Annotated in this window: 53 protein-coding genes, 2 tRNA genes, 1 pseudogene and 1 riboswitch (1 of these 57 cut by a window edge); of the genes and pseudogenes, 29 read left to right on the top strand and 27 right to left on the bottom strand. The window is 62.0% G+C overall.

Annotated features, from left to right (window positions below; translation table 11 throughout):
* Positions 1-105 precede the first annotated feature (105 nt).
* Positions 106-708 carry a DUF3011 domain-containing protein gene (locus NKG95_RS26920; protein WP_353043005.1) on the bottom strand — a complete coding sequence of 201 codons (603 nt, stop codon included), beginning with the start codon at positions 706-708 and terminating at the stop codon, positions 106-108.
* A gap of 98 nt (positions 709-806) precedes the next feature.
* On the opposite strand from NKG95_RS26920, the gene NKG95_RS26925 reads away from it, so the two are divergent.
* Positions 807-1,625, top strand: a complete 819-nt coding sequence (locus NKG95_RS26925; RefSeq protein WP_353043006.1) for a transporter substrate-binding domain-containing protein — start codon at positions 807-809, stop codon at positions 1,623-1,625.
* A 12-nt stretch (positions 1,626-1,637) separates the two neighbouring features.
* Here the strand turns inward: NKG95_RS26925 and NKG95_RS26930 are convergent, their stop codons facing one another.
* Entirely contained in the window at positions 1,638-2,636 is a 999-nt protein-coding gene (locus NKG95_RS26930; RefSeq protein WP_352547341.1) for a hypothetical protein, read from the bottom strand.
* Between the two features lie 203 nt (positions 2,637-2,839).
* A riboswitch (glycine riboswitch) is annotated at positions 2,840-2,926 on the top strand.
* Positions 2,927-3,074: 148 nt separating this feature from the next.
* On the opposite strand from NKG95_RS26930, the gene gcvT reads away from it, so the two are divergent.
* From gcvT to gcvP, 3 genes are read left to right on the top strand one after another with little or no spacing between them, the layout of a single operon-like run.
* A complete protein-coding gene (gcvT, locus tag NKG95_RS26935; RefSeq protein WP_352495367.1) occupies positions 3,075-4,175 on the top strand; it encodes a glycine cleavage system aminomethyltransferase GcvT in 1,101 nt (366 codons plus the stop codon).
* 5 nt (positions 4,176-4,180) lie between these two features.
* Positions 4,181-4,549 carry a glycine cleavage system protein GcvH gene (gene gcvH / locus NKG95_RS26940; RefSeq protein WP_352482176.1) on the top strand — a complete coding sequence of 123 codons (369 nt, stop codon included), beginning with the start codon at positions 4,181-4,183 and terminating at the stop codon, positions 4,547-4,549.
* Between the two features lie 16 nt (positions 4,550-4,565).
* Positions 4,566-7,376 carry an aminomethyl-transferring glycine dehydrogenase gene (gcvP, locus tag NKG95_RS26945; RefSeq protein WP_353043007.1) on the top strand — a complete coding sequence of 937 codons (2,811 nt, stop codon included), beginning with the start codon at positions 4,566-4,568 and terminating at the stop codon, positions 7,374-7,376.
* A gap of 71 nt (positions 7,377-7,447) precedes the next feature.
* Here the strand turns inward: gcvP and NKG95_RS26950 are convergent, their stop codons facing one another.
* A complete protein-coding gene (locus NKG95_RS26950) occupies positions 7,448-8,617 on the bottom strand; it encodes a GGDEF domain-containing protein (protein WP_353043008.1) in 1,170 nt (389 codons plus the stop codon).
* Between the two features lie 273 nt (positions 8,618-8,890).
* Between NKG95_RS26950 and parE the strand changes: the two genes are divergently transcribed.
* A complete protein-coding gene (parE, locus tag NKG95_RS26955; RefSeq protein WP_352495369.1) occupies positions 8,891-10,939 on the top strand; it encodes a DNA topoisomerase IV subunit B in 2,049 nt (682 codons plus the stop codon).
* A 176-nt stretch (positions 10,940-11,115) separates the two neighbouring features.
* Here the strand turns inward: parE and NKG95_RS26960 are convergent, their stop codons facing one another.
* Positions 11,116-12,237 carry a DUF2336 domain-containing protein gene (locus tag NKG95_RS26960; RefSeq protein ID WP_352855408.1) on the bottom strand — a complete coding sequence of 374 codons (1,122 nt, stop codon included), beginning with the start codon at positions 12,235-12,237 and terminating at the stop codon, positions 11,116-11,118.
* Positions 12,238-12,389: 152 nt separating this feature from the next.
* Here NKG95_RS26960 and NKG95_RS26965 point away from each other — a divergent pair, with 152 nt between their 5' ends.
* Together NKG95_RS26965 and NKG95_RS26970 are read left to right on the top strand one after the other, a co-directional pair.
* Positions 12,390-12,839: a MaoC family dehydratase gene (locus NKG95_RS26965; RefSeq protein ID WP_352482171.1), complete on the top strand. Its 450-nt coding sequence runs from the start codon at positions 12,390-12,392 to the stop codon at positions 12,837-12,839.
* 3 nt (positions 12,840-12,842) lie between these two features.
* The gene (locus NKG95_RS26970; RefSeq protein WP_352855410.1) at positions 12,843-13,724 is read left to right on the top strand and encodes an HpcH/HpaI aldolase/citrate lyase family protein; all 882 of its coding nucleotides are present in this window, start codon (positions 12,843-12,845) and stop codon (positions 13,722-13,724) included.
* Between the two features lie 21 nt (positions 13,725-13,745).
* Here NKG95_RS26970 and NKG95_RS26975 read toward each other — a convergent pair whose 3' ends face one another.
* Complete coding sequence (locus tag NKG95_RS26975; RefSeq protein WP_353043009.1) at positions 13,746-14,330, bottom strand: nitroreductase family protein; 585 nt, start codon at positions 14,328-14,330, stop codon at positions 13,746-13,748.
* A gap of 157 nt (positions 14,331-14,487) precedes the next feature.
* Between NKG95_RS26975 and NKG95_RS26980 the strand changes: the two genes are divergently transcribed.
* Positions 14,488-15,453: an RgsD C-terminal domain-containing protein gene (locus NKG95_RS26980; RefSeq protein WP_023720140.1), complete on the top strand. Its 966-nt coding sequence runs from the start codon at positions 14,488-14,490 to the stop codon at positions 15,451-15,453.
* Positions 15,454-15,465: 12 nt separating this feature from the next.
* Here NKG95_RS26980 and NKG95_RS26985 read toward each other — a convergent pair.
* The 5 genes and pseudogenes from NKG95_RS26985 to NKG95_RS27005 form a co-directional block, all read right to left on the bottom strand.
* Positions 15,466-16,404 (bottom strand): annotated as a pseudogene (locus NKG95_RS26985) (lysophospholipid acyltransferase family protein).
* An 84-nt stretch (positions 16,405-16,488) separates the two neighbouring features.
* Positions 16,489-18,462 carry a threonine--tRNA ligase gene (gene thrS, locus NKG95_RS26990; RefSeq protein ID WP_352844219.1) on the bottom strand — a complete coding sequence of 658 codons (1,974 nt, stop codon included), beginning with the start codon at positions 18,460-18,462 and terminating at the stop codon, positions 16,489-16,491.
* 168 nt (positions 18,463-18,630) lie between these two features.
* The gene (gene blaOXA, locus NKG95_RS26995) at positions 18,631-19,446 is read right to left on the bottom strand and encodes a class D beta-lactamase (protein WP_353043010.1); all 816 of its coding nucleotides are present in this window, start codon (positions 19,444-19,446) and stop codon (positions 18,631-18,633) included.
* Between the two features lie 146 nt (positions 19,447-19,592).
* Complete coding sequence (gene yidD / locus NKG95_RS27000; protein WP_031194332.1) at positions 19,593-19,967, bottom strand: membrane protein insertion efficiency factor YidD; 375 nt, start codon at positions 19,965-19,967, stop codon at positions 19,593-19,595.
* Between the two features lie 79 nt (positions 19,968-20,046).
* Positions 20,047-20,214, bottom strand: coding sequence for a hypothetical protein (locus NKG95_RS27005; RefSeq protein WP_353043011.1), 168 nt, complete (start codon positions 20,212-20,214; stop codon positions 20,047-20,049).
* Positions 20,215-20,306: 92 nt separating this feature from the next.
* On the opposite strand from NKG95_RS27005, the gene NKG95_RS27010 reads away from it, so the two are divergent.
* Complete coding sequence (locus NKG95_RS27010; RefSeq protein WP_353043012.1) at positions 20,307-21,221, top strand: LysR substrate-binding domain-containing protein; 915 nt, start codon at positions 20,307-20,309, stop codon at positions 21,219-21,221.
* On the opposite strand, the gene NKG95_RS27015 is transcribed toward NKG95_RS27010, so the two are convergent.
* Positions 21,218-21,664 (bottom strand): iron-sulfur cluster assembly scaffold protein, encoded by a 447-nt coding sequence (locus NKG95_RS27015; protein WP_023720146.1) that lies wholly within the window; start codon positions 21,662-21,664, stop codon positions 21,218-21,220. The genes NKG95_RS27010 and NKG95_RS27015 overlap by 4 nt on opposite strands.
* A 240-nt stretch (positions 21,665-21,904) precedes the next feature.
* Between NKG95_RS27015 and folE the strand changes: the two genes are divergently transcribed.
* From folE to NKG95_RS27030, 3 genes are all read left to right on the top strand, one after another.
* Entirely contained in the window at positions 21,905-22,567 is a 663-nt protein-coding gene (gene folE, locus NKG95_RS27020) for a GTP cyclohydrolase I FolE (RefSeq protein ID WP_352482163.1), read from the top strand.
* A gap of 10 nt (positions 22,568-22,577) precedes the next feature.
* Positions 22,578-23,048: a phosphoribosyl-AMP cyclohydrolase gene (gene hisI / locus NKG95_RS27025; RefSeq protein WP_352482161.1), complete on the top strand. Its 471-nt coding sequence runs from the start codon at positions 22,578-22,580 to the stop codon at positions 23,046-23,048.
* A gap of 84 nt (positions 23,049-23,132) precedes the next feature.
* Positions 23,133-24,104 carry a patatin family protein gene (locus NKG95_RS27030; RefSeq protein WP_352482159.1) on the top strand — a complete coding sequence of 324 codons (972 nt, stop codon included), beginning with the start codon at positions 23,133-23,135 and terminating at the stop codon, positions 24,102-24,104.
* Between the two features lie 20 nt (positions 24,105-24,124).
* Here the strand turns inward: NKG95_RS27030 and recJ are convergent, their stop codons facing one another.
* From recJ to NKG95_RS27055, 5 genes are all read right to left on the bottom strand, one after another.
* Positions 24,125-25,909, bottom strand: coding sequence for a single-stranded-DNA-specific exonuclease RecJ (gene recJ, locus NKG95_RS27035; RefSeq protein WP_353043013.1), 1,785 nt, complete (start codon positions 25,907-25,909; stop codon positions 24,125-24,127).
* Positions 25,910-25,969: 60 nt separating this feature from the next.
* On the bottom strand, positions 25,970-26,953 hold the full coding sequence (glpX, locus tag NKG95_RS27040; RefSeq protein WP_023720150.1) for a class II fructose-bisphosphatase: 984 nt from the start codon (positions 26,951-26,953) through the stop codon (positions 25,970-25,972).
* 199 nt (positions 26,954-27,152) lie between these two features.
* A complete protein-coding gene (locus tag NKG95_RS27045; protein WP_352586954.1) occupies positions 27,153-28,466 on the bottom strand; it encodes a homoserine dehydrogenase in 1,314 nt (437 codons plus the stop codon).
* Positions 28,467-28,507: 41 nt separating this feature from the next.
* The gene (locus tag NKG95_RS27050; protein WP_352998931.1) at positions 28,508-29,725 is read right to left on the bottom strand and encodes an LL-diaminopimelate aminotransferase; all 1,218 of its coding nucleotides are present in this window, start codon (positions 29,723-29,725) and stop codon (positions 28,508-28,510) included.
* Positions 29,726-29,765: 40 nt separating this feature from the next.
* Entirely contained in the window at positions 29,766-30,098 is a 333-nt protein-coding gene (locus NKG95_RS27055; protein ID WP_352482154.1) for a hypothetical protein, read from the bottom strand.
* A gap of 151 nt (positions 30,099-30,249) precedes the next feature.
* Between NKG95_RS27055 and NKG95_RS27060 the strand changes: the two genes are divergently transcribed.
* From NKG95_RS27060 to NKG95_RS27070, 3 genes are all read left to right on the top strand, one after another.
* Positions 30,250-32,085: a PHA/PHB synthase family protein gene (locus NKG95_RS27060; protein WP_352547334.1), complete on the top strand. Its 1,836-nt coding sequence runs from the start codon at positions 30,250-30,252 to the stop codon at positions 32,083-32,085.
* 270 nt (positions 32,086-32,355) lie between these two features.
* Positions 32,356-33,543 (top strand): YcbK family protein, encoded by a 1,188-nt coding sequence (locus NKG95_RS27065; protein WP_353043014.1) that lies wholly within the window; start codon positions 32,356-32,358, stop codon positions 33,541-33,543.
* A 172-nt stretch (positions 33,544-33,715) separates the two neighbouring features.
* Positions 33,716-33,790 (top strand) — tRNA-Glu (locus NKG95_RS27070).
* 121 nt (positions 33,791-33,911) lie between these two features.
* Here NKG95_RS27070 and NKG95_RS27075 read toward each other — a convergent pair.
* Positions 33,912-34,208, bottom strand: coding sequence for a DUF982 domain-containing protein (locus NKG95_RS27075; RefSeq protein WP_353043015.1), 297 nt, complete (start codon positions 34,206-34,208; stop codon positions 33,912-33,914).
* 301 nt (positions 34,209-34,509) lie between these two features.
* Here NKG95_RS27075 and map point away from each other — a divergent pair, with 301 nt between their 5' ends.
* Positions 34,510-35,337: a type I methionyl aminopeptidase gene (gene map, locus NKG95_RS27080; protein ID WP_353043016.1), complete on the top strand. Its 828-nt coding sequence runs from the start codon at positions 34,510-34,512 to the stop codon at positions 35,335-35,337.
* 53 nt (positions 35,338-35,390) lie between these two features.
* Positions 35,391-36,137, top strand: coding sequence for a RadC family protein (gene radC, locus NKG95_RS27085; RefSeq protein WP_353043017.1), 747 nt, complete (start codon positions 35,391-35,393; stop codon positions 36,135-36,137).
* Between the two features lie 86 nt (positions 36,138-36,223).
* Here radC and NKG95_RS27090 read toward each other — a convergent pair whose 3' ends face one another.
* Entirely contained in the window at positions 36,224-38,803 is a 2,580-nt protein-coding gene (locus NKG95_RS27090) for a bifunctional diguanylate cyclase/phosphodiesterase (protein ID WP_353043031.1), read from the bottom strand.
* A 361-nt stretch (positions 38,804-39,164) separates the two neighbouring features.
* The gene (locus tag NKG95_RS27095) at positions 39,165-40,031 is read right to left on the bottom strand and encodes a class I SAM-dependent methyltransferase (protein ID WP_353043018.1); all 867 of its coding nucleotides are present in this window, start codon (positions 40,029-40,031) and stop codon (positions 39,165-39,167) included.
* A gap of 471 nt (positions 40,032-40,502) precedes the next feature.
* On the opposite strand from NKG95_RS27095, the gene NKG95_RS27100 reads away from it, so the two are divergent.
* The 9 genes from NKG95_RS27100 (at position 40,503) to NKG95_RS27140 (ending at position 48,249) form a co-directional block, all read left to right on the top strand.
* A complete protein-coding gene (locus NKG95_RS27100; protein WP_051409696.1) occupies positions 40,503-40,859 on the top strand; it encodes an SPW repeat protein in 357 nt (118 codons plus the stop codon).
* 127 nt (positions 40,860-40,986) lie between these two features.
* Positions 40,987-41,436, top strand: coding sequence for a DUF2231 domain-containing protein (locus NKG95_RS27105; RefSeq protein WP_023720160.1), 450 nt, complete (start codon positions 40,987-40,989; stop codon positions 41,434-41,436).
* Positions 41,436-42,782: a PQQ-dependent sugar dehydrogenase gene (locus tag NKG95_RS27110; RefSeq protein ID WP_353043019.1), complete on the top strand. Its 1,347-nt coding sequence runs from the start codon at positions 41,436-41,438 to the stop codon at positions 42,780-42,782. Before NKG95_RS27105 ends, NKG95_RS27110 begins: the two co-directional genes overlap by 1 nt.
* A gap of 320 nt (positions 42,783-43,102) precedes the next feature.
* Positions 43,103-43,918, top strand: coding sequence for a cytochrome c oxidase subunit II (coxB, locus tag NKG95_RS27115; RefSeq protein WP_023720162.1), 816 nt, complete (start codon positions 43,103-43,105; stop codon positions 43,916-43,918).
* Between the two features lie 91 nt (positions 43,919-44,009).
* Positions 44,010-45,779 (top strand): cytochrome c oxidase subunit I, encoded by a 1,770-nt coding sequence (gene ctaD / locus NKG95_RS27120; RefSeq protein ID WP_353043020.1) that lies wholly within the window; start codon positions 44,010-44,012, stop codon positions 45,777-45,779.
* Positions 45,776-46,480, top strand: a complete 705-nt coding sequence (locus NKG95_RS27125) for a cytochrome c oxidase subunit 3 (RefSeq protein WP_352482148.1) — start codon at positions 45,776-45,778, stop codon at positions 46,478-46,480. The genes ctaD and NKG95_RS27125 overlap by 4 nt, the downstream gene beginning before the upstream one ends.
* A 13-nt stretch (positions 46,481-46,493) precedes the next feature.
* On the top strand, positions 46,494-47,216 hold the full coding sequence (locus NKG95_RS27130; protein ID WP_352482147.1) for a heme-copper oxidase subunit III family protein: 723 nt from the start codon (positions 46,494-46,496) through the stop codon (positions 47,214-47,216).
* Between the two features lie 10 nt (positions 47,217-47,226).
* Complete coding sequence (locus NKG95_RS27135) at positions 47,227-47,631, top strand: cytochrome C oxidase subunit IV family protein (protein WP_023720165.1); 405 nt, start codon at positions 47,227-47,229, stop codon at positions 47,629-47,631.
* 144 nt (positions 47,632-47,775) lie between these two features.
* Positions 47,776-48,249 (top strand): aminoacyl-tRNA deacylase, encoded by a 474-nt coding sequence (locus tag NKG95_RS27140; protein ID WP_023720166.1) that lies wholly within the window; start codon positions 47,776-47,778, stop codon positions 48,247-48,249.
* Between the two features lie 57 nt (positions 48,250-48,306).
* Here the strand turns inward: NKG95_RS27140 and NKG95_RS27145 are convergent, their stop codons facing one another.
* From NKG95_RS27145 to tig, 5 genes are all read right to left on the bottom strand, one after another.
* The gene (locus NKG95_RS27145; protein WP_352482145.1) at positions 48,307-49,119 is read right to left on the bottom strand and encodes a DUF2189 domain-containing protein; all 813 of its coding nucleotides are present in this window, start codon (positions 49,117-49,119) and stop codon (positions 48,307-48,309) included.
* Positions 49,120-49,436: 317 nt separating this feature from the next.
* On the bottom strand, positions 49,437-50,369 hold the full coding sequence (locus NKG95_RS27150) for a heme o synthase (protein ID WP_352844232.1): 933 nt from the start codon (positions 50,367-50,369) through the stop codon (positions 49,437-49,439).
* Positions 50,370-50,516: 147 nt separating this feature from the next.
* Entirely contained in the window at positions 50,517-50,870 is a 354-nt protein-coding gene (locus NKG95_RS27155) for a c-type cytochrome (RefSeq protein WP_502895904.1), read from the bottom strand.
* Positions 50,871-51,082: 212 nt separating this feature from the next.
* Positions 51,083-51,607: a hypothetical protein gene (locus NKG95_RS27160; RefSeq protein WP_353005385.1), complete on the bottom strand. Its 525-nt coding sequence runs from the start codon at positions 51,605-51,607 to the stop codon at positions 51,083-51,085.
* 160 nt (positions 51,608-51,767) lie between these two features.
* Complete coding sequence (gene tig, locus NKG95_RS27165) at positions 51,768-53,243, bottom strand: trigger factor (protein WP_023720171.1); 1,476 nt, start codon at positions 53,241-53,243, stop codon at positions 51,768-51,770.
* Positions 53,244-53,586: 343 nt separating this feature from the next.
* Between tig and NKG95_RS27170 the strand changes: the two genes are divergently transcribed.
* Positions 53,587-53,671: transfer RNA gene (locus NKG95_RS27170), tRNA-Leu, on the top strand.
* A gap of 144 nt (positions 53,672-53,815) precedes the next feature.
* Here the strand turns inward: NKG95_RS27170 and NKG95_RS27175 are convergent.
* Positions 53,816-54,397 (bottom strand): GDYXXLXY domain-containing protein, encoded by a 582-nt coding sequence (locus NKG95_RS27175; protein WP_352482141.1) that lies wholly within the window; start codon positions 54,395-54,397, stop codon positions 53,816-53,818.
* Entirely contained in the window at positions 54,394-55,506 is a 1,113-nt protein-coding gene (locus NKG95_RS27180) for a DUF2157 domain-containing protein (RefSeq protein ID WP_352790524.1), read from the bottom strand. Before NKG95_RS27180 ends, NKG95_RS27175 begins: the two co-directional genes overlap by 4 nt.
* A 222-nt stretch (positions 55,507-55,728) precedes the next feature.
* Here NKG95_RS27180 and NKG95_RS27185 point away from each other — a divergent pair, with 222 nt between their 5' ends.
* Entirely contained in the window at positions 55,729-55,869 is a 141-nt protein-coding gene (locus NKG95_RS27185) for a DUF1127 domain-containing protein (RefSeq protein ID WP_023720174.1), read from the top strand.
* Positions 55,870-55,917: 48 nt separating this feature from the next.
* Positions 55,918-56,058 carry a DUF1127 domain-containing protein gene (locus NKG95_RS27190; protein WP_023678914.1) on the top strand — a complete coding sequence of 47 codons (141 nt, stop codon included), beginning with the start codon at positions 55,918-55,920 and terminating at the stop codon, positions 56,056-56,058.
* A gap of 336 nt (positions 56,059-56,394) precedes the next feature.
* Here the strand turns inward: NKG95_RS27190 and NKG95_RS27195 are convergent, their stop codons facing one another.
* On the bottom strand, positions 56,395-56,407 hold the end of the coding sequence (locus tag NKG95_RS27195) for a hypothetical protein (protein WP_245278626.1). The gene runs 539 nt beyond the window's last position; the window shows 13 of its 552 coding nt (coding positions 540-552); its start codon lies off the right edge, out of view; its stop codon occupies positions 56,395-56,397.

Here is a 56,407-nt window from a genome sequence, read left to right on the forward strand (position 1 = left end):
AGGAGGTCGCGTCGACCTTAATCAAGACGCTTCGGTGCGAGTGGATCCACGGCTTCATCGCCGACTTCTTCAACACTATCGGCCGAAACCTGACCTAAGCCTCAGCTAACTGTCGTCGTCGCTGTCGTCGCCGTCGCTGCGCAGTGCCGGATTCAGGTCAGGATTGTCGTCAGGGGTAACAAGCTTCCCCAGCCCGTGCGGTCCTTGGTAGTTGCCGTGGGTATCGAAGTTGGGGTTGCCCTGACTGTCGAATTGCGGCGTCGGATCGATCGATTGGTCGTAACGGCGCGGGCGCGGCTTCGGATAGTAATTGTCGGAATGATGCCGATGCGAATTGCCGTTGTCGAGAATTGCGCCCACCACGCCGCCGACGATAATGGCTGCGGCGACGTCGCCAGCAGAGGGATTGCGGTTGGGGCCGGCGACTGCGAATTCGGCCGAGCAACCATTGTCGACCCAGATGCCGCCGCCGTCATAGCCCCAGCTTCTACCATATACGCAACGCGCCTTCGAAAGCCTCGAGGTCAACTGCACGCCACGTCGCGTATCGATCCCGCAATAGGAATAGCGGTAATCGGCGCTGGAGCAGACCACGCGTTTTGCCCCCGCAGCCTGCGCTGCCGTCGGCAGCAACGAAAGCTTCGCCGGGTTGCCCAGGATGCAAACCAGGAACATCATCGAACTGCTAACCGCCATCCGCGCCGACATCGCAACTCTCCATCAGGGTCCGCTATCGACAGAATGGCACCTCTGTGTAAGTCTGACAACCGGACGGGCTCAGCGAGGTTATATTAATGCGCGCTAAGATGATCGCCCCAACTATACTTGCCCTTTCTGCCTGGTTGGCTTTGTCGCTGCTGCCAGCCCGGGCGGACGACAGCCTCAAACGCATCATCGACCAGAAGACACTGACGGTCGGCGTGGCGCTCAACCCGCCATGGATCCTCAAGAAGGCCGACGGGAAGTTCGCCGGCTATGATGTCGACCTTACCAGTGCGCTGGCGTCTGATCTCGGCGTCGACCTGAAGCTGGTCGAGGTGCCCTGGAACGACCTCAAGACACGACTGCTCAAGGGTGATTTCGACATGATCGCGGCGGGCTACGCCAGCACGCCGGAACGCGCACGCGAGGTGGTGTTCTCCAACCAGACCGGTACCGCCGATATCCGCATGGTTGCGACGATCGCCAGCCTTGGGAAAAGGCCGGGAAAGGCAGTAGCGGCGCCGGGATACAAGATCGCCGTGTTGTCCAATTCCACCGATGAAGCCGCCGCGAAGGAAGCTTTTCCCAAGGCGACCATCCTGTCTTTCGACAATACCTCAGATGTTTTCGCCGCGATCATCGGCGGCGACGCACAGGCGATGGTCGCCACATCGCCAACGCCGCAAATGGCCGCCAGGCTCTATGACGCGAAATTGAAAATGGTGGGCGGTCCGCTGTTGCGGACGCCGGAGGCGTTTGCCATGCGGCCGGACGATGTCCGCCTCATCCAATACGTCAACAACTGGATCGGCGCGCGTACCGCTGACGGCACCATAGGCGGCGTGCGCCGCTACTGGTTCGGCAGCTTCAAATGGATGTCGCGGTTCGACACCGGCGCCAAGCCGGAACCTGCCAAGCAATAGGTTGGCGACCTGTTATGCGACCTTGTCGATCAGCGGCTTGAGCGCCGGGTGGATTTCCGGCGAGGCGTGCTTGATCAGCGTCAGCAACGCACGCTCGTTCTCCTGCAGCGGCCGGTCGCCGATGTGTTCAGCTAGCCATTTCGCCTCGCCGGCATCGACCGTCTCGGCGCGGCGGGCCAGAGCCTCGGCTGCGTTGTTCCTCGATTCCCATTCGGCCTCGACGTCGCCCGGTGAACGATAGGCCTCCATAATGCCGGACAGGCCACCCGACACCATGCGGCTGAAGAAACCGCCGATCTCCGGATCGGCCTGCTCGAAAAAAGCATCCCGGCGCAGCGCCACATCGCGCACCGGCGCTTCGTAGCCGGCCGAACACATGACGAAATTGGCGATCGCCTTGACGAACAGATCGTTCCACGACGGATCATTGTCGCCCGCCACTGTCCGCTCGTTGATCTTGAACAGCACCTCGGCCTCGGCGCGGCTGATGGCGATGTTGCCATCGCCGCCATAGGCGTAAAGGATGCGGCGCAACAGCTCGACCTCAGCCTTGGCTATCGACCCAGGGATAAGCCTGCCGCCGGTCGTCAGCGGCCCCTTGCCATCCACGACCGCATGAGCGACCTGCTCCAGCGCATAGCCGGAAAGCGTGCTCGGCGATGATTTGGCAACTTCCAGCACGTGCACTAGCAGCTCGAGTTCGGTTCGGCTGTCAACCATGCCGTCGCGCGAAATCGCCCGGATCAGCCAGTCGGCATTGTCCTGGGAAACATAGCCGGCCGGCTGTTCCTGGTGGACGATGAAGTCGGTGACGGCCTCGACGAAAAACTCGAGCCATTCCGCGCATTTGTCCCTCGCCGTCGCGTCGAGCGCAAACAGCGCCTCGGCCTCGCCGCGCGTTACCACGCCGTCGCCGAACACTTCGCCGCGCAGCATGACCACGTCTTCCGCCGTGATCCGATTTTTCGAGGTCAGCCCGGCCACTGGCGCGCTCATGATCAATTCGCCCATTTTGTTCCCCGCCCGCCGCCGGCAATTGCCGGCCCTTATCCGGCATATCAGCAAGGTCTTGAGAAACCGGCAAGCGGCGTGGTTAGCGAAGGCTTGCCTGTAAAGAAGGCCCGCAGAAGACTGCCAGTAAAAATGTCGCTGGCAGGTGACAAGGTGTCGTCCACGGGCTATGGATGACGAGTCGAGGGCTCTTAACCGAGTCCTACCTGTTTGCGGGAGAGAGCAGCGAGAGCTGCCGCCGAAGGGGAAATCGCCCGAAATCTCTCAGGCAAAAGAACCGTAGACGGGAAAGACACTCTGGAAAGTCGGGGCTTGCCCCCGCGCCGAAGGTGTAAGCGCTGCCGACAGAGTTACGGGGCGCGAGTCTCTCAGGCTTCAGACAGAGGGGCACGGACTGGTCGCCATTCGCGACCGCTTGCGTGCGACTCTGGAGATGACATGACGGGCGACGACACCAAACACCTTCCCCTCGAAGATCTGCACATGGCAGCCGGTGCGCGCTTCGGCGCCTTCGCCGGCTGGTCGATGCCGCTGACCTATCCGGCCGGCGTGATGAAGGAGCATCTTCACAGCCGCGAGCATGCCGGCCTGTTCGACATCTCGCACATGAAGCTGTTCGAAATCAGCGGCCCGGGCGCAGCAGCGCTTCTGAACCGCGCCTGCCCGTTCGATGCCGGCGCGCTTCAGGTTTCCCAGTCCAAATACACGTTCTTCCTCAATGAGGCCGCCGGAATACTCGACGATCTGATCGTCACCAGGCTCGGCGTCGAGCGCTTCATGATGGTCGCCAATGCCGGCAACGCCGCCGCCGACGAAAAGCATCTGCGTGAACTTGCCGAGGATTTCGACGTGAAGGTGGACGCGCTCGACCGCGTCTTCCTGGCCATCCAGGGCCCCGAGGCATGGGCTGCCCTTTCCCGCGCCGGCATCGAGACCGGTTCGCTGGTGTTCATGCACGGCATCGAGCCGCGCGAAAACTGGTTCATGAGCCGGTCGGGCTATACCGGCGAAGACGGTTTCGAGATCGGCCTGCCGGAAGCGGACGCGCGAACCCTCGTCACCAGGTTGCTCGAGGACGAGCGAGTGATGTGGATCGGCCTTGCCGCCCGCGACAGCCTGCGGCTCGAAGCAGGACTGTGCCTGCACGGGCTGGACATCACGCCGGAGATCGATCCGGCCAGCGCCGGGCTGATGTGGGCCATCCCCAAGGAGGTTCGCGCCTCTGGCGCGTTCATCGGCGCCGATGCATTGCGCGCCATCCTGGAGCGCGGCCCGGCGCAAAAACGCGTCGGCCTGAAGCCGGACGGCCGCCAGCCGGTGCGCGCCGGTGCTGCCCTTTTCGACGCCGACGGCAACCCTGCCGGCCATGTCACGTCAGGCGGCTTCGGCCCCTCGGCCGGTCATCCGGTGGCAATGGGCTACGTCCGGACGCCGCTTGCCAAGCCCGGCACAAGACTGTTCGCCGATGTCCGCGGGACGAAAATCCCGGTCGACATCCACCCCTTGCCCTTCACGCCCCATCGCTACCGCAAAGGATGATTTCAATGGCAAAGACCTATTTCACCGAAGATCACGAATGGCTTCGCGTCGAGGGCGGCATCGCCACCGTCGGCATCACCGATTACGCGCAGCAGCAGCTCGGTGACCTCGTCTTCGTCGAACTGCCTGAGCCAGGGAAAAAGCTGGCCAAGGGCGATACGGCCGTGGTGGTCGAATCGGTCAAGGCGGCATCGGACGTCTACGCGCCGGTCGACGGCGAGATCACCGAAGCCAACACCGCGCTGTCGGCCGATCCTTCGCTCGTCAATTCGGCGGCAACCGGCGACGGCTGGCTGTGGAAGATGAAGCTGGCCAATGAGAGCCAGCTCGACGGCCTCCTCGATGAAGCCGCTTACAAAGCCCATATTGGTTGATAGCAGGACCAGCAAGATGACCGCAGCACCCTACCCCTTCTCGGCTCGCCATATCGGCCCGGGCCTCCAAGACGTCAGAGCCATGCTGGCCACGATCGGCGTTCCCTCGGTCGAGACGCTGATCAGCCAGGCAGTGCCGAAGTCGATCCGGCTCGACCGTCCATTGGCCTTGCCCGCCGCTGCAAGCGAAGCGGAAGCGCTGACCGAGCTCGCGGCGACGATGGCAAAGAACACGGTGCTGAAGAGCTTCATCGGTACCGGCTATCATGGCGTCCACGTGCCGCCGGTGATCCAGCGCAACCTGTTCGAGAACCCGGCCTGGTATACGGCTTACACGCCTTACCAAGCCGAGATCAGCCAGGGCCGGCTGGAAATGCTGTTCAACTTCCAGACGCTGGTCACCGAGCTGACCGGCTTGCCGGTGGCGTCGGCCTCGCTGCTCGACGAGGCGACGGCGGTGGCCGAAGCGGTCGGCATTGCGCTGCGCCATCATCGCGACAAGCGCACCAAGGTGGCACTGGCCGGCACGCCGCACCCGCAGACGCTGGACGTCGTTCGCACCCGCGCCGAACCGCTCGGCATCGAGGTCGACGGCGAGGTGATCGACGACAACACCGCCGCCCTGCTGGTCTCCTGGCCCGATACATTCGGCGTCTATGGCAATCACAAGGCAGCGATCGACAAGGCCCGCGCTGCCGGCGCGCTGGTCGTCTTCATTGCCGATCCGTTGGGCCTGACGCTGACCGACGCGCCAGCCAGGCTTGGCGCCGACATCGCCGTCGGCCCGATGCAGCGTTTTGGCGTGCCGATGGGCTTTGGCGGGCCGCACGCCGCCTATTGCGCCGTGTCCGACAGGCTGACGCGGCTGATGCCCGGCCGGCTCGTTGGCCAGTCGACGGACAGCAAGGGCCGTCCCGGATATCGCCTGGCCTTGCAGACACGCGAGCAGCATATCCGCCGCGACAAGGCGACCTCCAACATCTGCACCGCACAGGCGCTGCTCGCCAACATGGCGACGGCCTATGCGATCTGGCATGGCCCTGCCGGGCTGCAGGCGATTGCCGGCCGCGTCCACACGCTGGCCAACCGCCTGGCTGCCGGCCTCAAGGCAGCAGGCGTTTCGGTGCTCGGCGGAAGCCGCTTCGACACGGTGACCGTGGAAGTGAAGGGCAGAGCCGCCGCACTTGCCGCCGCCGCCGAGAAGACCGGCCGGCTACTGCGTGTCATCGACGCCGACCATGTCGGCATCAGCTTTGACGAGACCTCCACCGAGGCCGATCTGGAGGCGATCGCAGCACTTTTCGGCGCCAAGGCCGGCGTTGCCGCCGGCAGTTCCATGCCAGGAAAACCGCGCGGCAAGGAGTTCCTCACCCAGCCCGTCTTCCGCGAAAACCACTCGGAAACCGACATGATGCGCTTCTTGCGCCGGCTGTCCGACAAGGACCTGGCGCTCGACCGCGCCATGATCCCGCTCGGCTCCTGCACCATGAAGCTCAACGCCGCCGCCGAAATGATGCCGGTAAGCTGGCCCGATGTCGCCAACCTGCATCCCTTTGCCCCGGCGAGCCATTCGGTAGGCTATCGCGCCATGATCGACGAGCTGGAAGGCTGGCTGGCGGAGATCACCGGCTTCGACGCGGTGACCCTGCAGCCCAATGCCGGCAGCCAGGGCGAATATGCAGGGCTGCTCGCCATTCGCGGCTATCATTTGTCGCGTGGCGAAGGCCATCGCACCGTCTGCCTGATCCCGTCCTCGGCGCATGGCACCAATCCGGCAAGTGCGGCCATGGCCGGCATGAGTGTCGTCGTCGTGCGCTGCACCGAGGACGGCAATATCGACATGGAAGACTTGCAGGCCAAGGCGGCCGAGCATGCAAAAGACCTCGCGGCGCTGATGTTCACCTATCCTTCGACGCATGGTGTTTTCGAGGAAGGCGCGCGCGACCTCTGTGCGCTCGTCCACAGCCATGGCGGCCAGGTCTATTTCGACGGCGCCAATCTCAACGCTCTGGTCGGCCTCGCCCGTCCCGGCGATATCGGTGCCGATGTCTGCCACATGAACCTGCACAAGACCTTCTGCATTCCACATGGCGGCGGCGGCCCCGGCGTCGGCCCGATCGGCGTCAAGGCGCATCTGAAACCATATCTGCCCGGCCACGTCACCGAAGGCTCGGCCCATGCCGTGGCGGCGGCACCGTTCGGCAGCGCCTCGATCCTGCCGATCACCTGGATGTATATCCGCATGATGGGCGCTTCCGGCCTGAAGCAGGCGACCGAGACGGCGATCATCTCCGCCAACTACGTGGCGACGCGGCTTGGCGAGCATTTCCCCCTGCTTTACAAGGGGCGCAACGGACGCGTTGCGCATGAATGCATCCTCGACACCCGCGTGCTCAAGGACAGCGCCGGCATCAGCGTCGACGATATCGCCAAGCGGCTGATCGACTATGGCTTCCACGCGCCGACCATGTCGTTCCCGGTGGCCGGCACGCTGATGGTCGAGCCGACCGAATCCGAGCCCAAGCGCGAGCTGGATCGTTTCTGCGAAGCCATGATCGCCATAGCCGGCGAGGCAGCCAAGGTGGCGAAGGGCGAATGGCCCTTGGCCGACAATCCTCTGGTCAATGCGCCACATACCGCCGCCGAGGCGTTGGCCGGCCAGTGGACCCATCCCTATTCGCGCCTGGAAGCGGCCTACCCCGCCGGCGATGCCGATACGGCGGCAAAATACTGGCCACCGGTGTCACGCATCGACAACGTCGCTGGCGACCGCAACCTGGTCTGCTCCTGCCCGCCGCTGTCGGAATATCTGGGTGCGGCGGAGTAGACCATGATCCCGAAGAGTGGAATCCGGTTTTCGGACAAGATCATGGTCTAACAAGAAGATAGAAGCCTCAATCAGGCAGAACGCAAGGCCGGCCCGTCGGCCTTGCTCGCCCTGTCCCGGGCGATGACGCGATTTCGCCCGGCGCGCTTTGCCGCATAGAGCGCGGCGTCGGCTTCGGCCAGCACATCATCGAGACCGGTGCCGCTCGTCCCACCAAAGCCGATGCCGCCGCTGACTGTGCTTCGCAACGGACCAAGCTGGGTGGCCACGACTTCCGTACCGAAGGCGACGCTGATCTTGCTCGCAATGTCATAGGCTTTTTCTTCCGTCATCCGCGACATGACGAGCACGAATTCCTCGCCGCCCAGCCGGAAGGCGTCGACGCCGGTTCTGGAGTATTTCCTGATGACGGCGGCAAAGCGGCGCAGGACCTGGTCGCCGACCGGATGACCGAATACGTCGTTCGTCCTTTTGAAATGGTCGAGGTCGAACATGGCGACGGACATAAACGGACCGAAGACCCGCTCGCCGTAGAGTGCCGTTAACGCCCGCCGGTTCATCAGCCCGGTCAATGGGTCGGTCATCGTCTCGGCCTTCAATTCGATCTGCGCCTGCAAATGGTGCAGGGAGAGCGTTAATGCGCCAAGCCCGGTCATGCAGGCGACGGCTACGACGGAATTCACCCGCTCGGCCCAATTGTCTGGTGCTACGCCGAGCACCCACTGGCCCTTGACCAGCAGGACCGCGCCGCAAAGTCCGAACGACAGCGCACAGACGCCGCTCAGGAACGATACGACCAGCAATATCCGGCGATCATGACCACCCTCAATCCAGAACATCGCCCCGATAAGCGAGAGTAGCGCCGTTACCGTCGCATAGGTGACAATGAAGCCGACACCATCAAACCCGAGATACGTCGCGCCCGCGCAAACAGCCATCGCAGCCAAGGTCGGCAAGATGGCGCGCCTATAGTCGCGCATGCTGAGATATTGCATGGCCGACAGGCAGATAATCAGGAAGCCGAGGCTGAGAAGAGCAAGCACGATCTGGCAAAGCCAGGGGCTTGGATCTCTTGTGTAATGCCAAAACAAGACCACATGTGCGACGAGCACGAGAATGCCGCACGCCACCGTCAGCACAAAGCGTGCCTGTGGCGCGGTGAACCAGATCGCAAACATGGTGATGCTGAGGCACGTGCCCGACAGCGCCGCTGCGAGCAGGAGCGAACTGTAATCCAACATGCTTAAGCGACAGCCTCTTGAGGGTTTCGCTGCATTCTAGGTCAGCGACAGTCCGCGGATATCGTTTTTCAGCCAACCTTGCGGCGTAACCTTCGGACAAGGTTTACAAAGCGTCGATGTTCCAAGCTTCGACCCCATTTCCGCCGCTTGGTTGTCGAATGGTTTTGCAGTAAGAGGCTCTATCCTCGAACGTAACAGGAACCTCCGTCGCCTGCCCGCAAAAAGCGTGGCAGTATCGGGTGGTGATTCGCAGCATCGGAATCCAGGACCGGCATGGACGACAATAACGATCTTTTCGGCAATTTGGGCAAGCAGCCGCAACCGGCTCGCGCCGCGCGCCCGGCCGACCCGCTGGTGCAGGCGGCGAAGCGGCCGGCGCCCCGCGATGCCAGCGAGAGCTATAGTGCCGCCGATATCGAGGTGCTGGAGGGGCTGGAGCCGGTGCGCCGCCGCCCGGGCATGTACATTGGCGGCACCGACGACAAGGCGATGCACCATCTGTTCGCCGAGGTCATCGACAATTCGATGGACGAGGCGGTCGCCGGCCATGCTACCTTCATCGATGTCGAGCTTTCCGCCGACGGATACCTGTCTGTAACCGACAACGGCCGCGGCATTCCGGTCGATCCGCACCCGAAATTCAAGAAGCCGGCGCTCGAACTCATCATGACCACGCTGCATTCAGGCGGCAAGTTCGACAGCAAGGTCTACGAGACCTCGGGAGGCCTGCACGGTGTCGGCGTTTCCGTGGTCAACGCGCTGTCCGACCATCTCGAGGTCGAGGTTGCGATTGGGCGCAAGCTCTATCGCCAGCGCTTCTCGCGAGGCGTTCCGGTGACCGGCCTGGAGCAGCTCGGCGAGGTGCACAACCGGCGCGGCACGAAGATCCGCTTCCATCCAGACGAGCAGATTTTCGGCAAGGGTGCTGCGTTCGAGCCGGCGCGGCTCTACCGCATGGCGCGGTCAAAAGCCTATCTGTTCGGCGGTGTCGAAATCCGCTGGACCTGCGATCCCTCGCTGATCAAGGAAAAGGACACGACGCCGGCCAAGGCAGAATTCCATTTTCCGGGCGGCCTCAAGGACTATCTGAAAGCCTCGCTCGGCGACGAATTCCAGGTGACCCGTGAAATGTTCGCCGGCAAGAGCGAGAAGCAGGGCGGTCACGGCTCGCTCGAATGGGCGGTGACCTGGTTCGGCGGCGACGGTTTTATAAATTCCTATTGCAACACCATTCCGACAGCCGAAGGCGGCACGCACGAGGCCGGCTTCCGCAACGTTCTGACGCGCGGCTTGCGCGCCTATGCCGACCTGGTCGGCAACAAGCGCGCTTCGATAGTCACATCCGAAGATGTGATGATCTCGGCGGCGGGCATGCTGTCGGTGTTCATCCGCGAGCCGGAATTCGTCGGCCAGACCAAGGACAGGCTGGCGACGATCGAGGCGATCCGCATCGTCGAAAGCGCCATCCGCGACCCGTTCGACCATTGGCTGGCCGACAATCCGCAGGAAGCTTCGAAACTGCTCGAATGGGTGATCGCGCGTGCCGACGAGCGGGTGCGCCGCCGCCAGGAAAAGGAAGTGTCGCGCAAGAGCGCGGTGCGCAAGCTGCGCCTGCCCGGCAAGCTCGCCGACTGCACGCAGAATGCAGCGGCCGGCGCCGAGCTGTTCATCGTCGAGGGCGATTCGGCTGGCGGTTCGGCAAAGCAGGCGCGCGACCGCGCCAGCCAGGCGGTGCTGCCGCTCCGCGGCAAGATCCTCAACGTCGCCAGCGCCGGTAACGACAAGCTGGCCGGCAACCAGCAGATATCCGACCTGATCCAGGCCTTGGGCTGCGGCACGCGCTCGAGATACCGCGACGAGGACCTGCGTTACGACCGGGTCATCATCATGACCGACGCCGACGTCGATGGCGCCCATATCGCTTCGCTGCTGATCACCTTCTTCTACCAGGAGATGCCGAGCCTGGTCCGCGGCGGCCATCTCTATCTGGCGGTGCCGCCGCTCTACTCGATCCGGCAAGGCGGCAAGGTCGCCTATGCCCGCGACGATGCGCACAAGGACGAACTTCTGCGCACCGAATTCACCGGGCGCGGCAAAGTCGAAATCGGCCGCTTCAAGGGGCTGGGCGAAATGATGGCTGCCCAGCTCAAAGAAACCACCATGGACCCGAGAAAGCGCACGCTGCTCAGGGTGGACGTCATCGACGCCGAGGCGGCGACCAAGGATGCGGTCGACGCATTGATGGGCACCAAGCCCGAGGCCCGCTTCCGCTTCATCCAGGAACGCGCGGAATTCGCCGCGACGGAAGTGCTGGATATCTGAGCGTCTTCTGCTAGGCGAGCCGCGGACGGCGGCTGTCACTGTGCGCAAGACTTTTCCGGATTTTTCGCGAAGGATGAGGCCTGGAACGGTTCAGCGTTTCACGGAAACGCCGAACCGCTCAGTTTTTTATTTTGACGCAAGTCGGAAAACCGTTTCACGCTTTTCCTGGAATTGCTTTAAGCAGCCGCGATCGCCAGCGCGTGCCCGCGTGCGTTCGCGCGCAGCGCATCGAGATGGATCGATTTGACCAGCCTGGCGAGATCGCCTTCGGCGGACTGTCCGCCCAATTCCTTCAGCATCAGCCAGCTGACTTCCTGGACGCCGGCGAGGCGTTTGCCATTGGCGACCTCACGCCAGACCTTCAGCGCGCGCAGGATGATGGCGTGGGTGGCGGCGGCAAGCCCGGCGCTGCGGAACAGTGCCTGCAACGCTATGTCATGCCCGCTGGCCAGCAGCGCCCTCACCCGTTGCTCGGGCTGCTGGCTGAGCGCGACCAGCGCCGAACCAAAGAAGTCGACCTTGCCGTGCGCGATGGTGCGGATGACGAAGCTTGCGGTCAGGTCGCCGCGCAGGCGCAGATGTTCGACAAGTGCGGTATGTTCCTCCGCCCGCGTGCCTTCGATCAGTGTCACCGAAGCCTTGACGCAAGCATCGCGCGTGATGCGCTCGGCCCTGGCGGCGCCCATCAGCGCCAGCACCAATGGCGACCCCTTGAGCATCTCCCCTAGCTTGACCAGCAGCATATGCCGGCAGTCGGCGGGCAGCCGGATGTCGGCGATCAGCGCCTCGCGCACCAGAGGCAGATGGCCGTGACGCTCGGCCATGCGGCGAAAGCTGACGGATGCGATGTCGGCGCCGCTATTGGCGAGCAGCGTGGTGCAGGCTTCCGGCTCACCGACCTCGGCGATCGCTGCCGCAACCGACATCGAGACGCGCGGCCGGTCGGCGATCACCTTCTGCGTCGCTTTCTGGCCGCCGGCAACCCGATCAATCAGGTCGGAATCGGTAAGCAGCGGCGAGCGCGCCAGTACCAAAGCGGCCACCTCGGGCTGGTCCGAAGCCAGCGCGCTGACGATCTGCGGCGGCGCATGATGGCTCATGGAAAGCGCGTCGGCGATCGCCAGCCGCACCTTCGACGATGCGTCATCGAGCAGCAACGTCAGCGCCGCCTCGGCAGCGCAGCGGTCCTCGAAAGGCAGGTCCGAGTCGACATAGGCGCGAGCCAGCGCGCTTGCCGCCGCAGCACGCTCCGACACCTTTGCCGTGTGGATCCATTTCAGGAAATGCGAAACGACCATGTCGCCTGCTTACGCCCTTTGCCAGAACGCTTCTGGCGCCTGTCGAGACCGTAGGCACAAATGGTTTACGAACGGTTCACCATGTTCGTTAACTGGCTTGCGAGCCCGGTATGCAACGCCTATCAACCCTTAAGCAGTGGAGGAGACAGACCATGGCCGGCCTTTACCTTGAGGAGTTCGTTGTCGGCCATGTGTTCAAGCACACGCTGCGCAAGACCGTGACCGAAAGCGACAACATGCTGTTTTCGGTGATGACGCTGAACCCGCAACCGCTGCACATCGATTTCGACTTCGCCGCCAAGAGCGAATGGGGCAAGCCCCTGGTCAATTCGCTGTTCACGCTTGGCCTGATGATCGGCATCTCGGTCAACGACATCACCGTCGGCACCACCATCGCTAATCTCGGCATGAAGGAGACGGTGTTTCCGCACCCCGTCTTCCATGGCGACACGATTCGCGTCGAGACCACGGTGGTTTCGGTGCGCGATTCCAGGTCGAAACAGGACCGCGGTATCGTCGAGTTCGAGCACCGCGCTTATAACCAGAACGACGTGCTGGTTGCCAGATGCACGAGGCAAGCCATGATGATGAAAAAGGCATAGCCGATGCGTTCCCTGCTCTTCGTTCCCGGCGATTCGGAAAAGAAGCTGGAGAAGGGCTTTGGCGCGGGCGCCGACATGGTCATCGTCGATCTCGAGGACTCGATTGCCTCGCAAAACAAGGGGCTGGCGCGCGACACAGCGGCGCGTTTCCTCGCCGGGCACAGGCACCGAACCAACTCCGCGATCTATGTGCGCGTCAATGACCTTTCGACCGGACTGACCGACGACGATCTGGCGGCGCTCGTGCCAGTGAAGCCCGACGGCATCATGCTGCCTAAGTCGAACAGCGGACTGGATGTCCAGCATCTCTCGGCCAAGCTCAGGGTGCACGAAGCTGAAAGCGGCCTGCCGGATGGCGCGATAAAGATCCTGCCGATCATCACAGAAACGGCCGCCGGCGTTCTGGCCGCCGTGACCTACGCCAAGGCAAGCGCGCGGCTTGTCGGCGTCACCTGGGGCGCGGAAGATCTGTCGGCGGCAATCGGCGCGCGCTCGACGCGCGACGCGAATGGCCGCTACACGGATGTATTCCGCTTCGCCCGCACCATGACCCTGCTTGCGGCGAATGCCGCGGAAGTCGCGGCGATCGACACCGTCTTTCCGGATTTTCGCGACATGGCCGGCTTCGAGGCCGAATGCGCCGAGGCCGAGAGCGACGGCTTCACCGGCAAGATGGCGATCCATCCGGCGCAGGTGCCGGTCATCAACGCCGCCTTCACGCCTTCGGCGCAAGCGGTGAAAAATTCGCTGGCGATCGTCGAGGCATTCAAGGCGGCGGGAAACCCCGGCGTCGTCGGCATCGACGGCAAGATGTACGACCGGCCGCATCTCAAGCTCGCCGAGCGGCTCCTGGCGCGAGCCAGGGCAGCTGGGCTTGACGCTTAGGGGTCTGCCCCGCGTCGAAAATTACCGCACCCACGGCCCCGAATAGTCGGCGTAGAGCTTTGCCGGATCGGGCCGTGGCCGCTCCGGCGCCGGCCCCTGATAGGAGCCGATATGGACAAAACCGACGACCCGCTCATGCGGCGCCAGACCGAGGATCGCCCTGCCCTCCGGCACGTCGGAATACCAGTTGCTGATCATGTTGGTGCCGTAGCCCAGCGCATTGGCTGATATCATCAGATTCATCGCCGCCATGCCGCCGGACAGGAACATCTCCCATTGCGGGATCTTTGGATTTTCCCTGGGGATCGAGATCACGCCGATGACCAGCGGCGCCCGCGAAAAGCGTGCCAATTCCTGGTTGCGGCGGCCTTCCGGCAACGGCCCTTCGCGCTGTTCGGCAAGTGCTGCCAACTCCTTGCCGATCTCGACGCGAGCCTCGCCGCGATAGAGGATGAAACGCCAGGGCTCCAGCCGGCCATGATCCGGCACCCGCGAGGCGGCGGCGATCATGGTCGCGATCTCCGCATCGCCCGGTGCCGGCTCTTTCAAATCCGGGATCGGCGCGGAATTTCGGGTCAGCAGAAAATCGATGATCGGCGACGCCATGGGCGCAAGTCTCCTGGAATTTGAGCTGAAGCGCGCCATCGGGATATCGGGCGGCTCGGGGCATTGGCGCGACGCGCCGGACAAAGAGCCCTCTAGCAGAAGCCGACCGGACTCTTAAGCCTTGAAATTGCCACCGCATTGGGCTTCAACGCAAGGCATGTTTGAGGGGACATTGCGTCTTTTCCTGATATGGCTCGCTGCCGCACTGTTGATGGTGCCGGTTTCGCTTGCCGCCGCCCAGAATGTAGACGGCCTCAGTGATCTGAAACTTCCCGGAATTTCGGGCTATGCGCCTCCGAAAAGCGAGACATCGCTGGCATTGGGCAGCAGCGGGGCGATCACGCTGTCGGCGCAATTGACCGACAAGGGTGCCGACATCACGCGCGGCATCGTCTGGCGCGTCTTCAAGCCCGAATCGGCCAGCGACGGCAAGCTGCCGATGGTCGCCTCCGCTCATGGCGGCACCGCCGTATTCCAGCTCGAGCCGGGTTCCTATCTGGTCCATGCCTCCTACGGGCGGGCCGGCGCCACCAAGCGCATCACCGTCGGCAAGGAAGCCAAGCGTGAGAGCCTCGTGCTCGATGCCGGCGGCCTCAAGCTTGATGCCGTGCTGTCGGGAGGGGTGCGCATACCGCCGAAGAAGCTGCGCTTCTCGATTTATGAGAGCCACGCCGCGGCCGATGGCGATCGCGCGCTGATCATACCCGATGTCGAGCCGAACAGCGTCGTGCGGCTCAATGCCGGCACCTACCACGTTGTTTCGACCTATGGCGCTGTGAACGCGGTCATCCGCTCCGACATCCGCGTCGAGGCCGGCAAGCTGACCGAAGCGACGGTCGAGCATCGTGCCGCCGAGATGACCATGAAGCTGGTGCGCGAGCCGGGCGGCGAGGCGATCGCCGACACCTCCTGGTCGCTGCTGAACGAGTCCGGCGACCCGATCAAGGAGACCGTCGGCGCCTTTGCCTCGATGGTGCTGGCCGAGGGCGACTACACCATCATCGCCAAAAACCGCGACCGCATCTACCAGAAGGATTTTACGGTGGTGGCCGGACACAATCAGGACATCGAAGTCCTGGCAACCGAAGCTTCGGCCATCGATTCCGAGGAAGGCGCCGACTAAGCCGCGCCCCCTCTAGGCTGCTTTGCGCATGCGTCGCGCCAGCAACGGCACGCGGCCAGTCGTCTCGGCCGGCGCCAGATCGAAGACGCCGCGCTGAAGGCGGTCGAGCAAGGCCTTGCGGTCTCGCAGCGGCTCCAGTTCGTCCCACCCCAGCACGTCGCCGACGCGCACGTCGATCGATTTGCCGGAGAGCCGCGCAAATTCACGGATGAGCAGCGATGTGCGCAGTGTCAGCGAGGCCTTGCCGACGAATTTCGCCACACGCCCGTCGCGTTCGGCCATGTTCATCGGTCCGCTGACCAGATGGAACAGCCGGCCGTTCTGGCCCGAAAAATGCAATGGGATGACCGACGCCTTTGCGTCCTGAACGAGACGGGCCGGAAACACCTTCCACGGCAGATCGCGTGCCCGGCCAAACCCCTTCGGCGCGGTGGCGACACCTCCCGCCGGAAAGACGACGATGGTGACGCCCTCCTTGAGCAGCCGCACCGCTTCATGGCGGACCGCCATGTTGTTCTTCAGCGCGTCCTTGGTCTCGGAAAAGTCGATCGGCAGCGAATAGGGCTCCATCTCGCGGATCTTGAGCAGATCCTTGTGGATCATGACGCGGAACGGTCGGCCGAGCTACTCCGCCAGCGACAGCACGGCAATACCGTCGCCGATGCCGAACGGATGGTTGGCAACAATCACCAGCGGCGTGTCGGGCAGGTTTGCCGGCGGCCATTGACCGGCGGTCCGCACCCGGACGTCGATCAGCTCCAGCATGCGGCTGAACACGCGCTCGCCGTTCGGCACCACTTGCCGGCGCCAGAAATCATAGAGTGCGGCGAAGCGATCACGTCCCGACAGGCCTTCGACCGAGTGGATGAACCAGCGCGTCAGCGCCGGCTGATGCGGACCGGCATAGGAGAGCTCGGGAAACGGTCTTTCGCGCATCTTCAGCTTGAGCATGGGGCTCGCTACACAATTGGCGTGACAAGCATATGAAAATGGCGGTGGAGCGATCCACCGCCATTTCGTTGCTGATTGGCCGGCTCAGGCCGCGCGGCGCTTGCGGTCGGGTGTCACCGCCTCGTCGGAAAGCAGTTTCACGGCGGCCGCGAGGCCAAGCGATTCCTGGTCGCGCGACCCGAGACGGCGGACATTGACCGTTTCTTCCTCAGCCTCGCGCTTGCCGCAAACGAGGATGACCGGCACCTTGGCAAGGCTGTGCTCTCGGACCTTGTAGTTGATCTTCTCGTTGCGCAGGTCGGTTTCGGCGATCAGCCCCGCCGCCTTCAGCTGCGCAACGACTTTTCGCGCGTAATCGTCGGCATCGGAAGTGATCGTGGCCACCACCACCTGCAGCGGCGCGAACCAGAGCGGGAAATGGCCGGAATAATTCTCGATCAGGATGCCGAGAAAACGCTCCATCGAACCGCAGATGGCGCGATGCACCATCACCGGCTGCTTCTTTTCCGAATCGGAGCCGATGTAGAAGGCGCCGAACCGTTCCGGCAGGTTGAAGTCGACCTGCGTGGTGCCGCATTGCCAGTCGCGGCCGATGGCGTCCTTCAGCACATATTCGAACTTCGGCCCGTAGAACGTGCCCTCGCCCGGATTTACGCCCGTCTTGATCCGGTTGCCCGACCGCGCCGCGATCTTGTCGAGCACGTCCTGCAGCACGCCCTCGGCGTGATCCCACATCGCGTCGGTGCCGACCCGTTTTTCGGGGCGGGTCGCCAGCTTGACCGTGATTTCGTCGAAGCCGAAATCGGCATAGGTCGACAGGATCAGGTCGTTGATCTTGATGCACTCGTCGGCGAGCTGTTCCTCGGTGCAGAAGATGTGGGCATCGTCCTGGGTAAAGCCGCGCACCCGCATCAGCCCGTGCAGTGCGCCGGACGGCTCATAGCGATGCACATTGCCGAATTCCGCAAGTTTTACCGGCAGATCGCGGTAGGACTTCAGCCCGTGTTTGAAGATTTGGACGTGGCCGGGGCAGTTCATCGGCTTCAGCGCAAACACCCGGTCGTCGTCGGTGTCGTCGCCGGCGACCGTCACCTTGAACATGTTGTCCCGGTACCAGCCCCAGTGGCCTGAGGTCTCCCACAGGCTCTTGTCGAGCACCTGCGGCGCGTTGACCTCCTGGTAGCCCTGCTCGTCCAGGCGGCGGCGCATGTAATTGACCAGGTTCTGGAACATCCTCCAGCCCTTGGCGTGCCAGAACACGACCCCGGGGCCCTCCTCCTGGAAATGGAACAGGTCCATCTCACGGCCGAGCTTCCTGTGGTCGCGCTTCTCGGCTTCCTCCAGCATCGTCTGATAGGCTTCGAGCTGCGCCTGGTCGGCCCAGGCCGTGCCGTAGATGCGCGTCAGCATCGGGTTGTTGCTATCGCCGCGCCAATAGGCGCCGGCGACCTTCATCAGCTTGAAGGCGTTGCCGATCTGGCCGGTCGAGGCCATGTGCGGACCGCGGCAAAGGTCGAACCAGTCGCCCTGCGCATAGATCTTGAGATCCTGATCCTCGGCGATGGCGTCGATCAGCTCGAGCTTGTAGCGCTCGCCCTTGTCGGCAAAGATCCTTTTCGCCTTTTCACGCGACCACACCTCTTTGGTGAACGGCTTGTTGCGCGCAATGATCTCGCGCATCTTCTTCTCGATCACCGGGAAATCGTCGGGCGTGAACGGCTCGTTGCGGGCGAAGTCGTAGTAGAATCCGTTCTCGATCACCGGCCCGATGGTCACCTGCGTTCCCGGCCAAAGTTCCTGCACGGCTTCGGCCAGCACGTGCGCGGCATCATGGCGGATGAGCTCCAGCGCACGCGGATCCTCGCGGGTGATGATTTCGAGCTTGCCTGATTTGCCGATCGGGTCGGAAAGGTCGCGCAACGTGCCGTCGATGCTGTAGGCAACGGCCTTCTTGGCCAGCGACTTCGAGATCGATTCCGCCAGGCCGGCGCCGGTCATCGCCGCGTCGTAGTCGCGGACGGAGCCATCGGGAAATGTCAGGGAAACGGAATTCAGCATTAAATTCTCCTATCCAGTCCCGCAAACGAGCGCGGGTGGTAAAATGCACGTCGCCCAAAACTGCGTAGCGATTTTGGGGTTGCGACTTACATCAAGTAAGAGCCGGATGCGTCCGGCGGCGAGCGGTCTTTTATGGGCAGTTTTCGGCGCCGTAAAGCCGGATTTAGGTCACCCGAGGAGATTCGACAGCTCTTTCAGGAACATCGCCCGCGTCTTGAGCCCCTTCGGCGTGTCGGAACGTTTCGTATCGACTACGAGGCGGGCAAAGACGATCTTGCGAGCATCCTTCTGCGCCCAGCCAACAAACCAGCCAAGCGAGCGCTTGTCGGCATCGTCGCCAAGCCTGGTCGTCCCGGTCTTGCCCTGCACCGTCCAGCCGCCCGCCCGGAAGGTCGGGACAATCGCATTGGTCATCGCATGGGCCTTGTCCGAGACCGGCAGATTCCGCGCCAGCAGCTTGCGCAGGAAATCGACCTGCTCGACCGGCGATATCTCGAGCGAAGAATTCACCCAGGAATGGGTGAGGCCGTCATTCTTGCCGGAATTGCCGGAGACGTCGGTGTTGCCATAGTCCAATCTGGACACATAGCCGGCAAACTGTTTGCTGCCGAGCCGGCGCGTGATCTCGCGTGAGAACCGAAGGACCGAATCCCTTTCCCAGATCGTCGGGTCGACGGTCTTGCGGTCCCGTTTCGGCGCGTTGAACTCCGCTTTGTACTCCCAATTCGGTGTATGCTCGTCGCTCAGGATTCCGGCGTCATAGCCGATCAGCGCCAGCGGAACCTTGAATGTCGAGGCGGGACTGACGCGCTGGTCGCAAACCCCTTGCCGGTACAGCGTCTCGCCGCTCGCGGCGTCGACGATCAGCGTGCATTCGACGTCCCCGAGCGGGGCCGATTGCGCACGGATCGGAAAACCCAACAGCCACGCCAGGACATAGAGAACCACGGCGAAAACGAAGGGAAGACGATCTATCCGGCGCATTTGGTAATCTCTCCTGAAGGGTGTCAGGAGCGGCTTAGCGAGGCGTCTTGTCTCGATTTTGTCTTAAATGCGCTATGTCCGCGCAAGCTGCGGTTAACCCTACCAGATCGTAAACAGCGGTGCGGTTGTGTAACGAACAGTTGCGGTCAACTGTCTAGGTCGCCACGTTTTTTCCCGATCCGCCAGTACCGCCACGGCGCAAACCAGACATAGCGCTCAGCCAGGGTTTCGGGCACGCGGTCGATGCCATGCGTCCCTAACGGCCCGCAGCGCAGCACGCGAAAGAATCCCATCCAGCCGCCGGCCCATAGTCCATGCCGGGCGATCGCTTCGTGCGCGTATTCGGAACAGGTCGGCAGATGCCGGCAGGAATTGCCCACAAAGCCGGACAGCGTCAGCTGGTAGAGCCGGACGAGCGACGTGCCGAAGACGCGGCCCGGCGTCTTGCGCCACGGGCCGGGCCAGTTGCGTCCTTGTCGAATCGGCCTGGCGCCGTGCGCATGCCGATGTTGGCCGACCACCACAGTCTCCGCGTCGCGTTTCCCTTCAGGATAGATGTGCGCATCGGGCCGGGAACGCAATGCCGTTCCGGCAATCCCGTCACTGCCTCGAACGGCGAACCGGGTACCGGTCGGGCGTCGGCTTCCGACATGCGGCGACGCTGGTCGGCGGCCTCCCCTCGCACCAGTCGCCATGCGGTTTCTCCTCATGCCATTGAAATGTCGCGATCCGCACGACATCGCCCAGGATGTTGAGAAACTGGATCATGGCAGCACTCCTTTGAGCACCGATTAGAGCGCCGCTGGCCTTGCTCTTCAAACGAGTATAACGTCGACGTCAGATAACTCTGAGTTATGCGAATGAAGCGCGGACGCCTCCCCCTGACGGCTCTTAGAAGCTTCGAAGCAGCCGGTCGTCACCTGAGCTTCAGCCGTGCGGCCGAGGAGCTTTATGTTTCGCAGGCGGCGATCAGCCGCCAGATCCGCGAGCTCGAAACATTCCTGCGCCAACCTTTGTTCTTCCGCCATCATCGCCGCGTCGAATTGACCGAGACCGGCCGGCGGCTGCTCGACCAGTTGGTCAGAAGTTTCGGGGGCATCGACAGGCTGCTTTCGGAATTGACGGCGGCCCCGACGCAGTCCGTGGTCCGTGTCAGCGTCGAGCCGTCGCTTGCATCCGTATGGCTGGTGCCGCGGCTCAACCGATTTCGCCAGTTGCGACCCGATATCGACGTTTCCCTTGAGGTCGACCCGAGGTTGATAGAGTTCCGCAGCGATCAGCCTGAACTTGCTCTACGCTTCAGTGCGCACGCCACTTCATGGCCACGCAGCGAAGCCGAACAGCTTGCCTCGGTCGTCGATTCACCGGTTCTGTCGCCGGCGCTTCTTGCGTCCGGGCCAGCTCTGGAAAAACCGATCGACCTTGGTCGCTATACATTGCTGCACGAAGAAAACCGTCAGGCTTGGACGCGCTGGTTCGAAGCGGCCGGCGTGACCCCTGAAGCCGTGCCTGCGCGTGGACCGATGCTGGCGGATGCCTCGCTCTCGAAGCAGGCAGCCTTGCTTGGACATGGTGTCGCACTGGGCGATCTTTTGCAGATCGGCGAAGAACTTGCGTCCGGCGCGCTGGTCAAGCCTTTCGACATCGACGTTGCGTCCGGCGCCTATTGGCTGGTGGCCAGAAGACTAAACGACCTTTCCAAGCCGGCCAGGGCTTTTGCCGACTGGGTCCGGGCGGAATTCGCCGAAAGCCGGCGTTTTCTTGCCGAGGTTTAGGCCGCCTGTTCCGCCCGCTTCTTCTCGATTTGGCCGATCGCGTCGACCACTGCGTCGAAGGTCAGCATGGTCGAGGCGTGGCGCGCCTTGTAATCGCGCACCGGTTCCAGGTATTTCAGGTCGGCGAAGCGGCCTTCGGGCGGCGGGCCATTTTCCTTCAGCATTTTTAGCATCGTCTCGCGCACGCTGCGCAGTTCTTCCGCGCTGGCGCCGACGACATGCTGCGCCATGATCGAAGACGACGCCTGGCCAAGCGCACAGGCCTTCACGTCATGCGCGAAATCGCTGACGACGCCGTCATCCATCTTCAGATCGACGGTCACTGTCGAGCCGCACAGCTTGGAATGTGCTCGTGCGGTTGCGTCGGGCCGGTCGAGCCGACCGATCCGTGCGATATTTCCGGCAAAACCCAGAATTTTCGCATTGTAGACATCGTCGATCATATTTTTCCAATCCGTCGCCGCCCAGCGAACAGCGATTGCCGCTCTGGCGTCTTCCTTTCGCTCGGCACGAACATATATAATGGTCGTAGTCGGGTATCGACAAGGCGACCGCAAGTCTCGTCCTGCCCAAATCTGTTCACGCCACTTACGGGCTGGAAACCGGGCGAGTTTCTAACACCCGAAAGGTCGTGGTCCGTTCAACTCGTTCCTCCTGAGAGAGGAACTACGGGAGACGCCTTTATGGACGCCGTTATCAAGAAACTCATGCCGCAGTCGGCCTATATGGAAAAGCCGGTCACCGACCGGCCGAGTGAGGCCGAAGTCGAAGCCGCGGTGCGCACCTTGTTGCGCTGGACCGGCGACAATCCTGAGCGCGAGGGCCTGATCGACACGCCGAAGCGCGTCACCAAGGCGTTCCGCGAAATGTTCAACGGCTACGATATGTGCCCGGCCGAGGAGCTTGGCCGCACCTTCGAGGAAGTCGCCGGCTATGACGACCTCGTCATAGTCAAGGACATCACGTTCCACTCGCATTGCGAGCATCACATGGTGCCGATCATCGGCAAGGCGCATGTCGGCTATCTGCCTGACGGCAAGGTTGTCGGCCTGTCCAAGATCGCCCGCGTCGTCGACATCTTTGCCCACCGCCTGCAGACCCAGGAAGCGATGACCGCGCAGATTGCCGGCGTCATCCAGGACGTGCTCAATCCGCGCGGCGTCGCCGTCATGCTCGAGGCCGAGCATATGTGCATGGCCATGCGCGGCATCCGCAAACAGGGCTCCACCACGCTGACCTCGACCTTCACCGGCGTCTTCAAGGATACACCTGAAGAGCAGGTCCGCTTCGTCACCATGGTGCGCGGCGGCGGAACTGATCAGACCCGCGCCGCCCTCGCTAAATAGGGACCGGCGAATGTCGGCATTGGAATTCCCGAAAGCTCCATCTGACAAGAAGGCACTCGAGGAAGGCACCGTCCTTTCACCGCGCTTCGATGCCGGCGGCCTCGTCACTGTCGTCGTCACCGATGCCGAAAACGGCATGCTGCTGATGGTCGCGCATATGAATGCCGAGGCGCTGGCGCTGACACTCGAGACCGGCATCGCGCACTACTGGTCGCGTTCGCGCAACGCGCTGTGGAAGAAGGGCGAAACCTCGGGCAATGTCCAGCAGGTCGTCGAGATGCTCACAGATTGTGACCAGGACGCGATATGGTTGCGCGTCAAAGTGCTGGGTCACGAAGCAACTTGTCACACCGGCCGACGTTCATGCTTTTATCGGACGGTGGGGCTGAGCGATGGCAAAGGGACGCTTGCCAACGACGGCAGCAAGCCGCTGTTCGATGCGGAAAAAACGTATCGAAAGCCCAAAACACCATCAGTATGAACCATTCGCAGCACTTCAGCCACGTATATTCATGATTTCGATACGGCCCGCCTGTAGGATGACCGTGGGACAAGGGAGATTGTGATGCTCGACTGGGCGTCATTGCGCAACAGACCTGACGTTCGGGAGGCCAATGGCCTCTCCTCGGCCGCAGGCGCATCCGAAACCAAATCTCCAGGTAAAACAGGGATCTCGCTGGCATTGGGCGGCGGCTGTGCGCGCGGCTGGGCGCATATCGGCGTGCTGCGCGCGCTTGACGAAGCCGGCATCGAAGTGTCGATGATCGCCGGCACCTCGATCGGCGCGCTGGTCGGCGGCTGCTATGTTGCCGGCAAACTTGACGAGCTGGAAGAATTCGCGCGCAGCCTGACCAGGCGGCGCATTTTTGGCCTTCTCGACCTCAATCTACGCGGCAGCGGCCTGTTCGGTGGCATGAAGCTCGATGCACGGCTGCGCGAGCACATAGCCGGCATCCGCTTCGAGGACCTGCCAAAACCGTTCGTCTGCGTCGCTGCCGAAATCCGCACCGGCCATGAAATCTGGCTGTCGAGCGGCTCGTTGAGTACCGCCATGCGCGCCTCCTACGCGCTGCCCGGCGTGTTCGAGCCGGTCGCCTGCAACGGGCGCGTGCTGGTCGACGGCGCACTGGTCAATCCGGTGCCGGTCTCGGTCTGCCGTGCCTACGAGCAGCCGCTCGTGGTTGCAGTGAACCTTCACTACGATCTGTTCGGCCGCGCCGCAGTGATCAAGCACAGCGCAGGCGAGCTGATCGTCGAGAGAGACGCGCCAAGGGGTGGCCACGCCGATCCCGAACGTCAGTCACGCGAGACGCGGCTCGGCATCACCGGCGTCATGGTCGAAGCCTTCAACATCATCCAGGACCGCATTTCGCGCGCCAGGCTGGCCGGCGACCCGCCGGACATGTCGCTGCAGCCGAAGCTCAGCCATATCGGCCTGACCGAATTCCACCGCGCCGACGAAGCGATCCGTATCGGCTACCAGGCAACGATGGCGCAAATCGGCGAACTGACCCGGCTGCAGACCGTCCTCGCTTAGGCCGAGCGGTCAGCGAGCTCTCAGGCAAGCGCCGCGTCGACGATACGAAATTGCACCGTGCGGTTGCCGTTCCAGTGATTGCCCGACAATGAGCCGGCGACGTGCACCGGTTTGCCCCTGTTCTTGAACAGGAATTCGCCAAGCGCAGTATCGACGGCGCGAAAGGCGATCGCCTGGATGCGGCCGCCGCTTTCCGACTGCAGGTCGGCGCGGATATGGTTGGTGCCGACCGCCCGCGCATCAACCAGCCGGTGGCGCGGCAGCGCGAACACCGGCGCGACATGCCCGGCGCCGAACGGCCCTGCCCGCTCAAGCGCATCGAGCAGCGCAAGCGTCGCGCCCTCGGCGGCAAGCGCGCCGTCGATCGCCAGGCTCTCCTCGCCTTGCAGCCGGAACACATCCACCGCAGCGCGCTCTTCGAAAAAAGCCCGGAGCGCGCCGAGCTTCGCCCGCTCGACGGTGATGCCTGCCGCCATTCCGTGGCCGCCGCCCTTGACGATCAGCCCGGCATCGGCAGCCTCGCGCACCAGCCGGCCGAGGTCGAAGCCCGACACCGAACGGCCTGACCCCGTACCGACGCCATTGGCGTTGAAGGCGATGGCAAAAGCCGGCCGTCTTGTATGGTCCTTGAGCCGCGAGGCAAGCAGGCCGACAATGCCCGGATGCCAGTTGCTGCTGGCTGTGACCACGATGGCCGGACCATTGCCGCCGGCAAGCTCGGCGTCGGCCTCTGAGCGCGCCGCGGCCAGCATCTCCTGCTCCATCGATTGCCGCTCCTGGTTGAGCCGGTCCAGCGTCTCGGCGATGGTGCGGGCCTCGACCGGGTCGTCGGTTGCAAGCAGGCGGCTGCCAAGTGCTGCGTCGCCGATGCGCCCGCCGGCGTTGATGCGCGGACCGATCACAAAGGCCAGATGGAACGTGCTGATCGGCTCGCCGATACGCGAGACCCGCGCCAGTGCCGCCAGCCCCTCGTTTCTCTGTTGCCGCGCCACCTGTAGCCCCTTGACCACGAAGGCCCGGTTGATGCCGGTGAGCGGCACCACGTCGCAGACGGTGCCCAGCGCCACCAGATCGAGCAGGCCAAGCAGGTCCGGCGCTGCGGCATCCGGCAGCCGGCTGCGCAGGATCTTCGCCGTCTGTACCATGCACAGGAAGACGACGCCGGCGGCGCAAAGATGGCCTTGTCCGGAAAGATCGTCCTCGCGATTAGGATTGACGACCGCAGCCGCCGCCGGCAACGGCCCGCCGACCTGATGGTGATCGAGCACCACGACGTCGGCGCCGGCGGCCTTCGCCGCGTCGATGGAAGCAGCACTGTTGGTGCCGCAATCGACGGTGACGATCAGCGTCGCGCCGCGCGAGACGAGTTCGCGCATCGCTTCCGGATTGGGGCCGTAACCCTCGAAGATGCGGTCCGGTATGTAGATCTCCGACGGCACCGAGAAATGTGCGAGAAAGCGCTTGAGCAGCGCCGATGAGGCGGCGCCGTCGACATCGTAGTCGCCAAAGATCGCCACCTTTTCCCTGGCCATCACCGCCTGGGCAATGCGAGAGGCCGCCTTCTCCATGTCGGTCAGCGATGCCGGGTCGGGCAGCAGGTTGCGGATGGTCGGATCCAGGAACCGCTCGGTCTGCTCGGCGGTGACGCCGCGCCCGGCCAGCACGCGTGCCACGATGTCGGGCACGCCATAACCTTGCGCGATGGCGAGCGCAGCCATGTCCTGACGCTCGGTCAGCCGGTGTTCCCAGGAAACGCCGGTGGCCGACTGCCTGACATCTAGGAAAAAGCGTCTTTCCCCCGTCACGTGACGCGCCGTCTGCAATTTGTCATTGCGCACAATATGCAACGGCTAACTGAGTCGAAATCAAAACTTTTCCAGATCCTGGTGCCTGGCCTTGATTTCGCGCACGGTTCGCGACGACGAGCGCAGCACGATCGTGTGCGTGGTGATGAAATTGCGGCCGAACTTGACGCCGGCCAGCATATTGCCGTCGGTGACGCCGGTCGCGGCAAACAGCACGTCGCCGCGTGCCATGTCTTGCGTGTGGTAGATCCGTTTCGGGTTGGAGATCCCCATCTTCGCCGCGCGCGCCAGCTTTTCCGGCGTGTCAAGGATCAGCCTGCCCTGCATCTGGCCGCCGGTGCAGCGCAAGGCCGCCGCCGCCAGCACGCCCTCCGGCGCACCGCCGGTGCCGAGATAGATGTCGATGCCGGTTTCGTCCGGGTCGGTGGTGTGGATGACGCCGGCGACATCACCGTCGCCGATCAGCCGGATCGCGGCGCCTGTCGCCCGCACGGCTTCGATCAAGGCGCCATGGCGCGGCCGGTCGAGGATACAGGCGGTGATCTCTGCCACCGGAACGCCCTTGGCCCTGGCCAGGCTGGCAATATTTTCGGCCGGCGAGGCATCGATGTCGATGATGCCATCGGCATAGCCCGGGCCGATGGCGATCTTGTCCATATAGACGTCCGGCGCGAACAGAAGGCTGCCTTTTTCGGCAATGGCGATGACGGCCAACGCATTGGGCAGGTTCTTGGCGCAGATCGTCGTGCCTTCGAGCGGATCGAGCGCGATGTCGACAGCCGGGCCTTTGCCTGTACCGACCTCCTCGCCGATATAGAGCATCGGCGCCTCGTCGCGCTCGCCCTCGCCGATCACCACCGTGCCGTTGATGGCGAGACGATTAAGCTCCTGGCGCATGGCGTCGACCGCGACCTGATCGGCGGCTTTCTCGTCGCCGCGTCCGCGCAATCTGGCGGCCGCGACCGCGGCGCGTTCGGTGACGCGCACCAATTCCATGGTCAGTATCCGGTCGAGGCCGGCGACAATGTTCTGGGCCACATTCATCGATGGATAATCCTCGTTGGCACTTTGTTTCTATGCATGTCGTTGTCCCAAAACCGCCGCACACTTTTGGGCGACATGCATTAGCCTCCCGCCAGAGACGCGCTTCTTGTGTCAAAGCCTCGTGACAACAGCAAGACCTGCGCTGGACCTTTTTGAAAGCGCAGCAATATCAATCGATTAAACGCAAAATGTGAGACTGCTATCCGGCCCGCTCGATGCGGATGACTTGCGGCTTGTCGGTCAGAAGGCTGTCCCTGGTGATGCCGTCGACGGCCTTGCGCACCGCCGCCTCGGTCGTCTCGTGGGTGACCAGGATGACTGTCTTCTGTGCCTCGGTTTCCGGCCCTGCGGCATGTTGCACGATCGATTCCAGCGAAATGTCGTTGTCGGCCATGCGTTTGGCGATCGCGGCGAAAACGCCGAGGCGGTCGTGCACGGTCAGCCGGATGAAATAACCGCCGGCATGGCTGCGCATCTGCGCCTTTTTGTAGGGCTTCAATTCCTTCGCCGGCCGGCCGAAGACCGGGCCATGCTGGAAGCCAGGCCGGCTCTTGGCAATGTCGGCAATGTCGCCGATCACCGCCGAAGCGGTGGCGTTGCCGCCGGCACCGGGGCCGGAAAGCAGCAATTCGCCGAGGATGTCGGTTTCGATCGCGACCGCATTGGTGACACCGTGCACCTGCGCGATGACCGAGGCCGTCGGCACCATGGTCGGGTGAACGCGCTGCTCGATACCGCTTTCGGTGCGTTGGGCGACGCCAAGCAGCTTGATCCGGTAGCCGAGATCGCCGGCCGCGCGGATATCGGCCTGGCTGATGTTGGAGATGCCCTCCATGTAGATGTCATTGGCCGCAATCCTCGTGCCGAAGGCAAGGCTGGTCAGGATCGACAGCTTGTGCGCGGTGTCGTGGCCCTCGATGTCGAAGGTCGGGTCGGCTTCGGCATAGCCCAGCCGCTGGGCGTCCTTCAGGCAGGCATCAAAGGACAGGCCCTCGGCTTCCATGCGCGTCAAAATATAATTGCAGGTGCCGTTGAGGATGCCGAAGACGCGGGTCACCGAATTGCCGGCCATCGCCTCGCGCATCGTCTTGATGACCGGAATGCCGCCGGCCACCGCAGCTTCGTAGTTGAGCAGCACACCCCTCTTTTCCGCGATCTCGGCCAACGACACGCCGTGCTTGGCAAGCAGTGCCTTGTTGGCGGTGACGACATGGCGGCCGGCCTCGAGCGCCGCCTTCACCGAGGACCGTGCCGCGCCCTCGTCGCCGCCGATCAGCTCGACGAATACATCGATCTCGGCGGTCTGCGCCATCTTGACGGCGTCGTCGAACCACTGTGCTGTGCCAAGATCAACGCCGCGGTCGCGTTTGGGATCGCGGGCCGAAACCGCCGACACGACGATGTCGCGTCCGCACTGCCGCGTCAGTTCCGCCGCTTTGTCGCGCAGCACGCGAGCCACCGACGCACCGACGGTGCCGAGGCCGGCAATTCCAACACGCAACGCTTCAGCCATGTCCGGCGACGCCCCATTCGGTCGATTGATGTGTAGAAAACTCAGCGATGCGCGGCGAGCGGTACGACGTTATTCGGCTGCTTGGCGCTGGATGCGAGGAAGCGTTTGATGTTGCGCGCTGCCTGACGGATCCGGTGCTCGTTTTCGACCAGCGCGATGCGCACGTGATCGTCGCCATGCTCGCCGAAGCCGACGCCCGGCGCCACCGCGACGTCGGCGTGCTCGATCAGGAGCTTGGAGAATTCAAGCGAGCCGAGGTGCTTGAACGGCTCCGGGATCGGCGCCCAGGCGAACATCGACGCCGCCGGTGCGGGAATGGTCCAGCCGGCACGGCTGAAGGCGTCGACCATGACATCGCGGCGTTTGCGGTAGACCTCGCGCACTTCGGCGATATCGGCACCGTCGCCGTTGAGTGCATGCGCGGCCGCCACCTGGATCGGTGTGAAGGCGCCGTAGTCGAGATAGGATTTCACCCGCGTCAGCGCCGAGATCAGCCTTTCATTGCCGACCGCAAACCCCATGCGCCAGCCCGGCATCGAAAAGGTCTTCGACATCGAGGTGAACTCGACCGCGACGTCGATCGCGCCCGGCACCTGCAGCACCGAAGGCGGCGGATTGCCGTCGAAATAAATCTCCGAATAGGCAAGGTCCGACAGGATGATGATGTCGTTCTTCCTGGCGAAAGCCACCACCTCCTTGTAGAAATCGAGCGAGGCGACCAGTGCCGTCGGGTTGGACGGATAATTGAGGATCAGCGCCAGCGGCTTCGGGATCGAATGGCGGATGCCGCGCTCCAGCGCCGGGATGAAACCGTCGTCCGGTTCGACCTGCAGCGAGCGGATGACGCCGCCCGACATGATGAAGCCGAAGGCGTGGATCGGATAGGTCGGATTGGGGCACAGGATCACATCGCCGGGGGCGGTGATCGCCTGCGCCATATTGGCAAAGCCCTCCTTTGACCCGAGCGTCGCCACCACCTGGCTGTCCGGGTCGAGCTTCACGCCGAAACGGCGGGCATAATAATTGGCCTGGGCACGGCGCAGGCCCGGAATGCCGCGCGACGACGAATAGCGGTGCGTGCGCGGATCACGCACTACCTCGCAGAGTTTGTCGACGATGGCCTTGGGCGTCGGCAGGTCCGGATTGCCCATGCCAAGGTCGATGATGTCGGCGCCACGCGAGCGGGCACTGGCCTTCAGCCGGTTGACCTGTTCGAAGACATAGGGCGGAAGCCGGCGGACCTTGTGAAATTCTTCCATGGCAGTTCCAGACAGTGAGGTTGCGGTCGCGCGTATAAGCTTATTTGCAATTAGGGTCGAGAGCGGGGTCGCATTTGCCTTCGATCTGCTTCAGCGCCTCGGCGCCGTGTTTTTTTGCCAGCTGGTCCAGCGCAGCCTGGTCCGCGACCTTGACGCCGCCGCCCTTCGCGGCCTGGCCCTGCTCCTCGGCCTTCAGCTGGGCGAGCTTGGCGTTCTTTTCCTCGTCGGTGAATTGCTCGGCCGCCACCTGCGGCGGGATGTTCAGGTTCGGGTAGGAACCGGTGTCCTTCGCCCCGACAAGGCCGGTGGCGGGCGCTGCACCTTCTATGTTGCTGCTCGTGCAACCGGCCATCGCCAGCAGGACGAGCGCCATGCGGCAAAAACGACCAGTGCCGGAAAAAACGTTCGTGCCAATATTAATCGTCATATTGTTTTCCTGGCGGCCGGGTTAGAGCACGTTGGACCCTGTCCGATATCCCATGGTAATATGTCAACAAAACGCTTCGGGAGGAACCCCGCGAACCATGTCCAAAACACCCGATTCGGGCAAAGCGGAAGATGACCAACCTTCGACCGTCGAGCAATATCTGGTTAAGGACCCGGAACGCTTCGCTCTGAACATGGCCCGCATGATCGAGCAGGCCGGCAAGGCCGCCTCGGCATGGGCCGAGCCGCGGGAAAAGGGCGAGGTGCGCGATCATGTCGCCGAGCCGGTCGTCGACATGGTGAAGACGTTCTCCAAACTCACCGAATACTGGCTCTCCGACCCGCAGCGCGCGCTGGAGGCACAGACACGATTGTTTTCCGGCTATATGGCCGTCTGGGCCAATGCCGTTCAGCGCATCGGCGCCGGTGCCGAGGAGACCGAGGATGCGGTCAAGCCCGAGCGCGGCGACAAGCGTTTCCAGGACCCGGAATGGGGCCGCAACGCCTTTTTCGATTTCCTCAAACAAGCCTATCTCGTCACCTCGCGCTGGGCGGCCGAACTGGTCGAGCACGCCGACGGTCTGGACGAGCACACCCGCCACAAGGCCAGCTTTTATGTCAGGCAGGTGTCCAACGCCATCTCGCCGTCGAATTTCATCCTGACCAATCCGGAATTGTTTCGCGAGACCGTCGCCTCGAACGGCGAAAATCTGGTGCGCGGCATGAAGATGCTGGCCGAGGACATTGCCGCAGGCAAGGGCGACCTGAAGCTGCGGCAGGCCGATTACTCACCCTTCGAGATCGGCAAGAATCTCGCCACCACCCCCGGCAAGGTGGTCGGCCGCAGCGACGTCGCTGAAATCCTGCAATACGAGCCGGCGACCGACACCGTGCTCAAGCGGCCGCTGCTGATCTGCCCGCCATGGATCAACAAATACTACATCCTCGACCTCAACCCGCAAAAATCCTTCATCCGCTGGGCGGTCGAGCAAGGCCACACGGTCTTCGTCATCTCCTGGATCAATCCGGACGAGCGGCACGGCACCAAGAGCTGGGAGGCCTATATCAGGGAGGGCCTGCAATACGGCCTCGACACGATTGAAAAGGCCACCGGCGAAAAGGACGTCAATGCCATCGGCTATTGCGTCGGCGGCACGCTGTTGGCGGCAGCGCTGGCCTTGATGGCGCAGGAAGGCGACCACCGCATCAAATCGGCGACCTTCTTCACCACGCAGGTCGATTTCACCTATGCCGGCGACTTGAAAGTGTTCGTCGATGAGGAGCAAGTCGCGGCCGTTGAAAAGGCAATGAGCGAAAAAGGCTATCTCGACGGCACGAGGATGGCGACCGCCTTCAACATGCTGCGCTCGGGCGACCTGATCTGGCCCTATGTCGTCAACAATTACATGCGCGGCAAGGATCCCCTGCCCTTCGACCTGCTCTACTGGAACGCCGATTCGACCCGCATGGGCGCTGCCAACCATTCCTTCTATTTGCGCAATTGCTATCTTGAGAACAGGCTTTCGCAAGGCATGATGGAGTTGGCGGGCCGCACGGTTTCGCTGAAGGATGTCACCATCCCGGTCTACAACCTCGCCTCGAAGGAGGATCACATCGCGCCGGCGCTGTCGGTGTTCCTCGGCTCGAAATATTTCGGCGGCAAGGTCGACTACGTCGTGGCCGGCTCCGGCCACATCGCCGGCGTCGTCAATCCGCCGGCGGCGCAGAAATACCACTACTGGACCGGCGGCAAGCCGGCTGGCGACTTCGACCAGTGGTTCGCCGGGGCCACTGACCATCCCGGCTCCTGGTGGCCGCACTGGCAGCGCTGGATCGAAGCCAGGGACAATACCCGCGTACCGGCCCGCAAACCGGGCGAGCATATGCAAGTTCTAGGCGAAGCCCCCGGCACCTATGTCAAGGTGCGTGTGTAACCATCTGTAATGTGTGGTGAGTTGACGCGCCGCCAAAAGCGGGCGAAATGGTGTCGTCAACCCTGAGCAGCCTTGATTCATCCTCTAGCCGCCAAATTACTTTGAGGCTTGCAGATTTGACACAGGTCTCGTTTCCGGTTCGGGGAACAAGGGTCATTTCGACGAGACGTTTCGACGCCGCGCCAATGACGAACCGGTCGGATATCGAGGGGGAATTTTGTTTTGAGATCAGCAGGATCGCGCCTCGCGAAGGGAGAAAGCCGCGCCATTGTGGCGGCGCTTTTCTCGGTGCTTCTGGCGTCCTGCACCTCTGCCGGCGACCCGACCATGTCGGTCGGCATGCCAGGCTATAATGCCTCGGCCACCGAAATCAGCACGGCCGCCGGTGCGCCCCAGGCCAGCACGGCCGCCTCATCGTCGCAGATGACAACCGCACAAATGACGATGAATGCAGAGGGCGACGCCAACCTTCCCGAGCAGGTCGCCTATGTGCCAATGGCCAAGCCAGGGGCCAAGTCCGATGCCGGCTTCCCGATCGCCGTTCCCACGGCGGCCGAGACGATCGCGGGACATTCGCCGCAACCGCTGCAACCAAACGCCGAGGCGGCTGAACAGGCCAACGCTGTTGCGCAGAACAGTGCCGCCGCCGATGCCGGCGCATCGAAGCCCGATGCCAAGGCCGCCGCGCCGGCGATGAACAACCCGGTCTATGTGACCGCCGGCGAGATGCCGCAGCCACAGGCCTATGCACCGAAGAAAAACTTCCTGGCCTCGCTGTTCAGCGCTACGCCTGCTTCGGCGGCATCGCCGGCCAACAGCAGATCGGGCGGGCAGCCAGCGGTCTTGCAGGCCAAGGCGACGCCCGCGGCAAAGCCCACCGTCACCCTGGCCTCGGCCAACCCGGCTGAAAAGCCGGTGCAGTTGGCATCGGCCGGCGATACCAGCCACTTCACGGCCGATGCGCTGCCCGGCGTGCGCCAGACGGCACTGTTCGAGATCAAGCGCAAATCCGGCCTCGACGACGAGAGTGATGTCGACCTCAACGAAGACGAAGGTTCGGGTGGCGCCTACCAGGTCGCCTCCGCCGCCGGCCTCGCCCGGCTGGCACCCAACGGTCTCCTGAAACAGAACGAAAGCGTCGATGTCGCCTGCTTGAAGCCGTCGCTGGTTCGCGTGCTGAAGACGATCGAAGGCCACTACGGCCGCAAGATGACGGTTACCTCCGGCTATCGCGATCCGGCCCGCAACCGTCGCGCCAACGGTGCCAAGAACTCGCTGCACATGTACTGCGCCGCCGCCGACATCCAGGTTCCCGGCGTCTCAAAATGGGAACTGGCGAGCTATGTCCGCACCATGCCGGGCCGCGGCGGCGTCGGCACCTACTGCCACACCGAATCCGTCCACGTCGATGTCGGACCGGAGCGCGACTGGAACTGGCGCTGCCGCAGGCGCGGCTAGGGCGAGGTTCTTCCGCCACTGAAGGCCCTTCGGCGGCGTTGCATCATGCCGCAAAAACCAGCTTGGCTGTCGGAAAGACGCGGTTTGGAGCCAAAGGAAAAAAGTTGTCGCAGCCGGCAGCAGACGGGTTGCCGGTTTGTCGCGACGCAACTATAAGCGCTCACATCTGAACGCGCCCATCGTCTAGCGGTCAGGACACCGCCCTTTCACGGCGGTAACAGGGGTTCGATTCCCCTTGGGCGTACCAGAGACCTCAAGTACTTAGCACATGCCATCGCTAACGCGCTGCGTGACCTTGCCGGACCACCACTCTGATGAGGATGTCGGCAAAGGCTGCCAGACAACTTGAAGATTATGTCGACGGCTCCCTACGCCCGCAGCCCCCTCGCCTCGCCGGGGCGCTTGCGCGGCACCATCATATCCCTGGCCAGGAGGCCGCTCACCCGGCAAAAGGCCATGAAGGCCCGCCATGCGTCCTCGGTCTCGACGATGTCCACAGTGGCGCCGAAACAGGCGTTGAACGCGGCCTGGTAGGTTGGCCCCTTCCGGCGAACCGGCCATGTTTGCAGGAGATCGAGCGCCTGCTCGACGCTGTAGATTTCCTCGACCGGCTGGCCGGGCACAGGCGCGATCCGCACCGGCACCTCGAATTGCAGTCTGTCCATTCGATCTCTCCCGAACCGATGCCCCCGCAGCAATGCCGTTCGTCGCAAAAAGTTGCCGTGGCGGCTTATGCTTGGGCCGACTTCTCGCCTAGAAATGTGTCGTCACTGCGGTAGCCAAATGAGCCGGTCGGAAGCATGGGCCGCTACAGGCAAGGAGAGTGCCCCCAAAGGCCTGAATATCGCCGGTCTTCGGTCGTCGCCGGCAGTTCGTCCTTGAACCTTGCGCTTTCCAGTGCCAAATCTGGGGAGATTTCTCTTGCGGGGCTCATCCAGGCCTCCCATCCCTACAAGACGGACAAAAATGGTCACCTATCTCGACGCCGCCACGGCACCGCTCAGAAACACCGGCCAGATCCGTCTTTACGACGAGGAAGGCTTTGCCGGCATGCGCAAGGCGTGCGATCTCACTGCGCGCTGCCTCGACGAACTGGTGCCGATGGTGGCGCCCGGCGTCACCACTGAGGCGATTGATCGTTTCGTCTTCGAGTTCGGCATGGACCATGGCGCGCTTCCGGCGACGCTCAACTATCGCGGCTACACGAAATCGTCCTGCACTTCGATCAACCACGTCGTCTGTCACGGCATACCCGACCACAAACCGTTGAAGGACGGCGACGTCGTCAACATCGACGTCACCTATATCCTCGACGGCTGGCATGGCGATTCCTCGCGCATGTATCCGGTCGGCACGATCAAGCGTGCCGCGGAGCGGCTGCTCGAGGTCACGTATGAGTGCCTGATGCGCGGCATTGCGGCGATCGAGCCGGGCGCCCGCACCGGCGCCATCGGTGCCGCCATCCAGACCTATGCCGAAGCCGAGCGTTGCTCGGTGGTGCGCGATTTCTGTGGCCACGGCGTCGGCCGGCTGTTTCACGACGCGCCGAACATCCTGCATTACGGCAGCGCCAGCGAAGGCGTGGAGATGCGGCCGGGCATGATCTTTACCGTCGAGCCGATGATCAATCTCGGCCGGCCGCATGTAAAGGTGCTGTCGGACGGCTGGACTGCGGTGACGCGCGACCGTTCGCTGTCGGCGCAGTACGAGCACACGATCGGCGTCACTGAGACCGGCTGCGAGATTTTCACGCTGTCGCCAAAAAACCTCGACCGCCCCGGCCTGCGGGCCTAGTGTCTGGCAGATCGGGCGTCACCTTGCCCGGCAAATGCTGGGTGCGGGCAGCCATGACCGGTGACGATGACGAGCGGGCCTTCTTTCCCGAAAAGCCGGTACGATCGCCCGCCAAGGCAGTGGCCGCCGACAAGCCGCAGTATTTCGGCCATCGCGACCGCTTGCGCGAGCGCTTCGCCGCCGGTCCCAACACCCTCCCCGACTACGAACTGCTCGAGCTTTTGTTGTTTCGGCTGATCCCGCGCGCCGACACCAAGCCGGTCGCCAAGGCATTGCTGGCGCGCTTCGGCACGTTGGCCGAAGTGCTCGGCGCGCCTGTCGAGCGGCTGCAGGAGGTGAAGGGCATCGGCCCGGCGGTGGCGCTCGACCTGAAGGTGGTTGCTGCAACGGCGCAGCGCATGGCGCGCGGCGAGATCGCCGGCCGCGAGCTTTTGTCAACCTGGACGCAGGTTCTCGAATACTGCCGGTCGGTCATGGCCTTCGAGGAGCGGGAGCAGTTCCGCATCCTGTTCCTCGACAAGAAGAACGCACTGATCGCCGACGAAGTGCAGCAGGTCGGCACCGTTGACCACACGCCGGTCTATCCGCGCGAGGTGGTCAGGCGCGCCTTGGAGCTCTCGGCGACGGCGATTATTCTGGCTCACAACCATCCATCGGGCGATCCGACGCCGTCGCGCGCCGACATCGAGATGACCAAGCTGATCATCGAGACGGCCAAACCGCTTGGCATTGCCGTTCACGATCACATCATCATCGGCAGGAAAGGCCACTCCAGCATGAAGGGCCTGCTGCTTATTTGAGGCTTATTGTTACCGGCCTGGCCTGCCACGCGCATATTGATGCGACGCTCAACGCCGATCGCGCCGGTAAATGCGGGGACTGGCGCTCAGCTGGCTGTGCGCAGCCGCCGGGATCGAACAAAGGCCTTTAGTCCGTCGGAATCGAGCGCGTAGCCGAAGGCATAACCCTGCAACATGTCGCAGCCCAGGCCTTTGAGTATCCGTGCGTGCTGCATCGTCTCGACACCTTCCGCCACGACCTCGATACCCAAGGACTTGCCGATGTCAATGATTGACGAGACAACCTGCCTTCTTCGCGGCGATTTGACGATTGGGGTGACCAGCTGCCGATCTATCTTTAGCCGGCGAGGCTGCAACTTGAGCAAACTGACTATCGAAGCGTAACCAGTACCAAAATCGTCTATTTCGATGTCAATCCCGAGTTCTTTTATCTGCTCGATATTCCAGGTGACAAGGTCGTCGTTCTCGTCCAGGAAAATTGACTCAACAAGCTCGAATGAAACTGTCCCTTTTTCGATATTTTGTTCTCGCAAGCTCTTGATGAGCTCCTCATCTTGAAGGCGTCGCGCCGAAACATTGACCGATACCCGCGGAATGTGGAGTCCCGCAGCGGACCATTCTTTGAAGTCCAAAAGCGACTGCTTCAATATGGCTTGGTCGATGATCGAGACCACATTCAGTTCTTCCGCAATTCTCAGGAAGACATCGGGCGCCAAAATACCCTTTTCTGGATGTCTCCACCTCGCCAGCGCCTCAACCCCCACGATTTCGAGCGTCTTTGCGTCAAATTGGGGCTGGTAGAAGGGGATGAACTCGTTGCGCTCAAGGCCGCCGAGAATTTCGTCGGCAATCCGCTTTGTATCGACGATTTCGCTTTGCATCGCGTCGGTGAAGAATTCGTATCGATTGCGCCCACGCCTCTTTGCTCGGTAAAGCGCGATATCGGCGTTTACCAGCAGGTGTTTGGCTTCGATATTTTTTCCGTTGTCGACTGCGATTCCCACGCTGACACCAAAACGGCATCGATGGCCCTGGTAGTAGACCGGTTCGCGCATCTGGCTGATGACGCGGTCAGCGAGCAGCGCCAGTTGCTTGGTATCGTCGCGCACCACGCACAGAACGATGAATTCGTCTCCCCCGATGCGGGCGACGAATCCCTCGTCGCCGACCTTCGATCTGAGGACTGTTGACGCGTGAACCAACATTGCGTCACCGGCGGCGTGGCCCAGCGTATCATTGATGTGCTTGAACCGATCCAGATCGATGTGAAGCAGTGCCGCATGCCCGCCCGAGCGCCTGGCGTTTGCCGCGTAATCTTCCAGTACCTGGTCGAGGTAACGCCGGTTGGGCAAGCCGGTCAACGAGTCATGAAGCGCGATGTGCTCTATGCGCGCTTTGGCCGACTCGAGTTCTGCATTTTTCGACTCGGACAGCTGTTTTGCTCGAACCAGATCCTGGTTCAGCAGGACATCGGCTGTAACGTCCCATTCCGCGCCTATCATTTTTGGAGTGTTGTTTGCGACCCGGTAAACGATCGCCTTGGACCGGACATGACGGACCTCGCCATCCGGACGCACAATCCGGTACTCCGACAAATAGGGTCGTCCGCTGGCCACCGCGCTGTCGAAATCTGCGTTGGCGGTAGCCAAATCATCTGGGTGGATTGCACCCGCCCAGTCTATGTAGCCCCGGTGCTCCCCGGTTGATTTGCCATATATTTCATTTACGCGATCATCCCACGTAAGCTCGTTGGTCGCGAGATCGTGTTCCCAAACCCCAATAGCCGAGGCTTCCAGAGCGAGTTCCAGGCGTCGTGACAAGCGACGCAATTCCGCATAATTGCGCTGTCTTTCGCCGATCAGGCGACCTGTGACCAGGAAGGGGAACACAACCAAGGCCCCGGCCGTCGCCATGATCGCGCGCAACAACCATGCGTTACTTGGCGTCAAAGGCCAGCCATTTTTGGGAATGGCCGCGATCTGCCACGAACCGGACGGGAGCAAAACGTCGGCCGTCACCGGATCGCTTTTGCCGATCCGCTCATTGCCGTAGAATTGGTCTCCATTTTGGCCGAGAGCGTCCCTGCCGATCAGCGCTATGTCAATCCCGAGATCGTCGTCAAGCAGCCCGCTCGCCCGATAGAGACGCTGCACGTCGACAACGGCGGAAATGATGCCCCAGAACCTTTCCGTATTGCCCGCGCTCCGCACGAAAACCGGAAAGCGACCGATAAAGCCTTGTCCTCCCTGCTTCAGATCGACGGGACCGGCAAGCACCAGCTTGCGTTCGTCTCGCGCCCTTAGCGCAGCCGCACGCTGCCGCTCGTTCTTGCGGTAATCGAGGCCCATCGCCTGCTCGTTACCCTCCATCGGGTACATCAGGGAAACGACCAGATCGGGCGCGCCGGCAATATTGTTCAATTGCGAGTTCGCGCCAAACAGATTACTCGCCAGCGAAGCGAAGCGTTGCTGTCCCATATAGGGCTCGGTTACGACCGCAGCGACCAGTCCATGCACGAGTTGAAGGTTTCCGTTGATATTGCCTTCGAGCTTGGCGCGGATGAGGTTGACCTTGGTCAGCACGTCCGCACGGACGGCCTGGTCCGAGACGATCTTGTTCTGGTGCTCCGCGAACGCTGCGCTGATAAGGATGACGACAAACGCGATCGCCGCCGGAATATTTGCCGACGAAAAGACGGCCTCCTTAATGCCGCCGAACCTAGCGCGGAAAAAAGCCAATAGGCGATTCCTCAATTGCCATTTCAGGTTCTCGGGTCGACCCGATGAGGAATATTAGCGTTCAATGTTTAATTTGACCTTCACACTCCTGAAAAATTTCGCATTTTCCGATGGCTGACGCCGGCTGTTATGTCGACATCGACACCACCGCCCGCGCGATGTTGAAGGCAGGCTGCATGAAGCGGACCAACATGAAACGAGATCAGCCTTGCTCGGAAGACCGCAGACACGAGCGCCATTGCACACCTCGATGCTCCGACCCGAGTACGTCAAGAGCGTTGACCTTGGGCTAGTGGCCCTCGATCGACTTGTGAGACACAAGATATGGTATCTTGCCGACGCTCCGCTTCGTCGCGCCAATGGAATAGGCCATCGGTATCTTGGGAGAGTTCTCTGGCAGGCCGTACATATCCTTGCCGGCCCGCACTGCAAATGAAAAGTGCTGCCACGAAACCGTGTCATGCTCATTGAGAAAATCGAGCGTCAGACCAGCTGAAATCAGCGCGTTCACCACGTCACTGATCGGGTGGATCCACTCATAATAGCGAGGATGCTTCAAGATGCGGTCATCGCCGGTGTAGGTCAGTTCCTCGTTCCAGGCGAGCGGCCGAGCTATCGGCGTTCGCCAATCGTGCTTCAATTCCAGGGCTGCGGCCTTTCGATCGCACTGAAACATCAATGGATGGCCCTCGGCCATGTAGAGGCGGCCGCCGGGTCGCAGAAGATCGGCAACCACCCGCGCCCAACGGAACACGTCGTCCAGCCAGTTTACCGAGCCCCATGTAACGTAAGCGATGTCAAAGGTCCGGCCGAGCGCTTCCACCGCCTCGAACAGTGGCGCTTCCACGAAGCGCACGTCGGTGCCTGCCTTCGCAGCAAAATCCCGCGCCGCCACGATCGCCGTCGGTGAAAAGTCGAGCCCGGTCACGCTGCCTGCGCCGAGATTCTTCAGGCTGATCGTGTCAAGACCGATGTGACACTGCAGGTGGACGATATCCTTGCCGCCGATATCGCCGAGCTCGCGCGTTTCCAGCTCATAGAGATTGGATCCGCCGGCCAGCACATTCTCGATGTGGTAGCTGCCCGTTGTGTCGGTCGAGTGCAGTTCGGCCCGATCATCCCAATTAAGGCGGTTCGCGCCCAGAAACCGTTCCAAATTCCCCCCACCCCTGACTGACGCATGGTAAACAAGTCGTTAAAGCACCTTTGCAGCGAAAGTAGCGCGCGTCAATCCGGACCGGGCGCCTCTCAAACAAGCTTCGGCGGCAATCAAGACCAGCAAGAGCGTCTCGTCTCAAGAACTGCGATCCACGACCAATGTTTTCACCAGATCGAGAAAAGAATGAGCCTGTCCGCGCCGCTGGCACGTCGCCGCTGACCATGTCCACTGCGGCTTTGGATCGCTCGATCACCATCAAGTGATCCAGGTGTGCCGGTGCCGAATGGAACATAAAGCCCGGAATTCAGTTAGATAGCCGGATTTGGCTGGTGTACCGCCAGATGCGGAACTCCGGCCGGGCAAGGGCACTGCCGTAACACGGAGTGAGCGGCTTCGGGCGCATCTCGCCGGACTCAGGCACCACCTTGCCGAACTCGGGAGCCATAAACGCTCCCTATGGAGGATGCCATGAACCAGTGGACAAACGCCAGGCTCTGTGACGTAGCCAACCTGATCCTTGGGGCAATTCTGTTCTTCTCTCCCTGGATCTTCGCCTTTGCGGCAGGCCCGCAGACGCAGAACGCCCTCGGCAGCGGAATCTTGATTGTCGTGCTTTCGATTGCCGCTCTCGCGGCATTTGCCGTCTGGGAAGAGTGGGTGAACCTAGTCGTCGGACTGTGGGTTCTCGTATCGCCCTGGGTGCTTGGATTCCAGGCGACCACGGCGATGACCGTGCATGTCGTGATCGGCATTCTGGTCGCCGTCCTGGCCGCGATCGAGCTCTGGATGATGTACCAGAACCCGCCGACCCAGTCCGCCGCCTAACAGGCGCAGCCAGCCAGCGCCCTTTTTTGGGCCTGACGGATCGATGGGTCGTCTGCCGGCCTCTCGGCAACAGCCGCCGGAGGCCGGATGGGCGTTGTTGGACGAGAACTGAGAAGGATTGCGCATTATGGTCGGTGACAATCCGCGTTCGACGGCCAGGATTGCGGGACATCCCATTCATCCGATGCTGGTGCCGTTTCCGATCGCCTGCTTCGTCGGCACGCTGCTGACGGATCTGGCCTATTGGCGAACAGCGGAGATGATGTGGGCGGACTTCTCCGCTTGGCTGGTTACCGTCGGCGTGATCATGGGCTGCCTTGCAGCGATCGTGGGGTTGATCGATTTTCTGGCTAATCCGCTGATAAGGGCACAGCCCCCTGCCTGGCCGCACGTGCTCGGTAATCTGCTGGCGCTGGTGTTGTCCGTGATCAACATGCTCGTGCACACCCGCGATGCATGGACCTCCATCGTTCCCACCGGCTTGATCCTCTCGGCGGTTGTCGTGCTCATCCTCATCTTCACTGGTTGGCTGGGCTGGTCCATGGTGTACCGGCATCACGTCGGAGTGGCGGATTGATGCGCGTAGCAAGCTCCATCAGACAGGCCGGGCGCATCGCGGCGTCCATCCTTACTTGCACTGCGGTGATCACCCTCGCAGCGTGCAGCGGCAACGACCCGGATCCCGGCAGTCAGATAGGGCCGAATCCAAACCTGCCCGAGCCGATCCAATATTTCTTCCCGCCCATGCATCTCGCTTCCGTGGTCGGGTGGAAGAACGACGAAAGGCCGACCGCTGCGCAGGGGCTCCAGATCCAGGCTTTTGCCAACGGCTTGCAGCATCCGCGCTCGCTTTATGTGCTGCCCAATGGCGACGTCCTGGTGATCGAGTCCAAGGCGCCGGGCGGCGAACCGATCAAACGGCCCAAGGATTTGGTGATGGGCTGGATCGAATCGTGGGTCACCTCGGGCGGCGACAGCGGCCCAAGCAACCGCATCACCTTGCTGCGCGACGCCGACGGAGATGGCAAGCCGGAGCTGACCAGCGTCTTCCTCGACCACCTGAGCTCGCCCTTCGGCGTGGCGCTGGTGGGAAGCGATCTCTACGTCGCCAACACCGATTCCATCGTCCGCTATCCCTACAACACCGGTGAAACCAAGATCACCGCGCCCGGAACGCCGCTCACCGCCCTGCCCGGCGGCCCGATCGACCATCACTGGACGAAGAGCCTGGTGGCAAGCCCGGACGGCTCGCTGCTCTATGTCGGCGTCGGCTCGAACAGCAACGTGGCCGAGAACGGCATCGAGGCGGAGAAGGACCGCGCCGCCATCTGGCAGGTGGACAGGGCTACCGGCAGGTCGCGCATTTTCGCCAGCGGTTTGCGCAATCCGAACGGCCTGAGCTGGGAGCCGCAGACCGGGGCGCTCTGGGCCGTGATCAATGAGCGCGACGAGCTCGGCCCCAATCTCGTGCCGGATTATCTGACGTCGGTAAAGGACGGCGGCTTCTACGGGTGGCCATACAGCTATTATGGCCAGCATCTCGATCCGCGCGTCATGCCCCAGCGTCCGGACCTGGTCGCGAATGCGATCGTTCCGGATTATGCGCTGAGTTCCCACGTCGCCCCTCTGGGACTGGCCTTCTATACGGCAACCAGCCTCCCCCAGGCGTATCGCGGCGGCGCCTTCGTTGGCGAGCACGGGAGCTGGAACCGCACGCGCTTCAATGGCTACAAGGTGGTGTTCGTACCATTCAGCGGCGGCCATCCGAGTGGCGCCGCACAGGACGTGGTGACTGACTTCCTGGACAAGGACAACAAGGCGCGCGGCCGGCCTGTCGGCCTGGCCGTCGACAAAACCGGGGCCCTGCTCATCGCCGACGACGTCGGCAACACAGTTTGGCGGGTGACATCTGCCGGCCAATAAAGGGGCTCCACTCCCTTCGTCGAGCTGTCGGTCGAGCAGGGGATCGAACCCTGCGCGCGACGATCCCCGACGATCGCCGTTCCGGTGATTCTGCCGGGCACATTCGGCATGCTCGCCATTGCCGTTTACTCGACGCTGACGATGTTTGCCGCGCGCTACCGCTGATCACCGCCGAACCGAAGGACCGCCAGCACCGAGAAATGGTATTTTTGCCCTTCCCACCGCCGGCTCTAGAATTTTCATCGCAAATCAAGTTATGATGCACTTGGTATTTCCCGGGACGGCTTTGCGCCGCTTGGAATACCGGGAGGAACCGGGACATGGCCGTTGCGCTTGTACTCGTTCTGATCGTCGTGGGCTCGGTGTTGTTCCACTTCCTGAGCCCATGGTGGTGGACGCCGATTGCCTCGAACTGGGACTATATCGACAACACCATCATCATAACTTTCTGGATCACCGGCGTCGTCTTCGCCGCCGTGGTTCTTTTCATGGCCTATTGCGTCTTCCGCTTCCGTCATCGGGAAGGCAATCAGGCGGCATATGAACCTGAGAACAGGCGGCTCGAATCCTGGCTGACGGTCGTCACTGCCGTCGGTGTCACGGCTTTGCTGGTTCCCGGCCTGTTCGTCTGGAGCCGCTTCGTCAACGTCCCAAGCGACGCAACCGAGGTCGAAGTCGTCGGCCAGCAATGGCAATGGAGTTTCCGCCTGCCCGGCAAGGACGGCAAGCTCGGCACATCCGACACTCGCGACGTCAACGCTGAAAATCCGCTCGGCGTCATCGCCGCTGATGCCAACGGCCAGGACGACGTCGTGGTCGAAGCGGCCGACCTGCATCTGCCGGTTGGCAAACCGGTCAAGATGCTGCTCCGCTCGATCGATGTGCTGCACGATTTCTACGTGCCGGAATTCCGCGCCAAGATGGACATGATCCCGGGCTCAGTCACCTATTTCTGGTTCACTCCGACCAAGACCGGAACCTTCCAGGTCCTGTGTGCCGAACTCTGCGGCCAAGGGCATCCGATGATGCATGGCGTGGTCATGGTCGATACGCAGGAAGATTATCTGGCGTGGCTTGGCCAGCAGCAGACTTTTGCGCAGCTGTCCGCGCCCCAACAGATGGGCTCGGCAGAGTAGACGCCGGAACGACGGCGCGCCGTCGGCATTGAAAAGATTGCGGCAGGCCCGAACTGTCGGGCATGGCCGAAAAGGGCACGGAGGTGTTCCTATGGTCGATATCACACCTGCAGATGCGGTACCGCCGGCCGAAGTCGCGGAAATGGAACTTTACCATCCGCACAGCTGGTGGACGAAATACGTTTTCTCGCAGGATGCCAAGGTCATCGCCATCCAGTATTCGGCGACGGCGACGGCGATCGGCATGGTGGCGCTGGTGTTGTCCTGGCTGATGCGGCTGCAGCTCGGCTTCCCCGGCACGTTCGACTTCATCACACCGGAAGCCTACTACCAGTTCATCACCATGCATGGCATGATCATGGTGATCTACCTGCTCACCGCACTCTTCCTGGGCGGCTTCGGCAACTATCTGATCCCGCTGATGGTTGGCGCTCGCGACATGGTCTTTCCCTATGTCAACATGCTGAGCTACTGGATCTATCTCCTGGCCGTGCTGGTCCTCGTGTCGAGCTTCTTTGCCCCCGGCGGACCGACAGGTGCCGGCTGGACGCTCTATCCGCCGCAGGCGATCATGACCGGTACGCCAGGCGGCCAGAACTGGGGCATCATCCTGATGCTCGTCTCGCTGATCCTGTTCATCATCGGCTTCACCATGGGCGGCTTGAACTATGTCGTGACGGTGCTACAGGGCCGCACGCGCGGCATGACACTGATGCGCCTTCCGCTCACCGTCTGGGGTATTTTCACCGCCACCGTCATGGCGCTGCTCGCCTTCCCGGCACTGTTCGTCGCCTGCGTGATGATGCTGCTCGACCGGGCGCTCGGCACCAGCTTCTTCATGCCGGCGATCGTCGAGATGGGCGAACAATTGCAGCATGGCGGCGGCAGCCCGATCCTGTTCCAGCATCTGTTCTGGTTCTTCGGCCACCCCGAGGTCTACATCGTGGCGCTTCCGGCCTTCGGCATCGTCTCCGACCTGATCAGCACCCATGCGCGCAAGAACATCTTCGGCTACCGCATGATGGTCTGGGCCATCGTCGGCATTGGCGCACTGAGCTTCGTGGTCTGGGCGCACCACATGTATGTCAGCGGCATGCATCCCTATTTCGGCTTTTTCTTCGCCACCACGACATTGATCATCGCGGTTCCAACAGCCATCAAGGTCTACAACTGGGTGCTGACGCTGTGGCGTGGCGACATCCACCTCACCATACCGATGCTTTTTGCCCTGGCCTTCATCGTCACCTTCGTCAATGGCGGGTTGACTGGGCTATTCCTCGGCAATGTCGTCGTCGACGTTCCGCTGTCGGACACGATGTTCGTCGTCGCCCATTTCCATATGGTCATGGGGGTCGCCCCGATCATCGTAATCTTCGGCGCGATCTATCACTGGTATCCGAAGGTCACCGGTCGGATGCTGAACGAGACGCTGGGCCGGTTCCATTTCTGGGTCACCTTCCTTGGCGCCTATCTGATCTTCTTTCCCATGCACTATCTCGGCTTGATGGGCGTGCCGCGGCGCTACAACGAATTGACCGATATGACGGTGATGACGGAATCGGCCCACCACCTCAACTCGTTTATCAGCATCATGGCTTTTATCGTCGGTTTTGCCCAGATCGTGTTTCTGTTCAATCTCATCTGGAGCATCCGCCATGGCCGTGAGGCTGGTGGCAATCCGTGGCGGGCAACGACGCTCGAGTGGCAGACGGCCGAAACACCGCCGGGCCATGGCAATTTCGGCAAGGATCTGCCGATCGTCTATCGCTGGGCCTATGACTACAGCGTACCGGGCGCCAAGGAGGACTTCATACCGCAAAACGTTCCGGGCTCCTTCGGACCTTCCAGGGAGCCGGCATGAGCGTCATTCTGGTTTTCCTGCTCGTGATCGCCGGCATTGCTGGGTGGTGGCTCTCGCATCAGCGGCTAATGACGAGGCCGTGGCTCGAGCAAGGTTTGGTCGGGGATTTTGTCGCCCTGGACCGATCGGCGCTGCCGACCGCAAAGATCGGTCTCGGCGTCTTCCTTGCCGTCGTCGGCTGCCTGTTCGCGCTGTTCACCAGTGCTTACTTCATGCGCATGGCGCTGTCGGATTGGCAGCCGCTGCCCATCCCGCCTCTGCTCTGGCTTAATACCGGCGTACTGGTCTTGAGCAGCATTGCCATGCAGTGCGCTTCGCTCGCGGCGCGCAAGGGTCAAGTGGACATGGTCAGGCTCGGCCTCGCCACCGCTGGACTCACGGCGCTCGCCTTCCTGGTTGGACAGCTTATGGCATGGCGGGAACTGAGCGCGGATGGCTATTTTCTGGCGTCCAATCCGGCCAACAGCTTCTTCTACCTGCTAACGGGAATGCATGGGCTGCATATACTGGGAGGGCTGGTCGGCCTGGGCAGAACGACCGTCGGTGCCTGGAACGGTGCGCGGCCGCAGCGGCTTCGCCTGAGCGTCGAGCTGTGCGCCATGTACTGGCATTTCCTGCTTTTCGTCTGGCTCGCCATCTTCGCTCTTCTGGCCGGCTGGGCTTCGACTTTAATCGACATTTGCCGAGGGTTGCTGACCTAGGAGGAACGGGCGGATGGCTGAGACGACACTGACCCACATCGGCCGAACGGGGCCGCGGCCCGCAGGCTGGCAAGGCATCGCCGCCGACTGGTCCTCGGATCAGCGGGCGTTCAAAAACGTGTCTTGGGGCAAGGCCATGATGTGGATCTTCCTGCTCAGCGACACGTTCATCTTCGGCTGCTTCCTGCTCTCCTACATGACCGACCGTATCTCCACACGCGTGCCGTGGCCCAATCCGAGCGAGGTCTTTGCCCTGCGCATCGGCGGCTCCGACATTCCATTGATCCTTATCGCCATCATGACCTTCGTCCTGATCTCGAGCAGCGGAACGATGGCCATGGCGGTGAATTTCGGCTACCGCCGCGACCGCCGCAAGACGGCAGTCCTGATGCTTTTGACCGCGGCACTCGGCGCGACCTTCGTCGGCATGCAAGCCTTCGAATGGACCAAGCTGATCACCGAGGGCGTGCGGCCTTGGGGCAATCCGTGGGGCGCTGCACAGTTCGGCGCATCCTTTTTCATGATCACCGGCTTCCACGGCACACATGTGTCGATCGGGGTGATTTTCCTGATCATCGTGGCGCGAAAGGTCTGGCGCGGGGACTACGACGTCGGACGGCCCGGCTTCTTCACCAGCCGGAGGGGCCGCTACGAAAACGTCGAAATCATGGGGCTCTACTGGCATTTCGTCGACCTGGTCTGGGTGTTCATTTTCGCATTTTTCTATCTTTGGTGAGAGGCAGGACATGGCTGAAGCAACCGCAAATGGCCTTGGACAACACACGCTCGACAGCGCCCGTACGCATGATGCGACGGCGACCAGCGTTACCCCTACGGAGGTTCATCAGGAGCACCCGATCAAGCTCTACCTGGTGGTCTGGGCGTGGCTGTTCATCCTCAGCACCTGCTCCTATCTGGTCGACTATTTCGGGCTCCACGGCTATCTCAGATGGTCGCTGATCCTGATCTTCATGATCCTCAAGGCAGGGCTGATCGTCGCCATCTTCATGCACATGGCCTGGGAACGGCTGGCGCTGACATATGCAATCATCCTGCCGCCGGTGCTGGTGCTGGTATTCGTGACGCTGATGGTCTTCGAAGCGGACTACACCCTTCTCACCCGAATGGCGTTTTTCGGGGCCGGGCCCTGACATGCAATCCGGATCCAGGCCGTCCTGTTCTGGAGCCTTCGCCTTGAAACAATCTACGGCTGGACCATTTCTGTTGGTATCGGAAACGACAGGCGATGCCGGCGTTTCCACATGCGTCGCGAACACCAGCAAGGGGCGCCCAAGATGACCATCGCAAACAGACTGAAGGACTTCATCGATAAGAAAGGCATTTCCTACGACACCGTCGAGCATCACCGCACGGCGACAAGCAGACAATCCGCCATTGCGGCACATGTGCCTGGCAGCATAATGGCCAAATCGGTGGTCGTTCACCACGACCGTGGCTACGCGCTGGCCGTGGTTCCAAGCACGCACAGGATAGAACTCGCGACATTGCAGGATGTTATGGACAAGCCTCTTGGACTTGCCTCCGAAGACGAGGTGGTCTCGTTGTTCGGCGATTGCGATGTCGGCGCTGTGCCGCCGATCGGCGCTGCCTATGATGTGCCGGTGGTCCTCGATGAAAGCCTCGGCGACGCTCCCGAAATCTATTTCGAGGGCGGTGACCATAGGACGCTGGTGCATGTGAGCGGCAAGGATTTCCGCGACCTGACAAAAGACGCGCGCCAGGCCCGTTTCAGCCACCCGGCCTATTGAAAGCTCTGCCCCACCCTCCCCGCACCGGCGCTCGGTGCGGAGGACAGGTTTTTCAGCTCACGGTCTGGTAGCCGGCGGCGATTCGACAACTTTCCGATAGACATGCCAGGTGGCATGACCAAGGATCGGCAGCACGACCGCCAACCCGGCGAACACTGGCAGCGAGCCGATGATCAAGGCGACGGCGACAATAAGGCCCCACACTGCCATCACGATCGGGTTGGCCAGGACAACGCGCACCGAGGTGTGGATGGCTTCGTAGGCGCCGACATCGCGGTCGAGCAACAACGGGAATGCGACGACCGTGGTGCACAACACAACCGCGGCGAACACAAAGCCGATGGCGTGACCCAGGATGATGAGTGTCCAGCCGCGTCCCGTGGCGAATATATCACTGATGAAGCTGGACAGCGATTGCGGCGGCGCCGGGCCGAACACGGTCTGGTAAAATATCTGGGCCGTCAAAAGCCAGGCGATGAATATCGCAAGCAGCATGATGCCGACCGCCGCAATAGCCGGCAGCGCCGGAGAACTTCTGACCTCAAAGGCGTGCCTCCACGAGGCATCGAGCCCGGCTTCCCGTCGCCGGCTGATCTCATAGAGGCCGATCGCCGCGAACGGACCAATTAGCGCAAAGCCGGACACAAGCGGAAACAACAATGGCAGCGTGTTGTTGCCTGATGTCCAGACGGCAAGCACGACCCCCGCAAGCGGGTAGATCAGGCAGAGAAAAACGATGTGCGACGGCTTGACCATGAAATCATCGACGCCACGCCTGAGCGCATCAAAAAGATCGGAGACACCGATTTTTCGAATTCTGGTGTGTTCCAGCGTCTCGTTGGCGCCTGCTATCACGTGAAAACTTGCCATGACCATTCCTCCAGACCGGGTCCGGTAAGGTCGCGTTTTACGGTGCTGCCGTTCTGCGTGATTGGCCACGCAAACCGCGACCTGCACCATGATCAATATACTCTCATGCGGGGGACTTGTCGCGCTTTGTACGAAGGCCCCCGGGGGTAAGAGGTCCCGGGTAGCCCGACTAGCTCTGGACACCTTTCTTCGATATGCTCTTCTAGACGAAGGTGAAGGTCATGGATGGAAGGACAGTTCTCATACTCGGCCTTGGCATCGTTATTCTGCTGTTGCTGGGATTTTGTGCTCTGCCAACGTGATGTTTTTAGCCGGGCTCAATAGCCGGCTGACGCGACCACTCGCATTACAATGGTGTCGGCAAGCAGCGCCGCGAAGATCGCGAAAAGATAGACAATCGAATACGCAAACAACGCCTTTGCCGGCTTCATCTCCTTGTCGGCGACGAGGACCTTCCAGGCGTGCCAAATGAACCCTGCGCCCAACGCTGCTGAAGCAGTGCCGTAGTATCCGCTGGCGAAGCCGAAGGCCCAAGGAAGCACGCCGATTGGCGCCAAGACCAGCGAATAGGCGAAGATTTGTTTTCTGGTCGAGTGCTGGCCGGCCACATTCGGCATCATCGGGATGCCCGCCGCGGCATAGTCGCCGACCTTGAAAAGGGCCAGCGCCCAGAAATGAGGCGGCGTCCAGAGGAAAATGATCAGAAACAGAATGACACTTTCGATGCCGATTGCGCCGGTTGCAGCCGCCCACCCGATCACCGGAGGAAGGGCGCCTGCCGCGCCGCCTATCACGATATTCTGTGGCGTCGAGCGTTTCAGCCACATCGTATAGATAACGACATAGAAAAAGATGGTGAACGCCAATAGCGATGCGGCAAGCCATCCCACCAGCACGCCGAGCGTCATGACCGACAGTGCGGAAAGCACCAGACCGAAGCCGAGGGCTTCGCCGGGCGTGACACGACCTGACGGGATTGGTCGCTTGGACGTGCGAGACATCAAGGCGTCTATGTCTGCGTCGTACCACATATTGAGCGCGCCGGCCGCTCCTGCTCCAACCGCAATAGCGCCGATGGCGATTACGGCGATAACTGGATTCATCACGCCGGGCGCCATCATCAGGCCGACGAAGGCGGTAAAAACGGCGAGCGCCATGACCCGTGGTTTCAAAAGCGCAAAGAAATCACCCGCCGTCGCCTCCGAGAGGCGGATGCCGGTATCCTTGAGACGGCTTTCTTCAGTCGACATTCAGACGATCACCGATGGGAACGGCAACCTAGCCGGCCAATGTCTTTTTTGCAACGAGCCGCCCTCCCCGCCGACACTGCCGGTGGATTGCGGTCGAGGCCATGCCTCGACCTGTTTGCGATACCAAGATCCGGCGGAAGTTCCGGGTTATTTGGAGAATTGCTTCAGATAGGCAATGACATTGGCGATGTCCTCGTCCTTTTTGAGGCCGGGAAACGCCATCTTCGTTCCTTTGACCATCGCCTTGGGATCGCGAAGGTAGCTCGTCAGTGTGGCTTCGTCCCATTTAACGCCGGATTTTCCGGCCTCGGTCATGGCCTTGGAATAGCTGAACCCTGGATGCGTGCCGGCCGTTCGGCCGATGACGCCGTTCAAGGACGGACCGATCTTGTTCTGGTCCTTGTCCGCGACGTGGCAGACCTTGCATTTGGCAAAGACCTTCTCACCCGCCGCGGCATCCTGGGCCCACGAGGGGCCGGCAATGACGGTCGCAACGGACATGACGATAAAAAACACAATGGCACGCATGGCATTTCCTCCCTGATCGCCAATTTGCCCTGGCTGACCTGCACAGGCCGACATCTAGTCCGCTGGCATGCGCTCTTGAATGGCAGAACGGACATCCACTGCCTGGAGTTGCGGCACCTACATACCACGGAACCCGGCCGGCAGGTAGAGTTCGACCATGCAAAGGTTTGATGCGGACAATCCGCTCAAGGCAATTTGGTGTTGCAGGTGGCGGCGATCCGGCCGATCGCCTCTTCAAGGCCGGTAAGGTCGAAGTCGGCTTCGCCGCGCCCCGACAGCAGCCCGAACCGCCAGGACAGCAGCAGCCGGTTCGCGGAAACCAGTCGCCTGATGCCGTCGGCGCCATCGCGGACCAGCATCCTGCCGCGCGGGCCGACCGACCAGCTTTCGTTGAGCTTGCCGGATTGGTCGACAGTCACGGACATGGCGATGGTTCGGCTGGCGGAAACGGTATCGCTCAGCTGCAGCCATTCGCTCCAACGCGGTTCGCCGGCGGTCCGGCAGGCAATCGTCAATACCGGGCTGTAGCTCAATGCGCCGCCACCGGTGATGAGCTTGTTGGTAGCGTAAAGCGAGGCGGTGACAAGGCCATCGCTGCTCTTGTCGAACCGCCAGTTGTCGAGAACCGTATCAGCCTGGGCGATGCCGCAGACCGACGCAAGCAGGAACGCCGCCGCGGCCACGCTTCCGATACCGAAGAACTGTCTCAACGATGCCTCCAACAACCGCTGCGATCCGCAACCCAGCGCAGATAATCATCAAAGCTTCGTATCGCCACCTCGACCGCCAGATGCGTGAAATCCGTTGCGCCTGCGCCACAACGAAAAAGGCCGCCTCGAGAAGGCGGCCTTTTGGAATTCAGCAGGGACGTTATTCAGCGTCCTTGGCGGCCTTTTTCTTCGGCGCAGCCTTCTTCTTGGGCTCTTCAGCGTCGTCGTCGGCCTTCTTGGTGTCGGCTTTTTTCGCAGCCGCCTTCTTCGCCGGCTTGGCCTTGGTCGTCTCCGTATCCTCGTCGTCGGCCAGCAGCTCTTCCTTGCTGACCTTGACGTCGGTGACCGAGATCTGGCCAAGCAGATGGTCGACCACCTTCTCTTCGAACATCGGCGCGCGCAACGTATTCAGCGCTTCGGGATTGTTGCGATAGAATTCGAAGGCTTCCTGCTGCTGGTTGGCCGGATAGCGACGCACCTGCTCGAACAGGCCGCGCTGCAATTCCTCGTCCGTCACCGTGACGCCCGCCTTCTCGCCGATTTCAGCGAGAACCAGGCCGAGACGCACGCGGCGTTCGGCAAGGCGCATATATTCGGCACGGGCTTCCTCTTCCGTCGTCTCTTCGTCGGCAAAGGTGCGCCCGGCGGCTTCGAGATCGCGGTTGACCTGGTTCCAGATGTTGTTGAACTCGGCCTCGACGAGCTTGGACGGCGCCTCGAACGAGTAGGCAGCGTCGAGCTGGTCGAGCAACTGGCGCTTGACCTTCTGGCGCGTCATCGAACCGAACTGATTTTCGATCTGACCGCGCACCACCTCGCGCAGGCGCTCCAGCGACTCCAGGCCGAGGTTTTTGGCCATCTCGTCGTTGATCTCAAGTTCGCCGGGCTTCGACACGTCCTTGACGGTCACGTCGAAAGTGGCTTCCTTGCCGGCCAGATGCGCCGCCTGGTAGTTTTCCGGGAAGGTTACCGTGACCTGCTTCTCGTCGCCGGCCTTGCTGCCGACCAGCTGGTCCTCGAAGCCAGGGATGAATTCCTTCGAGCCGAGCACCAGCGGCTGATCGGTGCCGGCGCCGCCGCCGAAGGCTTCGCCGTCGATCTTGCCGACATAATCGAGGGTCACGCGGTCGCCCTCGGCGGCCTTGCCGGTCTTCGGCTCGTAAGTGCGCGCCGACTCGGCGACACGCTTGACCTGCTCGTCGATCTCCTCATCAGGCACTTCGAACACCTGACGCGTCACCTTGATGTCGGAGAAATCCTTGATCTCGATCGGCGGAATGACCTCGTAGTTCAGGCGGAACTCGAAATCTGCGCCGCCGGCCAGGATCTTCTCGGCTTCCTTCTCGTCCTCGGTCATGATCACTTCGGGCTGCATGGCAGCCTTTTCGCCGCGCCCGGTGATGATCGAACGGGTCGAGTCGTTGAGGATCTCGTTGACCACTTCGGCCATGAACGATTTGCCATAGACTTTGCGCAGATGCTGCACCGGCACCTTGCCGGGGCGGAAGCCGTTGATGCGGACCTTGTTCCTGGCGTCGGAAAGCCGCGCCATCAGCTTGGCTTCCATGTCACCGGCCGGCACGGTGATCTTGATCTCGCGCTTGAGACCGGAGTTGAGCGTTTCGGTGACCTGCATCATAAAACCTTTGTTTCCACCAATGAGGCCGTCAAACGGCCCCTGCCGTTCACAGCCTGCCGGTATGATCTTGCCGGGAATGGCTTTTGGTGCGGGACTTGGCGATTTGTCCGCCCAACGCGGCACAAATCCTCCAGAAATACGCTCCAAAATGTGAATAAGTCTTTGTTTTTCCTACTTCTTATCACATTCTGCAGAAGCGGATCGTCGCGTCCCGTCACATTCGACACGCCTTTTGTCACAGGCGACGCTGATTTTCAACCATCTTTGCATTCCGGCCAATGATGCCGATGTGGGCTCTGACATTGACAGAATGATGGCTACATGGGATTGGCCGGGCAATGCGGATGTGGCGGAATTGGTAGACGCCCTGGATTTAGGTTCCAGTGCCGAAAGGCGTGGGGGTTCGAGTCCCTTCATCCGCACCACCCTTCGCTCTTCGAGCTTCGGGTGGCAGGCCACTCGAAGCTCGTGACGAAGGACTGTCCCCGAAGCCTTGGCGAAGGGGGACAGGCGCCACTATGGCCCACCATTTCGATCCCCAGAGCGCCGACACCTAGATTTTCCACGCTTCAATAGAGCGGCTCCTCGAACAGTGTCTTGTCGCCGTCCACCAGCGCCTTGATCTGCGCCGTGCCGTTGGCCGCGATCGCCACGCGGATGCCGAACGGCCGCACCCGCATGTCATTCTGGATCGCCATGCCCTCGCCCTCCGGCAAATAGAAGCGCTCGATGCCGTAATCCGGCGCGATCGTCGTGGCTGCGCTGAGATCCGAGCCCTCCGAGACGTGTCCGACGATATCGGCTTCACCGGATGCTGCCGGCACCGGCGCTTGCCCGAACCAAGCCGCGGTCGGACCCCAATAGCCGTCGGCGCCCGGCTTCAGCCTGACCACGATCGGCGTGTCGTCACTCGCCAGCTTGCCGGGTGGAATGTTGCCGATCAGCTTCACCGGTATGCGCGAAATGTCGTAGCCGAGCAGAATGTAGTCACCACGCAAGAGATCGCGCGGATCGATCGGCTCAACCCTGAGCAGGACTTGCTTGCCGTCGCGCAGGATCGCCGCGCGTCCGGCGATGATCCAACTCAGAAAGCCGATCTGGACGAGCGCCAGGACCAGCGCCGAGATGATCAGTCTTTTGCCGGTCATCATGCTGCTGCACCTGTCATATCCGGAGCGTTCATGCGCTTTTCTATGCGGATGATAATGAAAGCAAGAACGGCGAGAAGCACCGCCGCCGCAAGGAAGAAGCCTGCCGTGTCGAGCATTGATTGCAGCATCACCACATAGATGATGGCGAGTTCGAAGGCGAAGCCCGCATAGGCAACCCAGCGCAGTCCTCGGCTCTCGCGGCCGCCCAGCACGATCGCCGCGACGATGCCGGCCAGCGCAACAGCCGAGGCAATGGCGAAGCCGCTGCTGTAGCTGCTTTCATCCGCCAGTTCGAACTGGATCATCGCCAGGCCGGTGAGAAAGCCGATCAGCGCGTGCAGGGGCAGCCTGCCACCCAGTTGCAAGATCCTGTCGACCGGCCCGGCAGCAAAGATCGCAGCGATAAAAAGCAGCACCGACGCGACAACGAGCGGGATAGCGACTTGCAGCGTGTCGTACCGCGTCACCAGGAGCACGAGATAGAACAGCACCGACAGGATGATCAGGTGGCGCGCCGCCTGGCTGCGCGTCCAGAACGAAACGGCAAACAGCACCAGCGCCATGACGACGAAGAGATGCGGGAATTCCGCGCGATACTCGAAGCCTTTCAGGAACAGCCAGGCATCGGCGATGCCGACGGCAGCGACGGTCAGCGGGTTCGAGCGCAGCGCCACCGCCGCCAGCGCCGTGCCGGCGCCCCAGGTGACCACGGCGGAGGCCTCGTCGCCAGACAAATGGTACATCTGGCCGATCAGCGCGATCGATCCGCCGAACGCTGCTGCCGCGACGATCCACAGCGCTTCGCCGATCGCCGCATGGTCACGCATTTTCAGCACCGCGCCGCCGACATAGCCGGCAAGGATAACGGCAAAGAGTGCTGCGACCCGTACCAGCCGCGGGATGACTTCCCAGTTGGCGGCGATGAAGATCAGGATGGCCGCGCCGAACAACAGTGCCGCCATCATCGCCAGGATCGAGCCGAAGCTCAGCGATTTGCGTTCGTTGGCCTCGACGTCGCGCGTCAGCACGTCGGCTGTCGGCGCGTCGATCAGGCCGGCCTGCTGCCATCGTGCGATATCCAACCTGACCCGTGACGAATAGCTCGCCATGCCCCTCCCCCTTTGTTTAGCCCTTTTAGCTCGTCCGCCCAAGCGTTTGACCTAACGGCATTTTCCGATCTGGGCAGAAAACTGGACGCGCGTTAATGCTGCAATGCACAATTTGCATTGCTGCCATGCACCAATAGCGCTTTTAAATCGATATGACCCCTCTTATCTTCACGGTGCACACAAAGACGGAATGATCCGAAAGAAAGACGAAACGAGAATACCATGAACCTGATCCGCAACTATCGCAACTGGCGCCGCTACCGGGACACCGTTTCTGAGCTGAGCCGCCTGAGCACCCGTGAACTGACCGACCTCGGCATCAGCCGCGGCGACATCCACTACGTCGCCCGCAAGGCGGTCTAATCCTTTCGGACCGCAAATGGTCCGAACCAGTTTTGAAAGAGAACGACAATGAACCTGATCCGCAACTATCGTAACTGGCGCGTCTACCGCGAGACGGTTACCGAGCTGGGTCGCCTGTCAAACCGCCAGCTCAATGATCTCGGCATCGTCCGCGACGAGATCAAGATGGTCGCTCGCAGGGCGATCTAACCAGCAGAATTTCGCCAGGGTCGACCTCCTCCCCGACCCTGACGGATACGGTCAGCCTTCACCTCCTCCCGAGGGTTGACCACAAAAACGGCGCCCGCCGGACCTCCTCCCCCGGCGGGCGTTGTTTCTAAGAAGGGTTTCGCGCCCTTTCAAATGGCGAAAGGAATTTCGTCAAAGCCGACCTCCTCCCCGGCGATGACGAATACGGTCGATCTTCACCTCCTCCCGAGGATCGGCCAACAAAACGACACCCGCCGGACCTCCTCCCCCGGCGGGTGTTGTTGTTTTCAGGCTCGAAACGCCCTGGGAGCCGTTTTTGGCGGGACGTCCCCGTCGTCAGTCCAGCGCG

Origin of the sequence: Mesorhizobium sp. M1423 (genome assembly GCF_040317575.1) — a bacterium.
In the GTDB taxonomy this organism is placed as follows: Bacteria; Pseudomonadota; Alphaproteobacteria; order Rhizobiales; family Rhizobiaceae; genus Mesorhizobium.

Coding starts and splice junctions, on each gene's coding strand:
- NKG95_RS26920 (WP_353043005.1), bottom strand. CDS start 708: ATGTCGGCGCGGATGGCGGTTAGCAGTTCGATGATGTTCCTGGTTTGC.
- NKG95_RS26925 (WP_353043006.1), top strand. CDS start 807: ATGATCGCCCCAACTATACTTGCCCTTTCTGCCTGGTTGGCTTTGTCG.
- NKG95_RS26930 (WP_352547341.1), bottom strand. CDS start 2,636: ATGGGCGAATTGATCATGAGCGCGCCAGTGGCCGGGCTGACCTCGAAA.
- gcvT (WP_352495367.1), top strand. CDS start 3,075: ATGACGGGCGACGACACCAAACACCTTCCCCTCGAAGATCTGCACATG.
- gcvH (WP_352482176.1), top strand. CDS start 4,181: ATGGCAAAGACCTATTTCACCGAAGATCACGAATGGCTTCGCGTCGAG.
- gcvP (WP_353043007.1), top strand. CDS start 4,566: ATGACCGCAGCACCCTACCCCTTCTCGGCTCGCCATATCGGCCCGGGC.
- NKG95_RS26950 (WP_353043008.1), bottom strand. CDS start 8,617: ATGTTGGATTACAGTTCGCTCCTGCTCGCAGCGGCGCTGTCGGGCACG.
- parE (WP_352495369.1), top strand. CDS start 8,891: ATGGACGACAATAACGATCTTTTCGGCAATTTGGGCAAGCAGCCGCAA.
- NKG95_RS26960 (WP_352855408.1), bottom strand. CDS start 12,237: ATGGTCGTTTCGCATTTCCTGAAATGGATCCACACGGCAAAGGTGTCG.
- NKG95_RS26965 (WP_352482171.1), top strand. CDS start 12,390: ATGGCCGGCCTTTACCTTGAGGAGTTCGTTGTCGGCCATGTGTTCAAG.
- NKG95_RS26970 (WP_352855410.1), top strand. CDS start 12,843: ATGCGTTCCCTGCTCTTCGTTCCCGGCGATTCGGAAAAGAAGCTGGAG.
- NKG95_RS26975 (WP_353043009.1), bottom strand. CDS start 14,330: ATGGCGTCGCCGATCATCGATTTTCTGCTGACCCGAAATTCCGCGCCG.
- NKG95_RS26980 (WP_023720140.1), top strand. CDS start 14,488: ATGTTTGAGGGGACATTGCGTCTTTTCCTGATATGGCTCGCTGCCGCA.
- thrS (WP_352844219.1), bottom strand. CDS start 18,462: ATGCTGAATTCCGTTTCCCTGACATTTCCCGATGGCTCCGTCCGCGAC.
- blaOXA (WP_353043010.1), bottom strand. CDS start 19,446: ATGCGCCGGATAGATCGTCTTCCCTTCGTTTTCGCCGTGGTTCTCTAT.
- NKG95_RS27005 (WP_353043011.1), bottom strand. CDS start 20,214: ATGATCCAGTTTCTCAACATCCTGGGCGATGTCGTGCGGATCGCGACA.
- NKG95_RS27010 (WP_353043012.1), top strand. CDS start 20,307: ATGAAGCGCGGACGCCTCCCCCTGACGGCTCTTAGAAGCTTCGAAGCA.
- NKG95_RS27015 (WP_023720146.1), bottom strand. CDS start 21,664: ATGATCGACGATGTCTACAATGCGAAAATTCTGGGTTTTGCCGGAAAT.
- folE (WP_352482163.1), top strand. CDS start 21,905: ATGGACGCCGTTATCAAGAAACTCATGCCGCAGTCGGCCTATATGGAA.
- hisI (WP_352482161.1), top strand. CDS start 22,578: ATGTCGGCATTGGAATTCCCGAAAGCTCCATCTGACAAGAAGGCACTC.
- NKG95_RS27030 (WP_352482159.1), top strand. CDS start 23,133: ATGCTCGACTGGGCGTCATTGCGCAACAGACCTGACGTTCGGGAGGCC.
- glpX (WP_023720150.1), bottom strand. CDS start 26,953: ATGAATGTGGCCCAGAACATTGTCGCCGGCCTCGACCGGATACTGACC.
- NKG95_RS27045 (WP_352586954.1), bottom strand. CDS start 28,466: ATGGCTGAAGCGTTGCGTGTTGGAATTGCCGGCCTCGGCACCGTCGGT.
- NKG95_RS27050 (WP_352998931.1), bottom strand. CDS start 29,725: ATGGAAGAATTTCACAAGGTCCGCCGGCTTCCGCCCTATGTCTTCGAA.
- NKG95_RS27055 (WP_352482154.1), bottom strand. CDS start 30,098: ATGGCGCTCGTCCTGCTGGCGATGGCCGGTTGCACGAGCAGCAACATA.
- NKG95_RS27060 (WP_352547334.1), top strand. CDS start 30,250: ATGTCCAAAACACCCGATTCGGGCAAAGCGGAAGATGACCAACCTTCG.
- NKG95_RS27075 (WP_353043015.1), bottom strand. CDS start 34,208: ATGGACAGACTGCAATTCGAGGTGCCGGTGCGGATCGCGCCTGTGCCC.
- map (WP_353043016.1), top strand. CDS start 34,510: ATGGTCACCTATCTCGACGCCGCCACGGCACCGCTCAGAAACACCGGC.
- radC (WP_353043017.1), top strand. CDS start 35,391: ATGACCGGTGACGATGACGAGCGGGCCTTCTTTCCCGAAAAGCCGGTA.
- NKG95_RS27100 (WP_051409696.1), top strand. CDS start 40,503: ATGAACCAGTGGACAAACGCCAGGCTCTGTGACGTAGCCAACCTGATC.
- NKG95_RS27105 (WP_023720160.1), top strand. CDS start 40,987: ATGGTCGGTGACAATCCGCGTTCGACGGCCAGGATTGCGGGACATCCC.
- NKG95_RS27110 (WP_353043019.1), top strand. CDS start 41,436: ATGCGCGTAGCAAGCTCCATCAGACAGGCCGGGCGCATCGCGGCGTCC.
- coxB (WP_023720162.1), top strand. CDS start 43,103: ATGGCCGTTGCGCTTGTACTCGTTCTGATCGTCGTGGGCTCGGTGTTG.
- ctaD (WP_353043020.1), top strand. CDS start 44,010: ATGGTCGATATCACACCTGCAGATGCGGTACCGCCGGCCGAAGTCGCG.
- NKG95_RS27125 (WP_352482148.1), top strand. CDS start 45,776: ATGAGCGTCATTCTGGTTTTCCTGCTCGTGATCGCCGGCATTGCTGGG.
- NKG95_RS27130 (WP_352482147.1), top strand. CDS start 46,494: ATGGCTGAGACGACACTGACCCACATCGGCCGAACGGGGCCGCGGCCC.
- NKG95_RS27135 (WP_023720165.1), top strand. CDS start 47,227: ATGGCTGAAGCAACCGCAAATGGCCTTGGACAACACACGCTCGACAGC.
- NKG95_RS27140 (WP_023720166.1), top strand. CDS start 47,776: ATGACCATCGCAAACAGACTGAAGGACTTCATCGATAAGAAAGGCATT.
- NKG95_RS27145 (WP_352482145.1), bottom strand. CDS start 49,119: ATGGCAAGTTTTCACGTGATAGCAGGCGCCAACGAGACGCTGGAACAC.
- NKG95_RS27150 (WP_352844232.1), bottom strand. CDS start 50,369: ATGTCGACTGAAGAAAGCCGTCTCAAGGATACCGGCATCCGCCTCTCG.
- NKG95_RS27155 (WP_502895904.1), bottom strand. CDS start 50,870: ATGTCCGTTGCGACCGTCATTGCCGGCCCCTCGTGGGCCCAGGATGCC.
- tig (WP_023720171.1), bottom strand. CDS start 53,243: ATGCAGGTCACCGAAACGCTCAACTCCGGTCTCAAGCGCGAGATCAAG.
- NKG95_RS27175 (WP_352482141.1), bottom strand. CDS start 54,397: ATGATGACCGGCAAAAGACTGATCATCTCGGCGCTGGTCCTGGCGCTC.
- NKG95_RS27180 (WP_352790524.1), bottom strand. CDS start 55,506: ATGGCGAGCTATTCGTCACGGGTCAGGTTGGATATCGCACGATGGCAG.
- NKG95_RS27185 (WP_023720174.1), top strand. CDS start 55,729: ATGAACCTGATCCGCAACTATCGCAACTGGCGCCGCTACCGGGACACC.
- NKG95_RS27190 (WP_023678914.1), top strand. CDS start 55,918: ATGAACCTGATCCGCAACTATCGTAACTGGCGCGTCTACCGCGAGACG.